This is a genomic window from Roseivirga sp. YIW32, assembly GCF_057219245.1.
Genome location: NZ_JBXVVG010000002.1, coordinates 922742 through 980412 on the forward strand (window position 1 = coordinate 922742; position 57671 = coordinate 980412).

Below are 57671 nucleotides of genomic sequence, written 5' to 3' on the forward strand. Positions count from 1 at the left end.
ATCGCTTGGTGAATTCTTTATGCCCTGATAGGCCACAGTGACTAGGTCAAAATTCGCGAGGTAGTCTAAGCTTTCTATTGAGAGCTCAGTTAACACCAGGTGTTCAACAGGGGCATATTTATCCATCATGGCGGTAAAAACAGTCGCTTCTTTGTCAAAACTGACAGTCGCAATTTTCTTGTTGCTAAGCTCAAGCACAGGAATAACATTGTTTGAATTGTCTACCACGGTAATGGCTTTTTGGTACAATGTTTTATTCAGTCTCTTCGCATAATCGTTATTGATCCGTTCGTAGAGGTTGGTCGTGTTGACCAGTTGGCTTTCCTCAAGTCCTAACCAATACTTCGCCTTCAATACATTTTTTACACGTTGGTCAATAGAGGATTGGTCTAGAAGCCCTTTCTTGAGCGCTTTTTTGACCTGTCGAAGAGCTTTCGGGACATCAAGTGGAAAGAGAATGACGTCATTACCAGCCGCAAGTGCTTTCACATCAGCTTCTCCCGGGTCATAGTATTTGGCCACACCCTGCATGTTCATGGCATCGGTGAAAGCGAGACCATCAAAACCAAGTTCTTCTTTGAGTAGCTGGGTGACCACTCGTTCTGAGAGCGTTGTGGGCATATTTTCTCGATCGTCATATGCCGGTATCTGAAGGTGGGCCACCATGACAGAAAGTAAGCTGTCTTTCATTAGCTCTTTGAAAGGGTAGAGCTCAGTGGCGTTCATTCGAACGGTGTCTTGTTTGATGACGGGTAAGGCATAGTGTGAGTCCGCATCGGTATCGCCGTGACCGGGAAAGTGCTTGGCATTGGCCATGATGCGCTGGTCTTGAAGGCCTTTCATGTAAGCCTTGCCTTTTCGTGCTACGTTGAATTTATTCTCTCCAAAAGACCGGTAGCCGATCACAGGGTTTTTGGGGTTGACATTGACATCAACCACTGGAGCAAAATTGATGTGCATTTTCATCAATTTGAATTGGTTGGCTACCTCTTTGCCCATTTCATAGATCCACTGTTCGTCTTGGATAGCCCCGAGAGTCATTTGCTTAGGGAAATCGAGGACTGAGTCTAAGCGCATGCCAATGCCCCATTCTGCATCCATGGCCACCATGAGCGGTACTTTTGCCATGCTTTGGTAACGATTATTCAGTGCTGCCTGACGGAAAGGTCCTCCTTGAAAAAAAATGAGCCCTCCGATGTTGTACTCCTTGATCAGTCCTGCTATTTCTTGATAATGCGCCTCATCTCGATTTGAATAAGCCGCCACCATAAAAAGCTGCCCCAAACGTTCATCGGGGCTTAAGGCCTGAAAAACGCTATCTGCCCATAGCCTCTGTTTGGTCGTATCAATTTTATTGTAGATCTTTTGACCTAGAAGATTAGTTGATAGGAGGAGTAAACCGAAGGTTAAGGAAATAACTTTTTTATGCATAGAAGCGTAAGGATTTTACTAGCAGCAAATAAACCATAATTTTACGTAATTAAAGAACGACTGTAAGGCAGAACTGGTATGATGAGACTACCAAGCTTAATAAAAAAACCAAAGTATCAACGCTTCCATGTTGAGCCCCGCTATTATGACCCGATTAAGGAGGACATTGAAATACGTACCTCTCGCATCAAGTCAGAACTTGGCATGGGGGATGGTGCTGCCTTTGACGCAGGATACAGCTCAAAGATCTCCGGGTCATTCCGAAAAAACATGAAGCACGCAAAAGGTGGTGGTGTCGACCAGACCATGATGCTTCGTTTGATCATCCTCATTGTGTTGGTTCTTTTTGCAGGAGGCTTCCTTTACATTGGATCTGAGGTGTTTTATCTTCTCTTGCTCTATGTTCCTTTCTATCTTTGGAAGAAGTTTAGAAAGTAAGAGTCCAAAAACTATATGCCTGACGTTATTCAGCTTTTACCAGATCACCTGGCCAATCAAATTGCGGCAGGCGAAGTTGTGCAGCGTCCCGCTTCTGTTGTCAAAGAATTGCTGGAGAACGCCATAGATGCCGGTGCAACAGAGATCAAATTGATCGTGAAGGAAAGCGGAAAGCAATTGATCCAAGTGGTGGACAATGGCAAAGGCATGAGCATCACTGATGCGCGTTTGTCGTTTGAGCGTCATGCTACTTCCAAGTTAAAAACCACCGAGGACCTGTTTACCATTCGCACCATGGGTTTTCGTGGAGAGGCATTGGCATCTATTGCCGCGGTGGCACAGGTTGAATTGAAAACGCGCAGGCCAGAAGACGAGTTGGGGGTGGAGATCTGCATTGAAGGGAGTGAGGTGAAATCGCAAGAACCCATTGCCACTCAAACCGGGACCTCCATTTGTGTCAAAAATATCTTTTTTAACGTACCCGCCCGAAGGAATTTCTTGAAATCCAATGCTGTAGAAATGCGGCATATTGTCGATGAATTTACTCATGTGGCCTTGGCTCACCCTAATGTATCCATGTCGCTCTTTCAAAATGACTTGGAAATGTATCAGTTGCCTGCCTCGAAATTAAGCAAACGCATTGTGGGCCTCTTTGGGAAAAAGTATCAAGACCAAATGGCCTCTTGTGAAGAAGAGACTGATTTGCTCAAAGTCTGGGGTTATGTGGGTAAGCCGGATGCTGCTAAAAAGACGCGAGGTGAACAGTATTTTTTCGCGAATCAGCGATTCATTAGAAGCGGTTACCTCAACCATGCTGTGACGACGGCTTTTGAGGGCTTATTGCAGGAGGGGACCTTTCCCTTTTACACCTTATTCATCGAGATAGACCCAAAACACATTGACATCAATGTGCATCCCACCAAAACGGAGATCAAGTTCGACGATGAACGAACAGTCTATGCCATTGTAAAGGCAGCAGTACGTCAAGCCTTAGGAACGCACAACATTGCTCCGGCAATAGATTTCAATCAAGACGTGAATTTTGCAGATTTTAGGCCACCCGCTGCGGATACACCTAATAAGCAACAAGAACGCGACTATGGTCAGTTCAGAACGGTTGATAAGAAGCAACCGGTAGGGCAATGGGAAAAGCTCTACGAAGGCTTAAAAAAAGACATTCGTGACGAGGAGGAGCAAGCCCAGATGAGCATTCATCCGGAGTCACCCAAAACCATTCGATTAGGTAGTTCAGTGAACTTGCCTTCAGCACCCCCTCTCCAAGAATTGGGAAAGAAAGTCTATTTTCAAATTCACCAGAAGTACATTGCCACACAGGTCAAATCAGGTCTCATGCTCATTGATCAGCATCGGGCCCATGAGCGCATCCTTTACGAACGTTTCTTGCAGCAATTAAAGAACAGAACTGGAGCTTCTCAGCAGTCCCTTTTTCCACAGACCTTAGAGCTCAGTGGTGCAGATTTCAGTTTGGTCAATGACATGAAGGATGAATTGCACGCTATTGGATTCGAATTTTCCAATTTTGGTCAATCGGCCTTGGTGATCAATGGTGTTCCGGCAGATTTGAAATCAACAAACGAAAAGGAATTGTTTGAAGGCTTCATTGAGCAATTCAAGCACTTTCAGGAAAGCTTAAGTTTGCCAGTAGATGAGCGCATTGCCCGAGCAATTGCTCAACGTTCTGCGATAAAATCAGGGATTGTGTTAACACAAGAGGAGATGTCTTCGTTAATTGACCAACTGTTCGCTTGTCAACAGCCCGGTTATGCCCCCAATGGAACAAGAACCACGCATATTTTAGGAATGGAGAAGATCGATCAGCTTTTTAATTAATACTTATGTTCGGAAGACTTACACCGCTTGTTAAGAATTTACTGATTATCAACATTGCGATTGCCTTGTTTCAAATGTTCGTTGGTCTTGACTTAGGCAAGTATTTAGGGCTTCATTTTATTCTGGCACCCGAGTTTAAGCCGTACCAATTCATCACCTACATGTTCCTGCATTCTACGGCAAGTATCATGCACCTGTTCGGAAACATGTTTGCCCTTTTCATCTTCGGACCTTTACTGGAGCAGTTTTTAGGTCAAAAGAAATTCCTGATTCTTTACATGGTCACTGGAATCGGGGCAGGCTTATTCTATACCGCGGTGAACTACATCGAGGTGATCGATGTCAAAAGAGACGTAGAAGCCTATGTGGATAATCCAACCTCCGAGGGCTTTAATCGACTGTTGGTCGATCATGGAACCAACCTTAATCCGCAGATCTATGATTTTGTCGACCAGTACGACAGAAATCAGCAAGACCCTCGCCTTCGTGCACAATCGGTGAGTTTGGCAAAAGAGCTTTATAATCTTTACGGGCGCTACAACATGGTGGGTGCATCCGGGGCGGTATTCGGAATACTGGCAGCCTTTGCTTTGTTCTTTCCAAACACTGAGCTATTTCTCTTGTTTATACCATTCCCGATCAAAGCCAAGTATCTGGTGAGTGTGTACATTTTGTATGAGGTTTATGCAGAGCTGCAGCGCGCACCAGGAGATAATGTCGCGCACTTGGCACACATCGGAGGTGCACTGATCGCATTCTTTATGGTCAGGTATTGGAAAGCCCAAAGAAGAGATTTTTACTAGCCCATGAAAAGTATACTGGAAGACTTTAAGATCGCTTTTAAGACAGGCAACATCCTGAATCAGCTCATTGTGATCAATGTGGTCGCTTTTGTGGTGTTGGGTGTCCTGGGAGTCGTGCTGACCTTGTCAGGGCAAAGCCAGCTTTTTTCAGCGGCCACGCGCTACCTGATGCTCCCAGCAGATCCGGCACAGGTGATTTTACAGCCTTGGACATTGATCACTTACTTCTTCTTTCATAAAGGCTTCTTTCATATCCTTTGGAACATGCTCTTTATGTACTGGTTTGGTCGATTGATCACGGAATACTTGGGCCAGAATAAGCTTTTAGGACTTTATGTTTGGGGAGGAATCGGTGGAGGTATTCTTTATTTATTGGTCTACAATTTATTGCCTTTTTATGCACCAATGGTCGAGAGTTCCTACTTGCTGGGTGCTTCCGGTGGAGTGATCGCCATTGTGGTTGGAGCGGCAACCTTCCAACCGAATTATGCAGTGCAGCTGATCTTTCTCGGGCCGGTGAAAATGAAGTACATTGCGGCATTTTACGTGGTCCTCTCTATTTTGCAATCCACTGGACCTAATGCAGGAGGCGAGATTGCCCATCTTGGAGGTGCCCTTATGGGTTATTTGATGATCTCTCAATTGCAGAAAGGCAACGATTGGAGCAAGCCCGTTGTGAGTTTCATTTTATGGGTAAAGAGCTTCTTTAAACCTCAGCCTAAGATCAAGGTAAGCTACCGCAGTGAATCAAAGACTAGATCGAGCGCAAGCAAGCGTACAACAAAAACTACTAAAGGGCCATCTGCAGACCAGGGCAGTACGTCTCAGGAGGAAATTGATGCCATTCTGGATAAAATTTCAGAAAAGGGATATGACGCCCTTAGTAAAACTGAGAAGCAGAAGCTTTTTAATGCGAGTAAGGATTAATTGACTTCTTTTACTTCAAGTGTTTTGTAGTAGTAAAAAGGATTCCCTTCTGTGGTCAATCCATTGATCTCAACTGCAATGGTCCCTTCAAGATCCGAACTCCAAAAACTGATAGTTCTGGTCTCATTTCTGTTGATGACAAACATAGGCTCCCAGTGGATGAGAACGCGCCTGTCCGGAATAATATGCTCCGCTTTGGGTTGATCATACTTTGGTGCATAGAAGATTTTATTGGCCTGATAACCGTTCAAGAAACTGGCAATGGAAACTTTTTGCTTGTCTTTTCTAGAACCACCTCCTTCTTTAGTGTAAAAGGCCATGATTCCCCCTGCAGCTTGAGAGCCATAGATGGCTGTTTTCGCTAAGGATTTAAATACGACCACTCTATCGATCTGCTGTACAGTGAGTTGCTCGATCAATGATTTGTCTACCGGTACATCATTGAGTAAGAACAAAGGCTCAGATCCATTGATACGACCGGCTTGTCGAATGCTTACGCCCCCACTCGGTGATACTTGAACACCAGGAATTTTCCCGACCAATGCATTGAAAACTGTTGAATAGCTTCCGCTATACATGGGGTCATTGAAATCTTCTGCGTCATCACCGCGACCAATGGGGGTATTGAATAGAACGGAATCAGGTCTTGTTTCAGTTTTGTAGCCTTCTACGATCACATCGTCCAATTGGGTTGCGGTGCTGTCAAGTAGGAATCCATAAGCCTCGTCTATTTGCTTTCTTTCTTCTTTCAGTTGCACAAAGGTTTCTTCCTTGCCTGATGCTTCTGTTGCTTCCACCGGTTGGCCAATGTAGGTAGTCGGAAAGACCTGCTCAATGGTGTCAAATTCGATTCTTAGATCAGATTTACCATTTTTTTCTCTGCTTCCTCTGATGATCAAGCTGTCATTTTGTGCAATAATGGCTTCTGTAAATTGGAAGTAGCCCTCTTTGTCCGTTGTGGTTTGAAGAATGACAGGTAATTCGGGATGTTGCCTGATCAGTACCAAGTCGGCATTCTTTGCTACTTTTTCTTTTTTCCCAATCTTGAATGCTCTACCTGTGATCAAAACACCTTTTTCAGGGAGCTCTTCGATCTCGGGGAAATCGCCGGTTGCTATGGCATTGAAGTCAAACGCTCGCCACCCGTGTGTCAACATCAAGAGGTCGAATAGTTCCAATCGTTTTGGTCCTTTTTGTTCAAAGTAAAAGGCCGGTTCATGAATTTGCCCAGCCAATTCACTGCTGAGTAAAAACTCACTTAGGATGTGATTACTGTTCTTCTCTTCTGGAGTTTGGCTAATGTCAACCGCACTCAAGCTCAGCAAGGCACTCACTGTGTCGGGCAAGTCCAACTGAACCTCTACGGATGCTTTGCTTCTGGTTCCGATGATGAGTTGAGCCCATTGTGCATCCAATACTGTTGCTTCTTTTTCAATAAAGATCAGTCGTTCGGCGATGGGATTGAGGTCTTCATCCAGTAGCGTTAAACTGTTGACACCTTTGTCTAATTTTTCGAACGGTAGGTTGACGATGGACAAGTTTCTTCTCGCCTCCACTTGCAGCGCCGAGGAAATAAAGCCTTTGTTATGTATCAATAAGTGAAAATTGCCATTGGCGTTTTCATAGCCCATTTGAACAATGCTGACCTTTACCTGATCTTCTAGGTAATTGACCTTTAGCTGAGCGCCTTTGTTTTGTACGGCTGGAAGGTCGAAAGTTGAGCCATTGCTCAGTTTTGCACGGTAGCCCTTGTTCATTTCTGGGGTGATAAAAACCGTCCCCATGCCATCATGAATAGAGGCAAATTCGGTAATTACCGTATTTTCATTATCGATGATCTCACCACTGACATCGCTCGGTAATCCATTCGGTAGAATGGCTTTGAAGGCCAGTTTGGTCGGTACATTTGCAATAAACGAACCACTCTCGGCCAAAAACTGCAGGTCAATGCCCTGGTCGACGTTTCTGAGGGGCACCGTCGCTTCATTTAGGCCAGACAATACATTGATGTTTTTTCTGAAGTAACTGTCCTCCTCAAAATTCCGCATCCATTTGGTAAAAGCAACGAGTTGATAACGTCCATTTATCAAATCGTTAGGAAGCTCCAGATGTCCGGCTCCCGCGCCGTTTTCAACAAACACCTTTTCTTCCGCGATAAGCTGGTCTTCCTCATCCAGTAGCTGAACATAGAGCGTATTGCTCAGATCGGTAAACGTACCCAAGGGACTGATGGTGACGTATGCCTGAAACCATACCGTTTCGCCGTCGCCATAGGTTGTTCTATCGACATGCAAATAGACCTTCTCTTTCGGATAGGCCAAAGAGTATAAATTGAGTTTGTCTAAAACGTCCTGGATCTGTGCTTGGGTAGGAATCGTGAGTAGCGCAAACAGAAATGCGCAAGCTACTTTGGTGATGTTCTTCATAAATAATCGCGTGAGTGTTTATTCCACACCTAGCTTTGACATGGCTGACATAAAATGGTTTAAAAGGATACGTTGAAAAACAACAATTGTTTTCTCATCAACTTTTATTTGCCAACTGACCACAAGCGGCGTCAATGTCTTTCCCTCTACTTCTGCGCACATTTACGATGATGCCTTTTCCTTCCAAAATGCGCTGATATAAGTCCAGGCTCTCAGGGTCAGCTTGTTGAAACTCACCATCATCTATGGGATTATATTCTATGATGTTCACTTTGGAAACCACCTTTCCGCAATATTTGGCCAAGGCTCGGGCATGTTGCTCATCGTCGTTGATGCCTTTCCAAATGACATATTCGAAGGTCACTTTTTTGTTGGTTTTACTGTACCAATACTGCAACGATTCGGCCAGTTCGTCCAGGTTACTTTTTTGGTTGATGGGCATCATCTTTGAACGAGACTCATCAATAGCGGAATGCAATGACACGGCTAGATTGAACTTGACTTCATCATCGGCCAGCTGTTTGATCATTTTAGGAATACCAACAGTCGAAAGCGTGATCCGTTTTGGTGACATGCCTAGGCCATCGGGCGAAGTGATCTTTTCTATAGAAGCCAAGACGTTTTTGTAATTGAGTAATGGTTCTCCCATGCCCATGTAGACGATGTTGGTCAATGGGCGTTGGAAGTAGGTCTCTCCTTGCTCTTTGATGGCAACCACCTGATCGTAGATCTCATCTGGGTTTAAGTTCCGCATGCGTTTGAGCCTTGCGGTTGCACAAAAATGACAGTCTAAGCTGCAACCTACCTGAGATGAAATACAGGCAGTAATGCGCGTTTCTGTCGGGATCAAAACGGATTCCACGATCAACCCATCGTGCAGTTGTACTGCATTTTTTACTGTACCGTCGGTCGACCGTTGGAGGTTATCTACGCGGATGTGCTTAATGTCAAAATGAGCCTTGAGTTTTTCGCGCGTGGCCAGCGAAATATTGGTCATGCTATCGAAATCCTTGGCTGACTTTTTCCACAACCACTCATAGACCTGTTTTGCTCGAAAAGGCTGTTCGCCAATGCCAATAAAAAAGTCCTTGATCTGCTCTAGATCCAATTGTCGGATGTCGCGCTTTTCGAGAGTTTCTGCCATGACGCAAAGGTAAGCAAAGAAACCATAAGGGAGTTGATGACCTATTCCCCTTTGAGCTTTTGAAGGAATGGCTCGGGGATACTCACCAATTTTCGGTTTGAATAATCGAAGATACCCAAGCCTGTTTTGCCTAAGGCGATCAACTGTTGACTACAAGTAATTTCATAAAATAGATCGAAGGTGCGCGAGCCGATGTTTCCAACAAATAGCGCTACCTCCAATTGGTTTCCATGGAAACCTTCACCTTTGTATTGCACAGCTGTATCCAGCTGGATGGTACCAAACTCTTCAATGGCCAGGTCACTCGAATAGCCCCAGCTGTTGAACATTCTGTACCGTGCTTCGTGCATCAGCGACACCACTGTGTCATTGCCCAGATGACCACCATAATTGATGTCACTCACGCGCAAGGTAAGCTGGGTAGCAAATAGTTTTCGTTCGGGTAGAATGATCTTTACTCGTGTCATACGCTGCAATTTTAAGACAAAATGTCCGAATCTGAACGTTAAAGAGGTGTTTTTCAGTCAAAATTTCCGATTTCTCGTACTGGATTGCTCTTTGATAGCCTTGAGTTGTCGGAAGACAAACGAAGTGAAAAAACATCAAAATGGATTTTAAAAAATATACGATCAAATCTCAGGAGGCTATTCAAAAAGCTGCCGATATCGCTGCTGGCAACCAGCAGCAGGCCATAGAGCCCGGGCACTTATTGAAGGCCATCCTTTTATCTGATGAGAACGTGCTCTCATTCTTGATAAAGAAACTAGGAGTGAACAAGGCACAGCTTGAATTAAAGCTGGATGAGATCATCAACGGATACCCAAAGGTCAGCGGTCAGCAACCGTACTTATCCAACGATGGACATAACGCTTTGACGAAAGCCATGGACTTTCTCAAGGAGTTCAAAGATGAGTTTGTCGCGGTTGAACACATTGTACTGGGCTTAGTGGAGGGCAAAGAGAAAACGGCTGCCTTAATGAAGGAAGTCGGATTTGCAAAGAAAGAGCTCATCGCAGCCATCAAAGAGTTGCGAGGGGGAAATAGTGTCAAGGATCCAAATGCAGAAGCGAAATACCAGTCTTTAGAGAGGTATTCAAAGAACCTGAACCAAATGGCGAAAGACGGGAAGATCGATCCTGTCATAGGACGAGATGAAGAAATTCGACGGGTCTTGCAAATCCTCTCACGTCGAACTAAAAACAACCCAATGCTCATTGGTGAGCCCGGTGTTGGTAAAACAGCCATTGTGGAAGGCATGGCCCAACGCATTGTGGACGGTGATGTTCCAGAAAACCTAAAAACCAAAACCTTGATCTCTCTGGACATGGGTCTTTTGGTTGCTGGGGCAAAGTACAAAGGAGAGTTTGAAGAACGACTGAAGGCAGTGATCAAAGAAGTACAGGACTCTGATGGAGAGATCATTCTTTTCATCGACGAGATCCACACCTTGATCGGTGCCGGAGGAGGAGAAGGAGCCATGGACGCGGCGAACCTGTTGAAGCCGGCTTTAGCTCGCGGAGAGCTACATGCCATTGGAGCGACTACCCTCAAGGAGTATCAGAAATACATTGAGAAGGACAAGGCATTAGAGCGCAGGTTTCAGGCCGTAACGGTTGACGAACCTAATCAGGAGGACGCCATTTCGATTTTGCGTGGTATCAAAGAGAAGTACGAAGTACACCATGGTGTGAGAATACAGGATGATGCAGTGATTGCAGCTGTTGAATTGTCCACGCGATATATTTCAGATCGCTTTTTGCCCGATAAAGCCATCGACTTGATGGATGAAGCGGCGTCAAAATTGAGAATTGAGATCGACTCGCTTCCGGAGGAGTTGGATGAGCTCAACAGAAAGATCATGCAACTGGAGATCGAGCGTGAAGCCATTCGAAGAGAAAAAGACAAGGACAAAGAATCGGTACTGTCCAAAGAGATTGCAGAGCTTTCTGAAAAGCGAGATGCGTTGAAGGCCAAGTGGGAAGAAGAGAAGGAGGTGATCGTTGGCATTAGAGAAGCCAAAGAGAACATCGATAGGTTCAAATCGGAAGCGGAGAAAGCCGAACGAGAAGGAGACTTCGGACGCGTAGCAGAGATCCGTTATGGTAAGATCACAGAGGCAGAGCAAAAGCTGGAAGACTACAAGGCTAAGATGAAGGAAATGCAGGGCGAGAAGTCTTTGCTGAAAGAGGAGGTTGATGCGGAAGACATCGCCGAGGTAGTGGCCAAGTGGACCGGAATTCCGGTGTCAAAAATGCTCCAATCGGATCGTGACAAACTCCTGAAATTGGAGGAGGAGCTAGGGAAGCGAGTCGCAGGACAAAAAGAAGCCATCGCGGCCCTTTCTGATGCCGTGCGAAGAAGCAGGGCAGGTTTGCAGGACCCCAAACGACCGATCGGTTCGTTCATCTTCCTTGGAACAACCGGGGTGGGAAAAACGGAATTGGCAAAAGCCTTGGCGGAGTACCTCTTCAACGACGAAAACAATATGGTCCGAATCGATATGTCAGAATACCAAGAGCGACATGCCGTTTCCCGATTGATAGGAGCGCCTCCAGGATATGTTGGCTACGATGAGGGTGGCCAGTTGACTGAAGCTGTTCGCAGGAAACCTTATTCCGTCATATTGCTCGATGAGATCGAAAAAGCCCATCCGGATGCCTTCAACATCTTGCTGCAGGTATTGGATGATGGACGCCTAACGGATAACAAGGGGCGTTTGGCGAATTTTAAAAATACCATCATCATCATGACCACGAATATTGGGTCCGGGTTGATTCAGGAAAACTTCGAGAAGATCAACGAGGAAAATGTGTTGGATGTGATCGAGGAGACCAAACTGCAGGTGTTCGATATGCTGAAGAAGTCGGTGAGGCCTGAATTCCTGAACCGAATCGACGAAACGATCATGTTCATGCCGTTGAACAAGGATAACATACGACAGATCGTGCGAATTCAATTCGGATTGATTCAGAAGCAACTCAAAGAGAACGGCATAGAGATCGATGCGACAGAAGAAGCCTTGGACTACCTTGGCGAGCTCGGTTGGGATCCTCAGTTTGGCGCAAGGCCGTTGAAGCGTGTGATTCAGCGCAGGGTGCTGAACGAACTGAGTAAACAGATTCTTTCCGGTCAGGTGCAGCGCGACTCCGTGGTGAGTGTAGAATTAGGGCCTGATAAGGAGATCGAATTCATCAACATTGAGAAAGTGGAGGAGCTGTGATCAGCACATTGCATAGCCCTTCCATGACAATGGAGGGGATTGAAATCGGTTCATGCAGACAAGCAGCTGACGAACTAATCATAATAAAAAAGGCTCCTGGGAGCCTTTTTTATCGCCTTCAAAGACAAAGTCCTCATTGAGTATTTATTTACCCATCAGCCAGTCAGTTCTTCTTTTTACGGCCGCTGCACTGGCATTGGCATCCCAAGCGCTGCGCATGTTTTGATTTGCTGCTAAGGTAACGGTCTTTGTCATTTGCTTTCCCCAACGATCGATGATGACTTGTACTTTATCCCCTGGCTTCCTATCTGAGACCAGTTCATCCACATTTCTTCCCTTAAAGTCAGCCATCGACGTGCCATTAATGCTAACGATCTTGTCTTCTCTTTCAATTCCTGCCTGATAAAATGGGGAACCGATCAAGGTGTTTTGTCTCATTTCACCCAAACCATTCCGAACACTCACAAAAGCACCGAGTGTCGGAGAATTAGGAGATGGGTTTTCGAATACCACACCCATCTGCTTGAATAGACTGACATAGTCTGGCATTTCGGAATTAAAGATATGCTTTTCGAAAAATTCAGTAGCAAATGCCTCTCCTGCATATTCTCCCAACCTTGCTTGTAAGTCGCGCACACTGTATGGAATTTCAGGCGATCCGTGGGTTTTCCAGACATACGCCATGTAGCCATCCAAGTTTAATCCTTTGTCCATTGTCCGCAGCGACATGTCCAGCGCTAAACCGAGTACGGAACCATAGGTATAGTAGGAAATGAAAATATTGGCATTGTTATCAGGATCTATCGCACTAGCGGCATCGACAAACGGGGCACGATAACTCATTTCAATGGGATTGAAGAACTTTCTTCCCGGTGCATTCATTACATAGCTCACTGAACCGCCCACTCCGTTGACGTATTGTTCGGCTGTGATGTTGCCGGAACGTGCCCTGATCAAATTCGTGTAGTAGCTGGTAAAGCCTTCTGCAAACCACAACTCACCACTCATGTTGGGGTCTTCAAAGTCGAAGGGTTCAAGCGAAGCCGGACGTATGCGTTCGACATTCCAGGCATGAAAAAACTCATGCGAGATGGTTCCCATCGAGGTGTTCCCTAGCGGCCGATCTGCAGGCTTACTGCTGACGACATAGGTCGAATTTCTGTGCTCCATACCATCACCGCTGGCATTGGGGACATAGCAAGAGAGAAAGGTGTATTCGCCAAAATCAAAGGATGGCAGTTCACCAAAAACAGCCGCTTGCTGTTCCACAATTTTTACCACTTCAGCAAAGTAGGCGTCTACTTCTGCATCGCTTGCTGGAGTATGCAAGGCGAGTCGAATGTTTTGTCCATCAATTTGTCGTTCTCTCAAGTGAAAATCAGCGATCTCTGTCGGGCTATCCATGAAGTAATAAGTGTTTGGAGCCCAGAAGGTATTATTGCCCATGTCCTTCATCTGCGTAGCGACTTTCCAGTTGGAACCTTCCGGAATGTTGTAATGCACCTCAACCGGTCGATGGCCTAGGTTTCTTGCCCAAGCAAAGGTTGCGGGTATGTTCAAATGAGCATGACTCTCGTCTATGCCGGAATAGGTTCCTCCTGCACGATTGGCGTAAAGCGTATATTCAAAAATGACAGTGCCTTGGTGCCCACTTACATTCCACTGGTGTGGGTTGGGTCGTGTCACTGTTAAGGCATTGCCCTGACCATCCGTTGCCTTTACGACATAAACGTTCTTGGCAAATTCGTGGATGGCGTATCGCCCGGGCGAGCTTTTGCTCATGCGTACTTCCAGGACTTTGTTTTCCAGATTTTCAAAGGTGATTTGGATTTGGGCCTCATGATGCACCCTGTTTTCAAAGGAAACTTCATAATGAGTAGTAGTTTGAGCGACAAGACCACTGGTTAAACACAAGGAAAGGATAATGGACAATAAGCGTTTTTTCATTTGCAATGGGTTCTCTATTTTTAAAAAGAAGACAGATAAAATGGATGATGAGGTCAAGGATAAACTGCCCTGACTTCAATTTCAATAAATTTATTGGGGTCTACTAATTGATAAACACCAATCGTAGATCGTGCGACTTTATTCGGATTTTCTTCATTGTTAAAGAACTCGCCATAGGCTTTAAACCAAGCCTCGAAATCAGGTTTGTTGTCGTTCAAGGGATCCGGAGCCACATACACTTTCATGGCAAATACATCGTTGAGTGACAATCCTTCTTCCGAAAGATATTCTTCAATTCTTTTTAAGGCACTGACACTTTGCTCGTAAGTATCCCCAAATCGTTCACGATCACCTGCAGGTTTGGTCTCATCTTTGGGATTAGCGATAATACCACTGGCAAAATAGATCGCCCTGTTTTCGGGGACCTTTACTCCTTTCAATATGGCAGCACCTTCACGATCGAATCGTTCCACTGGAGGACGTTCCCACAAAAGAAAAAGTGTGGCAATAGCCGCTACAAAGACGAGGTAAAGAATTCCTTTTCTTTTCATGTTGTATCAATTGATTAGAAATATACGAAAGTTCGAAATTGAAATGCCTTGGTTTTTAGGAGTGGCATTAGCTATCTTATGCATTCTTAAACTAAAAAATTATGAAAAACCTTCGTTGGATCGGCCTATTGATCCTTTCCTGCATGCTCATCTCACCTGATGCAGCAGCACAAAAGAAAAACAAAAAAGACAAGAGCAGTAAAGGGATCAGCTATGATGGCTCTTTGTACAGCGCCATGTCTTTTCGACTTGTCGGTCCATTTCGAGGAGGCCGGGCAACCGCTGTTGCAGGGGTGGTGCAGGACCCTATGACCTATTACATGGGTGCTACAGGAGGAGTCTGGAAGACGACGGATGCCGGCGAAAGCTGGTTCAATGTATCAGACGGTTTTTTCAATACGGCGTCTGTGGGTGCGATTACAGTTTCGGAATCAGATCCTAACGTCGTTTATGTTGGGATGGGAGAGGCGCCTGTTCGCGGAGTCATGACCTCCCATGGTGATGGGATGTACAAATCGACCGATGGAGGACAAACCTGGAAGCACATTGGGCTTGAAAAGACACGGCATATCTCAAAGATCGTCGTAGATCCACGTGATCCGAACCTTGTCATCGTTGGGGCCCAAGGGAGTCCTTATGGAGCGACAGAAGATAGAGGAATTTATAAATCGACCGATGGAGGGCAGACCTGGAACAAAGTACATTACGTAGATGAAAATTCTGGGGTCAGTGACTTGAGCATGGACATGACCAATCCGCGCATCATTTATGCTGCTTATTGGGATCATCGACGCTACCCATGGAAAGTGCAAAGTGGAGGCCCGGGTTCTGGGCTTTGGAAATCTGTGGACGGAGGAGAAACGTGGACGCAAATGACCGCCGGCTTACCAAAGGGTACACTGGGCAAAATGGGTATTTCTGTTTCGCGCGCCATGCCCAATCGCGTATGGGCCATCATTGAAGCGGAAGATGGTGGGCTTTATCGTTCTGACAATGGAGGAAAGAATTGGCGTCTGATCAATCCTGATCGTTTGCTGAGAGCACGCTCATGGTATTACATGCACATTTTAGCACATCCAACAGATCCTGAATCTGTTTATGTCATGAATGCCCCATTGGTGCAGTCGACCGACGGTGGAAGAACTTTCGAGAATTTACAAACGCCTCATGGTGATAATCATCAAACCTGGGTTAATCCGGAGCATCCACAATACATGATCAACGCCAACGATGGCGGGGCGAACGTCTCGATCGATGCCGGAAAAAATTGGTCTACCCAAAGCAATCAGCCGACAGCTCAGTTTTATCGAGTCAATGCAGATCGTCAGTTTCCTTATCGAATCTATGGCGGGCAGCAAGACAATAGTTCGGTGTCTATCGCTTCACGAGTAGATGGGGCCGGCATTAGCAATAACGATTTTTATCCGGTTGGAGGTTGTGAAAGTGCCTATTCGGCTTTTAATCCAGACGATCCAAAATATGTCTATTCCGGCTGCTATCAAGGCATTATTGACGAGTGGAATAAGGGGACTAAGCAGACCAAAGACGTGATGGCCTATCCGTTTTTGGGCTTAGGTACCAATCCAAGAGATGTCAAGTATCGCTTCAATTGGAACGCACCCATTGTCGCGTCCAAGCATGACCCAAAAGTGATCTATCATGCAGGGAATAAGCTGTTGAAAACATCAGATCGAGGAATTACATGGGAAGAGATCAGTCCTGACTTGACACGCAACGACAGTACGAAGATCGATTGGGGTGGTGGTCCGATCACCAATGAAGCTGCGGGCGGTGAAATTTATCACACGATTTACTATGTGGCCGAATCCCTACACGACCCTAATGTCATCTACACAGGTGCAGATGACGGCATGCTGCACATCACCAAAGATGGTGGTGCCAGTTGGACCGAGCTAAATTTACCGAAAGTAGAAGAGGGCATGGTCAATCAGATCGAGGTTTCTCCTCACGATCCTGCAACAGTTTACGTGGCTTACACGCGCTACAAGTTCAATGATTTTACACCACACATTTTCAAGTCGACAGACTACGGGGAGTCTTGGAAAAGACTTGTCAATGGCATCAAAGAGGAGGCACATGTCCGAGTTGTGAGGGAAGATCCGAATAAGAAGGATTTGCTATTTGCCGGAACGGAGTTGGGCTTGTATGTTTCTTTCGACGGAGGAGAACAATGGAATGCATTTCAGCAGAACTTGCCGATAGTACCGGTAACGGACTTGATGATCAACTACAACGACTTGATCGTCGCGACACAAGGCAGGGCTTTTTGGGTAATGGACGATTTGAACCCACTGTACGAATTGAGCCAGGCCGCAGAAACTGATTTTTATGTTTACGAGCCTGAAGTCGCGATCAGAGATAACGCGTTCAGAACCGGGAACACGAGTATCGGTCAAAACCCATTTCCTGGGTTTAACCTGTACGTTTACTTAAAAGAAAAAACGGACTCTATCCCCCTAGTCGTTGACTTTATGGATGCTAAGGGTGAAGTGGTGCGGCATTTTTCTTCCGATGCAAAAGAACGCAGTGAACAGCTGAGGGTTAAAAAGGGGATGAATCACATCAACTGGAACTTGACCAAGCCCAACCCAAAAGGAGTAGATGGAGTGTTTGTTGGACTTGGTGCGGGTGGCCACCGTTTAGCTCCGGGTAAATACACGGCAAAGATCACCTATGGAGAACAGGAGATCATGAAAGCACTTGAAGTTGTTCCCGACCCACGCTGGTCAGCGACAGATGCTCAATATGCAGAACAGCAAAAGTATTTGTCCTCCTTGCGACAGGCCATTGATGGACTTCAGGAAAGAGCGAATGACATTCGTTCGATTCGCTCACAAGTGAATGACCTGAAGTCCAGGATCTCAGCAGAAGATTGGCCACAGGTGCATGAGCAAGTGGAAGCCATCATTGAAATGATCAATAAAACGGAAGAACAAATGGTACAACCCAATCAAAAAACCTTTCAGGATGTGATCAATTTCCCGAACAAGTTAGAAGTTGAACTGCTGCACATTTACGGTACAATTGATGGTATTGAACCGCCAGTCACCAATGGCCAAATTCAGCGGTATAATGAAATGTTGACGAAGTACACCCTCGTCATGGATGAATCAAATTCCATTGAGGCAGGGCTAGATCAACTCATGGAGTACATTCGCACCAATAAGGTGCCATTTATTGCAGCGAAGAAGCAATAGATAGGCCTTAGCGACAAATCAAATGGAAGAGTGAATGCACAGGTATTCACTCTTTTTTTTGATCATTTAGCAAAATTTAACAAGGTCTGGCAAATCGTTTGCAACTCAATCCTCAGTTATCTGTATAATAGAAGAACAAAGAAGGTAATCGGACGGTATAGAAATCAGTTTTTATTACCTTTAATGCCCTTCTGATGAAAAGAAAGAAGAATTTCAAGTGAAGAAAGCTATGCGTAAATTATTCTTGATGAATCTACTGCTCTTCGTGGGTTTAGGCAGTGTTTTAGCGTCGAACGACTCTACTAAGTATTTCCAACCTACAGCGGCACATATGAAAGAAGCGAGGATCATCACGCAGATCCTTGATTACTATCATTACCGAGACATTGATCTCGATGATTCCCTGTCTTCAGTCATCCTCGACAATTTCATTCAAGCATTAGATGGCAACAAGAATTATTTCCTCGCCTCGGATATTCGATCTTTTCAGAAATACAGGTTTTCCATTGACGACGACTTGAAGAATGGCAACCTCGTTACCCCATTCTTCATTTTCAATATCTACAAGAAAAGGCTGGATGATCGATTGACGTATGCATTGAATCGCTCGAAGGAACCCTTTAATTTTTCAACTGATGAAAGCATAGAGTTGGATCGCGAAAAAATGCCCTATGCTCAAACGTCGGATGAACTAGATGATCTGTGGAGAAAAAACATCAAAAGCCAAGCGCTTAACTTGAAGCTGAGTGGGTCTGATGCTGCCAAGATCGAAGAAGTATTGGTCACCCGATACGAGCGTTTCCAAAGTAATGTCGACAAATACAACGACAACGATGTCTTTGAGATCTTCATGAACTCAGTAACAGAGGCCTTTGATCCACACACCAGTTATTTCACACCCCTCAATGCAGAGGATTTTGAAATGCAAAGCAAGAAGTCGCTGGAAGGAATTGGCGCTACCTTGCAACAAGACAACGATTTTACAAAGATCGTCGAATTGCGTCCTGGAGGCCCGGCCTTTTTGAGTGGAGAGATCGACAAGGACGATCGAGTGGTGGGCGTAGCACAAGGAGCTGAAGGAGAAATGATCAATACGGTGGGATGGAGAAGCGATGAAGTAGCAGGTCAGATCCGAGGCCCGAAGGGCACTTTGGTCCGCTTAGAGCTACTGCCTGCAGGATCAAACCCAGGAGCCCCCACAAAAGTGGTCAATTTGGTCAGGGATAAGATCAATCTTGAAGATGCGAAAGCAAAAAGCCAGCTTGTTGAGTTTTCGGAGAACGGCTCTGCCTATAAAATGGGAATCATTACGGTTCCGGATTTCTATCTGAATGCAGATGAAATGGAAGAGAATCCTTTAGACTATACAAGCACCACAAATGACGTTAAGCGTCTGATCAAGGAATTGGAGGAACAAGGAGCTGATGGCATCATGCTCGATTTGAGAAATAATGGAGGAGGCGCCCTCTTTGAAGCCATCAACTTATCCGGTTTATTCTTGCCTGGCGGTACAGTAGTTCAGGTAAAGTACAGTGGAAATAAGATTGAAAAACTAAAAGACGACAACAAGTCCATGTATTACGAAGGGCCATTGAACGTCTTGGTCAATAGATTCTCGGCCTCAGCCTCGGAGATCTTTGCCGGAGCCATTCAGGATTATAAGCGAGGCGTCATTGTAGGTGAGCAAACCTATGGTAAAGGAACCGTTCAGAACGTACGAGAGCTAAGTGCTTTCTTGAGAGGCCCACAAGAAGAGGAGCTCGGATTGATCAAGTTCACCATGGCCAAATTCTATCGAGTTACTGGAAGCAGTACGCAGCATTTGGGTGTCAGTCCAGATGTGCCTTTGCCATCAGCCTTTAGCGCTGAAGAGTTTGGTGAAAGTTCTAAGCCAAGTGCAATGCCTTGGGATAAGATACCTTCTGCCAGTTTCCAACCGTTGAATTATGTGAATAATGATTTGATTCAGCAATTGAATGCACGTCATAACCAACGAATGAAAACCGAGCAAGATCTAGTGGATCTGCAGTATGATATTGAACGAGCTAAAGAGATCAGAAGTAAGACCTTGGTTTCCTTGAATTATGACAAGCGTAAATCGGAAGAGTCTAAGGCTGAGGAGGAAAGAGCTGCTCGAGTTAAAATTGGTTCTTCCTTAAAAGAACTTGAAGCGAACAAGGTGCAAGAGCGTTCACTCTCTGATCTAAAGGATGTCTACCTCAAGGAGAGTTTATTGCTATTGGCTGATCAAATTGAGGCAAAGAAAAGAAAAGGGTAAGGAAACCTAGTGAATAAAAAAGGGGGCTGAAGCCCTTTTTTTATGGATTCTATTTAGGTCAATTCATTTGGTTGTCATTTTGAATGACATGCCGTTTTTCTTCTGATCCACCATTCGTTTGACATCCTCCAGCAGTTTCTTGGCATCATAGACGATTCCATCCTTCACCGTATAGCGAACGCCACCTACTCGAGTGACCTCGTTATTGTCGTTTAATTTCAGTGTACCTGTTCCATAAAGGGTTTTTAAGTTTTGCAGAGGATTTTCTTCAAGAATCACAAAGTCTGCATATTTACCTACCTCAACCGTACCGAGCATGTCGTCAGCCCCTAAGGCTTCTGCCCCGTTAAGTGTGGCACTCATGATCACTTCTAGCGGGTGGAACCCGGCCTCACGCAACAGTTCCAATTCACGGATGTAGCCAAAACCATAGAGTTGGTAAATAAAGCCAGAGTCAGATCCTGCTGTAACACGTCCACCCCGGTTTTTGTATTCATTCACAAAGGTCATCCAAAGCTGGTAGTTTTGTTTCCAGGCAACCTCTTGTTCAGTGCCCCAATAGAACCAATAGGAACCGTGAGATCGTCGGCTAGGTCGGTAAAACTCCCAAAGCGAAGGAAGCGTGAACGATTGGTGCCATTCTGCGGCATAAGCGCGCATAAGATCTCTATTTGCATCGTAAATGTTAAAGGTGGGGTCAAGGGTGAAATCCAACTCGATCAGCTCATTCATGACCTTATTCCAGTGGTCTGAGAAGGGCTCAGCTGCTTGTTTCCACAATTGACCCGCCTCACCGAAACGGTCTTGTTCATTTCGATAATTGTAATCAAGTGAATAGTTCTGCACTTTTCTATCGGTGAATAATGCCTCCGGCAAGCCGTACCAGTGTTCCATAGAGGTAAGGCCTGCGCGTGCAGAGTTCAGCACATTCCACCGGACCACGTCCATTTGTGCATGGTGCATGGCCGAGCGCAGTCCAAGGGCTTTATTTTCTTCTAAAGCAGCTTGCATGATGTCCGGCGCAGCTCCAAAAAACTTGATCCCGTCGGCACCGTTTTTGGCATTTTCTCTAACCCACTCTCTGGCCATTTCCGCGTTGGCAATGGGTTCAGACGCACCCTGTCCGAAGCCTGTGTAGGCAAAAATCCGTGGTGCGGTGATCTCATTTTTATTGGACTTTTCTTTGTGTTCAAGAACCCATTGTAGCCCGTTGCTGGCAGAAGGGTCTCGAATGGTGGTGATGCCGTGTGCCATCCATAACTTAAAGACGTATTCCGCAGGCGTGCCTTGAGCCGTACCTCCTATGTGGCCGTGCATGTCGATAAAGCCAGGCAAGAGGTACATGCCTTCAAAGTCGTATTCTTTGTCGCCTTTGTTCGCAACGGGTCTGTCTTGCGGACGAATTGGCATTCCGGGATACCCCACATTGAATACCCCTTTGATGATGTTGTTTTCAACAACAATATCGACGGGTCCTGTTGGGGGAGCACCGTTACCATTGATCAAGGTAACCCCTCGAATGATCATGCGTTCGAAAGGTCCCTCGCCCTCATTTCGGGCGGGTGCTTTCTCAATCTGCGCCTGACCAATTGAATAAAAAATTAGAAGTAAGGCGGAAAAAAGTGTTTTGTAAGATGACATATGAAAAGAGTTGAATGACAAATTATGCAAATCAAGCACCTTTCGCAATGTCAGCGCGTAAACGGATTAGATTTTCCCTTTTTTGGTCGCTTTTTCAAGATTTAGGGGAAAAGATTGCCCTGCTTGCGTCCATGTTCCGATGAATTTTCCATCGGTCAAGGTGCCTTTATATGTTCCTTGAATTTGGTTCATGGTCATTTCGATGGTTTTTCCGCTAAAACTGACCTTATCCATTTTGATGCCATAGGCTTGCTGGTCCGGACTGTCCATGGTCGCAGAAAGGTCACCCTTGTCGCTGGTCACATGAAAGACAATCTTCAATGATTGTCCACCGGGTAAGTTGAGTGATCCACTCCAATCTCCTGTTGCTTGCTGAAGATCGTCCTGAGCGCTCAATGAAAAAATGAACAGACTGAATACTAGGGATGCAAAAAACTTCATGGTCTTGGATTTAACTATGATGATACGAAAAATGTGCCAAACCATCAGTCTTCCATCTGGGGAAATAGGATATTAGTGCCACACCGTCTGCCGATGTACTTAGATTTCGCTTCTTAATACCTCTAGAGGCGGTCGATTCAAGATTCCACGGCTATTGACAAGGCCAATGATAATGGTAATACTCGTTATGCTCACAAAAACCACGGCTATGGGAAGGAGGTTAGGAACAAAAGTGGAATCGAAGGAATAAAACGCAAGCCCCCAGCTTCCAACAAGTGCCAACAAAATGCCACTGATGGATGCCATCCCCCCTAAGCAAAAGTACTCCAAGCTGTTGATGAGTAGAATCTGCCGTTTACTTCCACCCATAGTGCGAAGTAGCACACTCTCTCGTATGCGCTGGAATTTAGAAAGGATGACGGAGCTGATGAGCACGAGCAAGCCCGTCGTGATGCTGAATAAGGCCATAAAGCGGATCACAAAGGCGATCTTATCGAGAATCTCATCTAAGGTATCGAGAATCAGGCCGATATCGATAACCGATACCGATGGAAAATTCTTCACTACCTCTCGCTGGAACAATGCACCGGTTTCTTTGTCGGGAACCCGAGTAATGAGCACATGGAATTGAGGGGCCTGTTCAAGAACACCAGTTGGAAATAGGGCGAGGAAATTGGTCTGGACTCGCTCCCAATCTATTGTTCGCGTACTACCCAGAACGGTCTGTATCGGAAATCCCTGTACGTCCCAAGTAATGGTATCCCCTAATTCGATTTGATTTCTTCTGGCGTAGTCATCTTCGATGCTTACACGTGGAAGATCACTTGTCAAGCTATCTTCACTACTTACCGTCAAGCTTCCCCGAGAGATGGTTTCAGATTCGATGAGGCTATCACGATAGGTGATTCGCCATTCTCTCCTGAATGGTGACGTTCGGGTGTCGTTGATGGAATCTGCCAAGGCAGTTGCCAAATCAATGCCATTGATCGATTGAATGCGCATGGTGACAACCGGTACTTGTTGGAGAATGGGTAGGCCATTCGCTCGCGCCAGTTCAGCGACTTGTTCTTTTTGATAGCTTTGGATGTCGAATACCATCAAATTGGGCCTGTCATTATCCGTTGTGACTTCGACCTGATTGATCAATAAGGTTTGAATAAAATACAGGGTGGTGATCAAAGCAGTGCCTAATCCAATTGAGGCGATCAGCACCAAAGTTTGGTTATTTGGACGGTACAGATTGGCTAAGCCTTGTCTCCAAATGTAGCCCGCATTGGTTGGAAAGAACTTCCTAACCGCCCACATGAACAGTTTGGCGACTAAACCCAAGAATACGAAAGCGATGATGACGAAAAGTGTAAAATAGAGGCTGTCCCGTAGGTTGCCGATCTGAACGAAGGCAAATGAGACCACAAACAAGAAAATGCTCACATAAACCAACCAGATCAGGCGGTCTTTTGTAAAAGAAGGCCCTTCCTCGTTTGACCGTAGCGTGATGAGGGGGGAGGTCTTTCGAACGCTCAAAAGAGGAGCCAAAGCGAATAAAACCGAAATGATAAGCCCTGTGATGACCCCTCCTAAAATGGAAGGCCAGGAAATGCTCAAGGTCACATCAACGGGTAAGAAGCCCGCGAAGATCAAAGGCAATACGCGCTGAATGAAAACGCCGATCAGCGCTCCAATCAATGAACCAATGAGCCCTACAGTACTCATTTGTATGAGGAAAATGAGGAATGCATCGATGCCTTTGCCGCCCATGCAACGCAGAATGGCCACCGTTTTGATCTTCTCCTTCATGTAAATATGAACGGCACTGGCAACACCAACACAACCCAATAGCAAGGCCACAAAGGCCACCAGGTTGAGGAAATCGGCAAGGTTATCGAAGGTTTCACCGGTTTCTTCTTTGCGTTCAGCTACCGTTTCGGTACGGATGTCAAGCAGCCTTAGTGTATCCCGATCTGCCCGTAGTTGCTCATCTAAGTCGAAGCTTTTTGGAAGGTCTTTTATGCGGTAGAACCTACTGTAGTTCACGCGGCTGCCTTTCTGAACCAAGCCTGTTTCGGAAAGATAGTCCATTGGAATGTAAATAGCAGGGGCAACAAGAGTGGCACCTAAAGATTGAGAAGGCGTGCTTAATAAAGCACCTTCGATCTTAAAATTGAGGAGCCCCACCCGAATGGAGTCACCTACATTCACATCATACTGGATCATGACCGATTTGTCGACTAGAGCTTTTCGATTCCCATCTCTGAAGGATTTTTCTGCATCGAGGGGCTCTGTTTCGATTTTTCCATAATAGGGGAAATCACCTTTCAATGCCCGTACATCGACCAAACGGCTTTGCTGGTTTTTTGGGAAATAAACCATGGACGCAAAGGAGTTTTCAAAAGAAACTTCATAAGAGAGTGTATCGAGAAAGGAATAATGAAAACTGGAATCGTTACTGCTCAATTCAAGATCAGCACCAAGCAATTCTTTTGCCTGTCCATTGATGTCCTCCTTTAGATTACTGCTAAATGAGTTGATGGCAACCAATGCCGCAATACCCAGTGTTATGGATGAGATGAAGAGCAATAGCCTGCTCTTGCTTTTGCGCGCATCTCGCCAAGCCATGTTGAAGTACCATTTTGCAGGTATTTTCCTTGGCTTATGCATTTCTGGTCAAGGTTAAGTCGTTTTCCTCAATGATACGACCGCCCTTGAGGCGTAAAATGCGATCGGTTTTGTTGGCTAATTCCAAGTCGTGTGTGACCATGACCAAGGTCGTGCCCAATTCACGATTCAATTCAAAAATGAGTGATTCAATTTTATGTGAAGTTTCTTCATCAAGGTTTCCAGTGGGTTCATCAGCAAAAAGAATTTTTGGGCTGTTTGAAAAAGCCCTTGCAATGGAAATACGTTGTTGTTCACCCCCTGAAAGTTGTGTAGGGTAGTGATCGTGTCTATCTGCTAGACCGACTCTTTCCAAAAGTTCCAATGAACGTTTGCCCACATTGCGTTCTCCACGAAGTTCCAAAGGCACCATGACATTTTCGAGTGCTGTTAAGGTTGGTAAAAGTTGGAAATTCTGAAAAACAAAGCCGACATGGGCGTTGCGTACACTTGCCCGTGCATCTTCGTCGAGGCCATTGAAAGAGATTCCATTTAGTTTAACAGTTCCTGTTGTGGCATTGTCAAGACCTGCACACAAACCGAGGAGGGTGGTCTTCCCACTACCTGAAGAACCAACGATACTGAATTTCTCACCCTCTTTGATGCTAAAACTGATGTCGGAAAGAACAGTAAGGTCTCGGTGAGCGTTACTGTATACCTTGCTAAGGTTTTCAACCTCTAGAATATAATTTGTCATAGAATAAGACCTCGCTTTTCAATCGAACGAAAGATAAAGTAGTTCGTTTATATTTAAACTAAATCCTATAAGAGTGCCAATGTTTAGAGTTTTAACGGTTATCGTATTTTTTTTAAGCGGATTATGGAGTCAGGACGAGAAGCGAATTGTTTTTTTTGGCGATAGCATCACGGCGGGTTATGGCATTGCCATTGAGAATGCATTCCCGGCCTTGATACAGGCCAAGCTCGAAAAAGAGGGCCTTTCGTATCAGGTGGTCAATGCCGGATTAAGTGGAGAAACCACCGCCGGTGGTTTACAGCGCATCGATTGGGTGTTGAGAACAAAACCTTCAATTTTTGTATTGGAATTGGGTGGTAATGATGGCCTCAGAGGGCTCAGCCTTGAGCAGACACGGGCCAACCTAAAAGGAATGATCCAAAAGATCAGAGAAGCCAGTCCGGCAACTACGATTCTTTTAGCCGGGATGCAAATACCCCCCAATCTTGGACAATCATACACCTCGGAGTTTAAAGACCTTTATCAGGAGATCGCGGAAGCAGAGAATGTTCAATTGATTCCATTTCTCTTAGAAGGAGTAGGTGGGGAGCCAGAACTAAATTTATCTGATGGGATTCACCCGAACGAGGCGGGACATGAGATCGTTGCGGAAACACTTTGGAATGTGCTCAAGCCTCTAATCAATTAACGAAGCAAAAAGAGCTTATATTTCTCTAGAATTTTGACCGTCAATTCATACTCTGTTGAATTCAGAATGACGCTGTCTCTAAAATCGCAAAAGGCCATGAATTCATCGATTACGCGATCGTCTATCCGGGTGATTTTTTTGACCAGTGCTTTGTTGAATCGTTTAGCGATTTCTTCTTTTCGTTGAATTTTGAATTGTTCAGCATCTTTGAAGCGCTGCAAGTATACCCGTTGTTGCAAGTCTTTGTCGAAGCTATTCAAAAAGCCTGAAATGGTGACGCCAGCGGTACCATCAGTATTGCCTAAGACATTGGTTTTGTCCCAATTAATGGGGCTACTGCTGAGGTATGGGTTGCCGATGTCCAGGGTGTCCCAAACAGGCCGCTTCAAATAAAAATCATCGCGCAATTGAAATACCACCACAGAATCCAATTCATAGGTTTTGGGCAGCATGTTGATCTTGATGACTTGCGTTTCTTCCCGATGTGCATCGGTAATGATGAAAATTTGTGGATGGTAGCCCACTGAGGTAATTCGAATCTGATCCCCCACTTGAGCCTTAAGTGTAAAATAGCCGGCTTCATTACTGGCAACCCCTCTGTTTTGACCCACTACTTGAATGGAGGCAAAGGCAACGGCCGTGTTTTTATCTACATTCAAGAGCTGCCCTTTAAAAACAAAGCCTTGGTCTTGCCCAAAAGAGGGCAAAGAGAAGGATAAAAGGAACAGCAACGAGACCACGTTTTTCACTTTAGGAATATCGAAAAAATGCGATTTAAATACTTCCAGTTAACGGTTTTTAACCCGCAGCCCAGCTTTCTCGGTCCAAACTTCTGTATTGGATGGCTTCTGCCAAGTGTTGGATTTCGATTTGATCCTTACCTTCAAGATCTGCAATGGTGCGGCTCACTTTCAAGATCCTGTCATAAGCCCTTGCAGAAAGGCCCAGTCTTTCCATGGCAGTTTTGAGTAAGGTCTTACCTGCATCATTTATGGGGCATACTTCTTTGACCAGCTGACTTCCCATCATGGCATTGGAAAAAATATGATGTCCTTGAAAGCGCTCTTGCTGTATTTCTCTTGCCTTAATCACCCGTTCTCTGATGGTGGCACTGCTTTCTGATTTTCTGTTTTGAGTCATTTGTTCAAAGGACACCGGGGTGACTTCAACATGCAGGTCGATGCGATCGAGCAGCGGTCCGCTCACCTTATTGAGATAACGTTGTACCTGATTAGATCCGCAGACGCATTCTTTTTCAGGATGATTATAAAAGCCGCAAGGACATGGGTTCATGCTGGCGATCAGCATGAAGTTGGCCGGAAACTCAACAGATACCCTTGCTCGACTGATGGAGACCATACGTTCTTCTAAGGGCTGTCTCATAACTTCAAGGGCGGTTCTTTTAAACTCAGGCAGTTCGTCTAAGAACAAGACACCGTTATGTGCCAATGAAATTTCTCCTGGTTGAGGAATCCCGCCACCGCCCACGAGTGCAACATCGGAAATGGTGTGATGTGGGTTTCGAAAAGGTCTTTTTGTGATCAGTCGTGCATCATTTCCGAGCTTTCCTGCTACGGAATGGATCTTGGTGGTTTCTAGTGCCTCATGCAAGGAAAGCGGAGGTAATATCGAAGGCAATCGCTTTGCCAGCATGGTTTTGCCAGCACCGGGCGGGCCGATCATGATGACGTTATGTCCACCTGCAGCAGCGATTTCTAAGGCCCTTTTGATGTTTTCTTGCCCTTGCACATTAGCGAAGTCAGCATCATAGGCACTCAATTGTTCAAAGAAATGGTCGCGCGTGTCATAGGCCAGTGGCTCGATTTCCTGCACACCATCCAAATAATCTGTAGCTTCTCTGAGTGATTCGACGCCAATAACATCCAAATCGTTGACGATCGCTGCCTCTGTTGCATTCTGCTTGGGTAGGATAAACCCTTTGAAGCCTTTTTTTCTGGCTTGAATGGCGATAGGCAGTGCCCCTTTTATCGGGCGAAGTGTTCCATCCAAAGCCAGCTCGCCCATGATCACATAGTCGGCTAATTGTGGTGCGCTGATCTGACCTGATGATTTAAGTAGGCCCAGTGCCAAAGGAAGATCATAGGCTGCGCCTTCCTTTCGGATATCAGCAGGTGCCATGTTAACCAGCACTTTCTTTCTGGGAAATCTGAAACCAAGGCATTTGAATACCGATTCGATACGATGAACCGATTCCTTTACTGCGTTGTCAGGTAAACCCGACATATAAAATTTGGTACCAGCAACAATGTTGACCTCTATATCAATAATAATTGCATCTACACCAAAAACTGCACTTCCATATCCTTTACTCAGTATCAATTGTGTGTTTTTCTATGAGTTGTATTAAAATGTGAATCACTTTTATGTGAATCTCTTGAATTCGGTCTGCATATCCAAAATGAGGTATTCTGATTTCTACATCTGCTAATTCTGCCAGTTCGCCTCCATTCTTGCCGGAAAGTACCACGACCTTCATTCCTTTTTGCTTGGCCATTTCGGCGGCACGTATCACGTTGGTGGAATTGCCACTGGTGCTGATGCCCAAGAGCACATCTCCCTGTCGTCCCAAGCCTTCAATGTAGCGTGAAAAGACAAAATCATAGCCGAAATCGTTCGAGACACATGACAGATGGCTTGGATCAGAAATGGCAATAGCGGGCAGCGCTTTCCTGTTTTCACGGTACCTACCGGTCAGTTCTTCAGCAAAATGCATGGCATCGCAATGCGAACCCCCATTCCCACAACTGAAGATCTTCCCTCCGGAATTGATGGCCTGGACCATTAACAAGGCTGCTTTTTCAATGGCCTCCAAATTGGCCTTTGTCGAAAGAAACTGCTCCAGTACTTTCTGAGCTTCTACTAATTCAGCTTTGATAAGGTCGAGATTGTTCATTTCAAGATTCAGTTTAACCAATTTTTATTTAGGATAAAAGCACTAGATATATGGCTTGATCAAAGCGATTGCATGTTGATGAGCTTATAGTAGTTGCCCTTTAACTTCATCAATTCCTCGTGTGTCCCTCTTTCGACGATCTGTCCTTTTTCCATCACCACGATGAGATCAGCATGCTGAATTGTGCTAAGTCGATGCGCAATGACCAACGAAGTTCGGTTGGCCATGAGTTTGGTGAGCGCATCTTGAACCAGTTTCTCAGATTCCGTATCCAATGCCGAGGTGGCTTCATCAAGGATCAAAATAGGAGGGTTCTTCATTACGGCCCGAGCAATGCTTAACCGTTGCCGTTGGCCTCCAGAAAGCTTTCCTCCTCGCTCTCCAATGTTGGTTTCATAGCCATGCTCAAGTTCCATGATAAAATCATGGGCATTGGCAATTTTTGCTGCACTGATGATGTCCTCCAATTTAGCATTTGGCATCGCAAAGGCGATGTTTTTCGAAACGGAGTCGTTAAAAAGAATCGACTCTTGGGTCACAACTCCCATTTGGTTTCTTAGCGATTCTACATTGATGTCTCGAATATCTACTCCATCAATCAAGATGCTTCCTTCTGTGGCATCGTAAAAGCGAGGGACTAAGTCTGCGAGCGTTGATTTACCTGCTCCGGAGGAGCCTACTAACGCTACTGTGTCTCCTTTGCTTACTTCTAAATTGATATCTGTCAGGATGGGCTCCTTGTCGTATTTGAATGAGACATGGTCAAACTGAATGCTTTTTCCGAATTGATTAAGTGCAACTGCTGACGCATTGTTCGTGATCAGTGGCTTCTCGTCAATGAGTTTAAAGATGCGATCGGCGGAAGCAATGCCGCGTTGTATGCTGCTGATTGATTGACTAATGCTTTTTGCCGGATTTAAGATCTGACTAAAGACGATCAAGTAGGTAAGCAAGCCTTCAGGATCTAAACTTGTCTGTTCTTCTAAGACCAGGTTTCCACCCACTACAAGCAGTGTGGCAACCACCAGAATTCCTAAGAACTGCGAGGTTGGGGAGGCCAATTCGTTCTTTCTGGCCATCGACATGTTGATCTTTTTATAGGTATTGGTTTCCTCCTCAAATTTTTGATTGACATAATTTTCAGCATTGAATGCTTTGATCACGCGCATTCCACCAAACACTTCATCCATTAGATTCACTATTCTTCCCAGTGATTCTTGGCTCAATTTGGCTTTCTTCTTCAGTCGTTTGACGACCTCTGAAATGATAAAGCCCATCACAGGGAAGAAGATCAAGGTGAAGAGTGTAAGCTGAACTGAGGTAACAAAAAGATAGACCAGGTAGACGATAATGGTTGCTGGTTCCCGAAAAAAGACCTTGATCGAACTGAATAGAGTGACCTCAATTTCTTGAACATCATTGGTCATTCGCGACATGATGTCGCCTTTTCTTTCACCGGAAAAGAAACCAAGGTGTAAGCGACTGGTGTTGTTATACACCTTACTTCTCAATTTCTGAATGGCATCTGCACGGAGGTAGTTGATGGTGACATTTGCCAAATAGGTGAATACATTGGCCAACAAGGCTGAAATACCAATGACGATGCTGACATAAATGAGGGTGCTGCTTTTGCCGTACAATGCCCTTACTTCGAGCATTTTTGCATAAAAAATACTCTCTAGTGATTTCAGGTTGAGGCCATTGCGAGGGGCATTGGCAATTTCTTCTAGCGCTTCAGTGGTCTTGGTTTCGAAAATGACCGTAAAGAGCGGTTTGAGTAGGGCAAGATTAGCCAAGCCAAAGATAATCGCCAAGAAGGCGAAGATCACGTATTGCGGCAAGTAGCGGTGATAGGGTTTGGCAAAGGAAAGAATTCTACCGTAAGTGCTCATAGATCTAATGCTGGCGCAAGTTAGCCATTATTGTACGGATAACTAGAATTCATGTTCCCTTCTGCGATGTTCCAACGCAGCGATAGCATGCTGATCAAGCCATTGTTTGACCGAGAGTCAAGGTCACTGCTTTTGTCGCGATAGATGGTTCTCCAATCTAAGAACAGGTTGTGAATGACCATATACGATCCTATCAATTCCACATAGGAATTAGTCGTTCCTACTCCTTGGCCAATTGTATTGCCTGAACTACCAATTCGGTCGTTGGTACTTTTTAATAGATCGCCACCATAGTTCAAACCATTCTCATCTTCGCCGTATTGGGTAATGAATAGTTTACCCGTAGGGTTGAGCCTATTGAATGGTTGATACCTTGCCATGAAGAGCACTTCCTTTAAGTTCGCCCCCATGGGATGAGCAAGCGGGTTCCGATAATTCGTATAGCTCAGCGCCGGCCGCTCATAGGCTTGAAAATATGGTCTTAGGAAGTTGGCTTCAACTTGTAGGTCGAGGTTGTTGATGTCCAAGGCGTTGATGTATTTTCCGCCAATTTGAATACCGTATTTATTCCGCCAATCACCCGTATTCCCTCTTAAGGCATCAATGAAAAATTCATCCAATATAATTTGTCCATAGAGTTGAAATTGATTTTTAATGTTCCATTGATAGTCCAATCCGATGAGGATGTTGTCTGGGCTTCCTTGGTTTTGCTCGATGGCCCGGTAAAAGATGATCGGGTTAAAGTAGTTGATATTCGCGCTGTCGGCAATGATGGTTTCAAACACACCGATGTTCAAATTCGGTGTTATGTCAATTCCGAGCCGGTGTGTAGCCATGAATTTTTTGGGATACTGTCCATCAATCGGACTCCCACTTCCGGCAAGAATGATGTCTTCTGTCAATTCTGACCATAGGTTGGTGTATAGAAAAGGCCCCAAACGGGTGTTGATCTTGCCAAAAAGCATGGGGCTTGAAAAGTCGCTCATTACCATGGAGCGGATTCCATTACCAATGAACTGTTTGTCGTGTCCTGCTTGAATATCTATGCTTTTAGTCACATTGAAGGTGAGGTATCCTCGCGCATGGAAAACGTCGAAGACCGTTTTATCAAAGTTGTCTATTTTGTAAAAGCCTTCATAGGGGAAGGCATCGTTCTCGGCCACAAAATCTGCGAAGTATTGTGGGGTTCGCATTTGTGTCGTCGTTAAAAAAGTATAGAAACCGATTTTTTGATCGATCTGACCTTGTACTTCTATCCCTCGGGTGTTGGTATAGAGTAGGTTGTCATTGCGTTGATCTGTTCCTACCGAAAAATCAATCACCGGATTGATCCGCAGGCTGTAATGTTCCTGATCGAGATAGAAAAGATCTGATTTTCGATTGTAGGCCAAGTTCCACCAAGACTTGTCGTTTTCATTGTATTTGTTCGTTCCGAACTGCCAATTGTCATTAAGTAAATAGGTGTAATTAAAGCGGTCTGCACTACTCCATTGGCGCTTTGTGCTGTCTATTGCCAGCAAGAAGTTAGAAAGATCAACACGGCGTATGGGCTTATAGGTGGTCTTTAGGTTATTTTCTTTTGTTGCATAAAGAATATCGAAGCGATCGATGAGATGATAGTAATCTCTATTATAATCGATGAACGTGCTTTGTGCACAGAGCTGCAGACTAAATAGTAGGCCGAGTAAGGTAAAAAAATGCTTTTGCATGACGTGTAAGTAGGCACAAGATAAGCACTAGAATGGAAAAACTGACTTTCTAAATTCTATGAATAATAAATCAGTTAAGTTTGTGCATTATTTTGAAAGTCACTACATTTGCAATCCTTTTTAGGGAAAGCAAATAGAAGAGTCATGAAAAAAGATATTCATCCTGATTATAAGCCAGTAGTATTTTATGATACTCAGAGTGAATTCAAGTTTTTAACGAAGTCAACAATGACTTCAAGTGAGACCATCGAATGGGAAGATGGAAACACCTATCCTGTAATCAAAGTGGAAGTGTCTTCAGCTTCACATCCTTTCTATACAGGTAAGAAAATGTTCTTGGACACTGCTGGACGTGTTGAGAAATTCAACAGAAGATACAAGAAGAAATAATTCCCTTTATTTCGTTCAAAAGAATTAAGAAGTCTCCATTTTTCGATGGAGACTTTTTTATTTTCGTGCATGGACATCAACTTTATTGATCTACCAGCCACACGAGAACGGCTCAAGCCATTCACCTTTACCCGACCCATTGCCGAAATCCGAGTGGGCATATTGACCATCCGAGAGAAATGGCAACATTTTGGGTTTAATACAGGGCATAGCACGTCAAACTACCTCAGCACGAAATATCCTCCTTTAGTCGGAGCGCTGCAGATAAATGGGTCGGTGATTCCAAGCCAAGGATTGGTCTCGCGTATTCACGAGTTAAAGGCCAATGAAACCTTAGTGTGCAAGGGACAATTTCTTGCCGGGGACCCGGAAGGAGCCCCGGTCGAATTTCAGCAAGACCTGGCCAGTATTCAACAGACCTGGGATATTTTTGCCATGAATAGAGCCCAGATCATTGCAGATCTGGAGTTACTCAAACCAACCACACAATTCGTTCCGCTGACAGATCCGCATACCATCGTTTACGGTGAAGAAAATGTCTTTATAGAGGAAGGGGCACAGATCAAAGCGGCAATCATTGATGCCAGCGAAGGCCCGGTTTACATCGGGAAAAATGCACAGGTTCACCCTGGTGCCATCATTAACGGCGCATTTGCTCTATGTGAGGGCTCTCATGTGAATATGGGTGCGAAGATCAAAGGGGATACGACGGTAGGTCCATTTTGTAAAGTAGGTGGAGAGGTGAGTAATTCAGTTTTCTTTGGGTTCTCAAACAAAGGCCATGATGGGTTTGTGGGAAACTCCGTGATAGGGGAATGGTGCAACTTAGGAGCGGATACCAATACCTCTAACTTGAAGAATAATTACGCGGAGGTGAAACTTTGGGACTATGCCTCCGGACGATTTGCAAAGACGGGCCTACAATTCTGTGGGCTGATGATGGGCGATCATGCCAAGTGTGGCATCAATACCATGTTCAATACCGGAACTGTTGTAGGCGTTGGAGCCAATGTATTTGGTTCAGGCTTTCCCAGAAATTTTATTCCTTCCTTTTCATGGGGAGGAGCGGCCGGCCTGACCACCTTTCAACTCAATAAATTTGATGAAGTAGCCGAGGCGGTAATGAAAAGAAGAAGCAAAGCGTATGATGACCAAGAAGCGCGCATTATACGAGAGGTATTTGAGCAAACTGCTCAATATAGAATTTGGGAGAATAAAGCGTGAGGTTCTCAGATATACCCGGCTTAGCACCAATCAAGAAGAAATTGGTCGAATCTGTGCAACAGTCACACGTTGCTCATGCTCAACTTTTTGCCGGAAAAGAGGGATCGGCTGCCTTGCCCATGGCCTTGGCTTTTGCCACCTACCTCAATTGTGAAAATCCGGGAGAGGATGCATGCGGTGAATGCGGGCAGTGTCAAAAAAACGCCAAGTTTATACACCCTGACCTCAACTTTATCTTTCCTACAGCAGCAACAGCGAAATTGCCTAGAGATAAAGCATCGAGTGAGAGTTTCTTGAAGGAATGGAGAAGCTTTCTGATAGAAAAGTCCTTTGGCAACCTCAGCGATTGGTCGGCTCATTTTGGCTGGGAAAACAAACTCCTTTCCATTCCTACGCATGAAAAAATAGCCATAGGCAAGGCATTGTCTCTGAAAGCATTTGAAGGCAGGTACAAAGTGATGGTCATTTGGTTACCAGAAATGATGCACCAAAATACGGCCAATGGAATCCTAAAGATCTTAGAGGAACCACCCGCAAATACCATTTTCCTAATGGTCAGTAACGACCCTAATCGATTGTTGACTACCATTACATCCAGAACACAGAAGCTATTGGTGCCTGACTTCAATGATCAAGAAGTGATTGCTTTTCTGACGGATCAACGTGCCATAGAACCGGTACTGGCCCAACGCATTGCTTATTTTGCCGAAGGGAATCTTCGAAAGGCGCTCGCTTTGGCCGAGGGCTTTGACGACGATACCCAAGAAGTATTCAAAGATTGGTTTAGGCAGTGTTACACCTTTAGTTTTGAGGACTTGGTAAATCAGGCTGAAACCTTTCAGAAAAAGGGCAAGGAATTTCAACAAGAGTTGCTTCAAGCTGCAAGTCGCATTGTCCGTGAAGCATTGATTCATGGTGTACCAGTGACTGAATTGTCCAGAATGCCTGAAGAGGAGGCTCAATTCATTGAAAAATTCAGTCAGGTTTTTTCAGAAGATAAGGTGCGTCTAATTGCGCCTAAACTAGATGAGGCGCTGTATCACATCGAAAGAAATGCCAATCCAAAGATCCTCTTCCTTGATTTATCACTTTTCATTGCCCAAATTGCCAGAGCTTAACAACGCAAATGGCTAAAAAAATCTTAGTAATTGGCAGGCAAGATGTCATTGACCTGCCGGGTTTAGGTTTAGAAGAAATTGAAGCAAAAATTGATACGGGGGCATATACTTCTGCCATCAATTGTTCGCGTGTGAAGGTAACCACCTCGAACAATGTGAAGGAACTTACCTTTTATTTATCCGGCTCGAAAATTCATGAAAAGAGAGCTCGGAAATTTAAAACCACAGATTTTCGAAAACGAAAGATCAAGAGTTCCAACGGACAGATCGAAGAGCGTTATGTGATCAGAACAACTGCCGTGATATTTGGCAAACGTCATCGAATGGAGTTTTCCTTGTCTGATCGAAGTAAAATGAAGTTTCCCATTTTATTAGGCCGTAAGCTCTTAACTGGTCGTTACCTTGTGGACGTAAGCAAAAAGAATCTCTCATATAAAGAAAAAAGAAGAAATGCGAATAGCAGTACTGTCTAGAAATTCATCACTTTATTCCACCCGAAGACTTGTTGAAGCCATTGAGGCACGCGGCCATGAGGCATTAGTCATGGATCATTTGAGGTGTGACTTAGTTATCGAAGCCAAAGGTCCTGCTATTTATTATCAGGGGAAACAAGTGGTTGAAGTCGACGCAGTAATTCCCAGAATTGGGGCCAGCGTAACATTTTATGGTACTGCAGTGGTTAGGCAGTTCGAAATGATGAACGTGTTTACGACCACGGCATCACAGGCCATCGTTCGCTCGCGTGACAAACTGAGAAGCATGCAATTGTTGAGCGGGGCAGGGTTGCCTCTTCCAAAAACAGCCTTCACGAATTATTCAAAAGAGGAGAAAACTTTGATTGACCATGTTGGTGGCAGCCCGGTCATCATCAAGCTCTTAGAGGGAACCCAAGGTTTAGGTGTGGTGCTTGCTGAAACACGCAAAGCAGCGCAGTCTGTCATTGAAGCCTTTCATGGCCTTAAAGCCAGAATAATTGTGCAAGAATTCATCAAAGAAGCAAAGGCCTCCGACTTACGGGTCTTTGTCATCGACGGGAAGGTTGTTGGTGCCATGAAACGTACCGGAAAAGAAGGAGAATTTAGAAGCAATCTACACCGAGGCGGAAAAGCCGAATTGGTCAAACTAAATCGGAAGGAAAAATCTGCTGCAATCAAAGCAGCGGAAGCCATGGGCTTGGCGGTTGCGGGTGTTGATATGCTACAGTCTGAACGTGGACCTTTGATCTTGGAGGTGAATTCATCACCGGGTTTGGAGGGAATTGAGAAAGCCACGGGAGTAGACATTGCAGGCAAGATCATTGAACATATCGAAGCCAATCGTCCGAAAATGAGGGGCGTAAGGTCAAAGGTAAAGGCAGGATGAACATTAGGATCGGAACGAGGGGGAGTAAGCTTGCTTTATGGCAGGCACATCATGTGGCAGAAAAACTACACGATGCGGGCTTTAGTACCGAAATCATCACCATTGAGACAAAGGGCGATAAGGTGTTAGACGTCTCGATTGCCAAAATTGGCAGTAAGGGTGTTTTTACAGAAGAAATTGAGGCGCAGCTCGCTGCAGGAACGATCGATGTTGCTGTGCATAGTGCAAAGGACATGCAGTCCACTTTACCCAAAGGGTTTGAATTGATCGCCTTTATGAAGCGGGAATTGGCCAACGATGTGATCATCAGCGATGACGAGTCGGTCAGTTTGAACAAAGAAGGTATTATTTTAGGTACGTCTTCGACAAGAAGGGTAGCGACTTTGAAGGCCAAATATCCCCATGTGCAAACCGTGCCTGTTCGCGGAAACCTACAAACCCGCATTCGAAAAATGAGAGAAGGGGCATGCGATGCCCTCCATTTGGCGTACGCGGGCGTGCTTCGCATGGGATATGGCGATTTAGTTGTGCAGAAGCTTCCATTGAATGAGTTTATTCCTGCCGTTGGGCAAGGGAGTGTGGCGATTGAGGTTCACGATTCTTTGGCGCAAGAAAAAAGAGAACAGCTCAGGAAAATCCTGAATCATTCAAAAACCGAAAGCTGCATTAAAGCCGAAAGGTCTTTCTTGAAGACCATGGATGGAGGATGTAGTATTCCTGTTTTCTGTTTGGCTGAGCTGAAAGGAGATGTCATTTCCATGACCGGCGGCATTATCAGTTTAGATGGAAAAAAGACTGTCGTCCGAAGTAAAAAGGGAGTAACGGATAATCCATTAAAACTTGGGTTTGAATTGGCATCTGAAGTATTAATTTCAGGCGGTAAAGAAATTTTAGATTCGATAAAACAAGAAATCAATGAATAAAAGAGTATCAATTTTAGGCGTCATGGCTTTGTTAGTGATGGTCATGGCTTGTGGGGAAGGAAGTTCAACAAATGAATCAGCTGACTTGTCAGGAAACGATTATTTAGTCACCATCAAAACTGATCTGGGTGAAATGAAAGCCATTTTGTATGATCAAACGCCGAAGCACAAAGAGAACTTCATCAAACTTGCCAAGGAAGGTTTTTACGATAGTCTATTGTTTCACCGGGTCATCCAAGGGTTTATGATTCAAGGGGGAGATCCGAATTCAAAAAATGCCACACCAGAACAACCTTTGGGTAATGGCGGTCCTGGGTATACAGTACCTGCAGAATTCGTCTCTGAACTCTTTCATAAAAAAGGAGCACTGGCAGCTGCTCGATTAGGCGATGGACAAAATCCGGAAAAAGCTTCTAGTGGTAGTCAGTTTTATGTGGTACAAGGTCAAGTAGTTCCTGAAGACCAGTTGGCGTACGATCAACAAAAAATTGGACAAGCGCTTCAAAAGTGCATGACCCAAATGGCCGATAGCGAACTGGCTCAATCATTGAATGAAGTACGGATGTCAGGTGATCAGCAAGCATTTGTTGACAAAGTTTACGACTCTATTGACGAACTGGCGGAACTTACAGAGATCGACCTTTCGTCTTCCTTCACACCCGAAGAGATAAAGGCTTATTCTACCATTGGTGGTACACCCGCCCTCGATGACGAGTATACCGTTTTCGGTGAGGTGATCGCTGGCATTGAAGTGATTGATAACATCGCTGCCGTACAGACAATGCCTCGCGATCGTCCAATGGAAGATGTGAGAATGTACATTTCTGTGGAAGAACTACCGAAGGCAGAAATCGCTGAGAAATACGGCTACAGGTATTAAGCATGAGAAGCTTTTTTCTTTTGAGCCTGATGGCCTGTCTGGGATTTGAATGCCTGGCATTTCAAAAACCATCGAAAAAGGATTACTTGATTACCATTGAGACCAGTCTCGGTGAGATGAAAGCAATTCTTTTTGAAGACACTCCTCTGCATAGAGAAAATTTCCTTCAGCTCATTGAGAAAGAATTTTACGATAGCTTGCTATTTCATCGGGTCATCAACGCCTTCATGATTCAAGGGGGCGATCCGGAATCGAAAGGCGCTTCTCCCGAGCAGCGGTTAGGGAATGGTGGTCCCGGCTATCGCGTGGACGCAGAGTTTAGGGCAACACATTTTCATCAAAAAGGAGCGATTGCTGCAGCTAGGCAAGGCGACCGCATGAATCCGGAAAAGAAATCCAGTGGGAGCCAGTTCTATATCGTTCAGGGAAAACCTGTTGCACCACAAGAATTGGCCATGATGCAGCGCAATCAGTTACGGACAATTTCTGAATGGTCATCAACTCACGCAGAACACCCTTTAGTCGTGGAAATCAGAAAGACTTATGAAGAAAAAGGGACTGCCGCCGTTGAAGCATTCATTCAACAGAACATTCATCAGTTCGAAGAGGCCATGGGAAGTATTTTTAATTTTCCGGCAGAAAGGGATAGCATTTATGCTGAGCTTGGTGGTACCCCGCACCTCGACGGCCAATACACGGTATTTGGTCAGGTGATCGACGGTTTGGAGGTGATCGACAGAATTGCCGCCGTGGAAACGTCGCAAAGAGATCGACCGAAGGAGGACGTTGTCATGGTCATTTCGGCGAAAAGAATGCGCAAGAAGAAAATCACGAAAAGCTATGGGTTTGTTTATGAAGATTAGGTTGGTTTTAGTCACAATGCTCACACTCTTCGTCATGTCAGCTTGTACAGAGGAGAAAGAGGAGTTGGTGGTCATCGAAACTCCTTATGGCAAGATGACGGCCATACTTTTTGATGACACACCGGTGCATAAAAAGAACTTTTTAGAGCTGGCAAATGAAGGGAGTTATGATAGTGTATTGTTCCACCGCGTTATCGAGGATTTCATGATTCAAACGGGCGATTTGTCAACCGGTGTGGCACAGGAAGCAGCAGACTATACCTTGCCTGCAGAGTTTGTGCCCGAAAAATACATCCATAAAAAGGGAGCCCTTGCCGCAGCAAGAGTTGGAGATGCAAGAAACCCGGAAAAAAGGTCCAGTGGTTCGCAGTTTTACATCGTCGATGGGACCACTTTCGACGAAGAGGGGCTAGCTGCACGAGCACAAAGAAGACAGTACCTAAAGCTCTATGGATTTTTTGATAGAATGCTCAAGTCCAAACGCTTTCCAGAACTCACGGAGAAGTATTATTACCACGTCAACCGACTCGAAGAGGATTCCACCTATGATTTCAATACTGCTCAAGAAAATTTGATCTTTCAGTCTTTGCCGGTTATCGAAAAGGAATTTGGCCCACAGCCTGACCCGGGATATGAAAATTGGGCTAAAACAATTTATGCAAATGAAGGTGGAGCCCCTCATTTAGATGGTGAATACACCGTCTTTGGTCAGGTAATCGATGGTCTCGATGTGATCGACCGCATAGCGACTATGGAGACTGATGAGCGAGATCGACCAACCACTGAGATTCGAATGAATGTCAAAGTGATTAAAATGACTAAAGCCGAGATAGAGCAACAATTCGGGTACAATTTTTAACTTCATTCACATGAAAATTTTACTAACAGGATCGAATGGATTGCTCGGCCAAAAGCTAGTGAAGCTTATTCTTGACAATGGGGAAGATGAACTAGTTGCCACTGCAAGAGGCGAGAATAGACTTCCGATTGCGTCGGAGTGCTTCCGTTCCTTGGATGTAACGAATGAAACAGAGGTGTTCGATGTCATGCGAGCGGAAAAGCCCGATGTCGTGATTCATACCGCAGCCATGACCAATGTTGATCAGTGTGAAACCGAGCAAGAGGCATGTTGGCAACTCAATGTTGATGCTGTTGCGCATCTGATAAAGGCCTGTGAACATGTAGGTGCTTATTTACTGCACCTTTCGACAGATTTTATTTTTGATGGAGAAGAAGGACCCTATGATGAAGAAGGGATTCCCAATCCGGTGAGCTACTATGGGGAAAGCAAATTAGCAGCCGAAAAGTTACTCTTGGACAGCAAGATCAAATATGGCATTGCCCGTACTGTGTTGGTTTATGGTATTGCCCATGACATGAGCAGAAGTAACATCATTTTATGGGTGAAGGGTAGCTTAGAAGCGGGTAAAGAGATCAAGGTGGTCGATGATCAGTTGCGAAGCCCAACCTTGGCAGAAGATTTGGCCATTGGATGCTACTTAATGGCAAAGCAAAAGGCACAGGGGATCTTTAATATCAGTGGAAAAGACTTGCTGACACCTTATGACATGGCGCTTAAAACGGCTGCCTATTTTAACCTTGATACCTCAAATATGCAACGCGCTGATGCCTCTACATTTACGCAAACGGCTAAGCGTCCTCCAAGAACAGGTTTTTCCATAGAAAAAGCCCGAAAAGAGCTAGGCTACGAGCCCCGCTCTTTTGAAGAAGGTATTGCCATCGTTGCGGATCAGGTAAAGTCCTAATACTATCTAGACAATGAACAGGTCTGAATTAAGCAGTTTCGCCGGTTTCAGGGTCTTCATCTTTATCTGCTCTTAAGGCGATCACCAAGAAAGTTAAAAACCCTCCTAGCGTAATGCTTAAGCATATGACCATTCCAATGATTGCTTCTTGACTCATTTTTTCACGAATTTTTTGTAAAACCATCCATTAAAGACGACTGCGATAAGTAGGGCAACTGCCCATTGCGTTACTATGGTTGCATTACTGAAACGGTCAAAGAAGTTCCAGTTTCCATCAGCGTCGAACCAAGGGTAATCGCTATAGCCTTGATCCATCCACCAGTAGGTTAAAAATATACCCGCAAAGAAGATGAAGGCCATCATGGCGGCGAAGTAATATTTAGAGACCTTGAAGTCAGAGTTCTCATCAATGAATTCTCGCTTGAACTTTAAAGGGCCATATTTCAAGACCAAGAACGCAATGAAGATGCCACTGACCAACAAGCCAACCCCCCAAACCCAATCTTGATTTTCAAAAATATCTAAACTCCAAGCGGAGGGAAAACCAATGATAAAGCAGGCAGCTCCCGTGATCCACGCGGCTCTTTTCTTATTGATGTTGTAATCGGTCAAATTCTTAATGATCAATTGCATCATGGGAAGAATTGAACTAAAAGCTGCCATGGCAAAGGCACCAAAGAAGATCCATGACAAGAAAGGACCTCCTGGCATTTGTGCAAACAGCTGAGGTAAAATGGTAAATACCAAGGCGGTATTGCCACCATGCAGAAAATCGATCGCTTCGGCTGGTGTAGCCGCCATGGCAAAAACAGCTGGGAGAATGGCCATTGCGGCTAAAAGGGCTGCGGTATTGTTACCAAAAGCACCTAAAAAAGTGTTTAAGGTCACGTCTTCTTTGGTACGTGAAAAGGATCCAATGGTGATCATCAAGCCCCAGCCAGCACCTGTGCTCCATGCAGAATCCGTAATGGCCTCAATCCAAATGGTTGGATTTTTGAACTTCTCCATGTCGATGGTGAATAAATACTCAAGACCTTCAACTCCACCAGGCATCTGAATGGCGAAAGCCGAGACCACCATCAATAGGATGAAGAGAGTGGGGATAAGGATCTTATTGGTTTTCTCTAAGCCCTTTTTAATGCCTTTACCCAATACCCAAATGGCAACCACAATGGTAAACATGTAGCAGAGCACGGCTTCCCAACTTTCATTGGATAAGCCTGCCCAGAATTCGTCCATGAAATTCACATTGGGATCTGCAAATTTGGCGTTCAATGAACCGTCACCGAAGACGTAATTGACCAGGTTTTTTGTATTCAAAAGGAAATAACGTAATGACCACCCGGTCACAACGGAATAGTAAAAAGCAATGCCCATCGTCACTAGTGTAAGGAAGGTGCCCATCCAGTTGAATTTCTTTCCTGCTAGGCTTCCTAATGCACCAAATGTGCCTTTCCGATAGTGTTTACCGATGGCCAGCTCCGCCATGAGCAAGGGAATAGACCAGATCACCAGGAAAAACATCCATAAAATGATGAATGTTCCTCCGTATTCTCCTGCAATCCGTGGAAAGCGCCAGAGGTTTCCTGCACCAATGGCCATGCCCAAGGCAGCGAGAATGATTCCCCATCGATTACTAAATTCTTCCTTTTTCTCAGCCATATACTAGTTACTTAGTGTAAGTCAGATTGTTTTCTTTTCGTAATTGGTAGGAAAACTAAGCTATTTGATCAGAAACTCAAGAAGTCTTATGTGAAAGCCACCGAGTATTCATTAATTCTGCTATAAATTGTAAGTTTAGTGCCATGCCCAAAGACCAGTCCCATTTCTTTCATGACGTATACGAGGTAGTGAAGCTTATTCCAAAAGGAAGGGTAACTAGCTATGGCGCTATTGCGAATTACCTGGGTACCAAAGGGAGTGCACGCATGGTGGGTTGGGCCATGAATGCTTCGCATGGAGATGCAAGTATTCCGGCACATCGGGTGGTCAATCGTCAAGGACTTTTAACCGGTAAACATCATTTTGCCACGCCCAGCATGATGCAGGAACGTCTGGAAGCTGAAGGCGTAACAATAATGAAAGACAAAGTACAGGATTTTGATCGCTGCTTTTGGGACCCTGCCAAGGAGCTGGCACTCTAATCCTGTTATATTTGCGCAGCAAAGTTGATTTATGGAAGCACTCATGACTTCAGAAGGGTTCATTGCCCTCCTGACCCTTACATTTTTAGAGATCGTCCTTGGAGTAGATAACATCATTTTTATTTCCATAATTTCGAATCGATTACCTCAACATCAACATCGTTTGGCAAGGAACCTGGGCCTTACCTTAGCATTGGTGATGCGTATTATGCTCTTGCTCGGGATTAGCTGGATCATTGGGTTTACAGAGCCCCTTTTCTCGGTTTTTGAGCATGAGGTAAGTATCAAAGACATTATTCTCATTGTCGGAGGGCTATTCCTAATCGGTAAAAGCACAACGGAAATTCATGAGTCGCTAGAAATTGAAGAAGAGGATGAAAAAGACGCCGTAAAAGTCACCCTCGGGAAGGTGATTTTACAAATCGTGGCCTTGGATATGGTGTTCTCATTTGACTCAATTTTGACTGCCATTGGCCTAACAACGGAGGTGATGATCATGATCATCGCGGTTACTATTGCCATGTTTGTGATGATGAGCTTTGCTGGTAAAATCAGCGACTTCATCAACAGACATCCTTCACTTCAAATGTTGGCAATGTCCTTTTTGATCTTGATCGGTTTTATGTTGGTCTTAGAAGGGATAGGAGAGCATATTGCCAAGGGCTACATTTATTTCGCAGTATTCTTTTCTCTGGCGGTAGAGATGCTGAACATGAAGCGAAGAAAAAACCAGCGTGCCGTGCGTTTGAAAAAGCGGATTCGTTAAGTCTGTTTTGACGGTCGTTCGGTTAGTTTTTTCTTGAGATCAGGTACAATCCGATAAACGTAAGCAGTCCATTCAAAGCCAACACAAAGAAGCCAAACCATCCATTGGCCAGTTGTTCAATACCATATGAAAGTACAGGTACGATCAGGCAGACAATAAGTACATACTTATCCCTGATCTTACGTTGTGTCAGAAGGCCGAAAGAAAATAGACCCAAAATAGGTCCATAGGTATACCCGGCTGCTGTAAAGATCGAATTGATCACACTGGTATCGTTGATCGCATTGAAAATTAGAATCACCAGAAAAAGCAAAAGGGAAAAACCAAGGTGCACACGAATCCGAGTCTTTCTTTTTTCGCTTTCTTCTTTATCCTTAAAATCCAAAAAGTCCACACAAAAAGAAGTGGTCAAGGCGGTAAGGGCAGAGTCTGCACTAGAATATGCGGCAGCAATAATGCCGAGAAGGAAGACGACGCCTGCTGCTGTACCCAAATGATCCAGGGCAATGCTTGGAAAAAGTAAATCCGTTCGTTCCGGGATGCTTATGCCTTTCTCTGCAGCGAAAAGATAAAGTAAGGCACCCATGCTTAAAAACAGGATATTGGCAAATATCAAAACGAAGCTGAACCAGAAGACATTCTTTTGGGCATCTTTTAAGGTTTTACAGGTCAGGTTCTTTTGCATCATGTCCTGATCAAGTCCGGTCATGACAATGGCGATCAATGCGCCTGAAATGAATTGTTTTGGAAAGAAGCGTGTGTTTCCCCATTCAAAATTGAAGGTTGTGGAAAGTTCATTGCTCCGGATTTGATCGACTGCTTCTGAAAGCGTCCAACCCAGTTCTTTAGTGATCAAAACGATGGTTACCACTACGGCCGTCAGCATAAAGAAGGTTTGAAGTGTGTCGGTCCACACAATGGTTTTAATTCCCCCTTTGAACGTGTAGATCCAGATCAACACAATGGTCACCATCACCGCTACCCAAAACGGGATGTCGTAGGCGTCAAAAATTGCTGTTTGCAAGACCAGAGCGACTAAAAAAAGCCGAAACGAGGCACCGATCACTCGACTAAGCAGGAAAAAGGCGGAGCCTGTCTTGTATGACCAGATGCCAAAGCGTTCTTCCAAATAACCATAAATGGTGACCAAATTCAGGCGATAATAAAGGGGCATGAGTACAGTGGCGATCACAAAATACCCCAGCAAATAGCCAAGGACCACCTGGAAGTAATAGAAAAAACTATTGCCTACTTCTCCGGGCACCGAAATGAAGGTAACGCCTGAAAGAGAGGCCCCGATCATTCCGAAAGCAACCAGGTACCAAGGGCTTTTACGATTGGCTGTAAAGAAGGTTTGTGTATCAGCACCCCTTGAGGTGAATTGTGCAACAAGGATCAGCAGTAAGAAATACCCGGCGACAAGGCCGATGACCAATTCAGGACTCATGCGATAAAGTTATCAGTTATTAGTGAAAGTTGATCGGAGAAATGGAAATCAGTAGTTGTTATTCGGAAAGAGGGCGAGGTACGACCAAAAAATCTACCTGCCGGTTTCTCATTCGAAAAGTGAAGACTCTTCACTGCACTGCGTTTCGCTCAGAGAGACGACAAAAGTGAAATCCTCGGAACAGTCAATGCCTGCCGTTAGTTATGCTTCTGAAAGTTTGATATTTTTGTAAAAAATTAGGTGATGCGATTGAGTTATCAAGAACAAGAAGCGGTAGAAGTACTAGAGAAGGAAGTAGTTGATGACCTGTGTGATCTTGTTGTTTTCAATGACGATGTCAACACGTTCGAACATGTGATCAATACCCTAATGAAGGTCTGTAACCACAGCATTGAACAGGCCGAACAATGTACACTTTTAATTCACTACAAAGGAAAATGTACAGTAAAACAAGGTACCTTTGATGAATTAAGACCCATGTGTGAGAACATATTGTCCGTGGGCATTACAGCCACGGTCATGTAACCTGAATTCTATTGAAATTCCCTCCAAAGCACGTAGAAGCCGCCATCGAAGAAATCTCCAAGCTTCCGGGTATTGGCAAAAAAACCGCCCTTCGGCTCGTTCTTCATTTACTCAAACAAGAGACGAAGGTATCGGCCGATCTAGCAGAGTCCATTGTTCGCTTGCGCGAGGAGGTGAAATATTGCACTACTTGTCATATCATTTCCGATACCACCGATTGTACCTGTAAAACCATCAAGCGAGACTTAAGCGTAATTTGTGTAGTACAAGATACACCCGATGTCATTGCCATTGAGAATACTCACCAATACAAAGGATTATACCATGTGCTGGGTGGCTTGATCTCACCTATTGAAGGCATAGGGCCGGAAGACATTCATGTTGCCTCATTAATAAATCGGGTGAAAAATAGCGAGCCTCAAATAGAAGAAGTAATATTGGCCTTGAGTTCGACTATGGAAGGCGATACAACGGCTTTTTATCTCACCAGAAAACTCAAGGAGTTCAACATAAAAGTGACTTCGATCGCTCGCGGAATTCCAATTGGAGGTGAGTTAGAATATGCTGATGAATTGACTCTTGGGCGCAGCATCATAACAAGAACCATTTACGAATAGCAGAATGAATATCCTTTCTGATAGAATCATCAACATGGCTGAGTCGGCTACATTGGCCATGGCAGCCAAATCCAGAGAATACAAGGCCAAAGGCATCGATGTGATCAGCCTGAGCTTGGGTGAGCCTGATTTTAAAACGCCTCAACATATTCAAGAAGGGGCGAAGGCCGCCATCGACGAAGGGAAGTACTTTGCCTATCCACCGGTAAATGGTTATGCCGATCTAAGAGAAGCGATCTCAGAGAAGTTCAAAAAAGAGAATGGGCTGGACTATGGGCCCGAGCAGATCGTTGTATCGAATGGCGCGAAACAGTCACTGTCAAATATCTTTCAATCCATTTTGAATAGTGGTGATGAGGTGATCGTTTTTTCTCCCTTTTGGGTGAGTTATTCAGCTCAAATCGAATTGGCTGGTGGCACGCCGGTTTACTTGAAAGGGGGCATCGAACATGACTTCAAAGTAACTGCGACTCAGGTTAAAGAGGCCATCACTCCGAAAACCAAGGCGATCATTTTCTCCTCTCCCTGTAATCCAACAGGTTCCGTATTTACGAAAGAGGAATTGGACGAAATTGCCGCAGTCGTTTTGGCCCATGAGGGAATCGTTGTGGTTTCCGACGAGATCTACGAACACATCAACTTTACCGGTCAGCATGCCAGCATTGGGGCGGTTCCGGGTATGATCGAACGAACAGTAACGGTCAATGGAATGGCAAAAGGGTTTGCCATGACCGGCTGGCGGGTAGGTTATATTGGGGCTCCGTTGTGGTTGGCAAAGGCCTGTACGAAAATTCAAGGCCAATTCACCTCTGCCAATTGCTCCATCGCACAACGTGCTGCGCTAACGGCATTGACCACCGATCTGGGACCTACGCGTGAAATGACCAAAGAGTATTTAAGACGAAGAACCTTGGTCAAGGAATTGCTCGATGACATCCCTGGCTTTAAGACCAATCTTCCACAAGGGGCTTTTTATTTTTTTCCTGATGTGAGTGCTTATTTTGGCAAGTCCATTGAGGGGAGAACCATCAATGATGCAAGTGACTTATGCCTGTATCTATTGGAAGAGGCGCATGTTTCAGTAGTGACGGGAGAAGCCTTTGGTGACCCGAACTGCATTAGACTTTCGTATGCAGCCTCTGAAGAACAGTTGAGGAAAGCGATCGAGCAGCTTAAAGAAGCTCTATTAAAATTAGCATAATGACATTTTCAGATTCAAAAGCACTATTCGATGCCATTGCCAAGCTCAAGGTTTTGGTGATCGGTGACGTAATGGTGGATTCTTACATTTGGGGTAAAGTAAGTCGTATCTCGCCTGAAGCGCCTGTGCCGGTTGTGTTGGCAGAACGCAAGGAAAAGAGGCTTGGCGGTGCCGCAAACGTCGCCTTGAATGTCCAAGCCTTGGGAGCTACGCCAATTCCCTGTGCCATTGTAGGTGATGATGCGGATGGAGAGTTCTTTTTGAATCGTTTGAATGAAAGAGGTATCCCAAGCAAAGGGGTGATCACGAGTAGAGAACGTGTGACGACAGTGAAGGAAAGGGTTCTTTCCGGTGCTCACCAATTGCTTCGTGTCGATTCTGAAACAGACAAAGCAATGAGTCCGATTGAGCAAAAGGCCATGCTAGCACATATCCAAAAGTTATTGCCTGAAGTAGATGTGGTGGTCTTTGAGGATTATGACAAAGGGGTGCTGAATCAGGAAGTGATCGCACATACCATTGCAGAGGCCAACAAGCTAGGAATTCCAACTGTAGTGGACCCCAAAAAGAGGAATTTCATGGATTACAAAGGAGCTACCTTGTTCAAACCCAATTTGAAGGAGCTTCGAGAAGGCATGAAATTGGACGTTGATCCAACCGATATTGTTTCCGTGAGGTCGGCTTCTTTGGCTCTTCAAGAGGCATTGGCTTGCCAAATGGTCATGGTGACCTTATCAGAACATGGCGTTTATATCAAAGACAATGGCGATTCGCATCTAATCCCAGCACATGTTCGTCAGATCTCTGATGTTTCAGGAGCAGGAGATACGGTCATTAGTGTAGTGGCCTGTGGGCTGGCCGCAGGGCTTGAAGCCAAGAAGACTGCCGCTTTGGCCAACTTGGCAGGTGGATTGGTCTGTGAACATGTAGGAGTTGTTCCTATTGACAAGCAAGAACTGATCAAGGAAATGGAAGAAGAAAACATGCTTGCCTAATGCCCTTTATAGCGCTCAAGGATATTGCCCAAAACGAATTATTGCCCGGCTTTTCGGTGCGCTTCGTCCATACTGAACGAATGACGTTGGCCTACTGGACCATCAAAGCGGGGGCGGTGCTCCCTGAACATGCCCATCCTCATGAACAAGTGGCGGCTCAGGTGATGACTGGAGAATTTGAATTGACCTTAGATGGAGAGTCCAAACGTTTAAAGAAGGGCGATGTAGCCGTTATTCCATCAAATATGGTCCACTCGGGAAAGGCAATTACGGATTGTGAAATGCTGGATGTGTTTAACCCAGTTCGAGAAGACTATTTGTAATTCTAAGCACTAATTTTTCGCTTTTATGAATGAACACATTCACAAAGCTACTACTGAACCGTCGCCTACAGATAATTTGTAATACAGCGATTCTCCTATTGTTTACATACTCTTGGTGGGCTTATAAGGGACTTGATCCCTTGGCCGATAATTTTGAGACGAAAGAACAACTCTTTCGCATTGCGCTAATCATGCAATCTATCCTTGTTTTGGCAGCACTCATCAACTTTTATTTCCTGTTTTTCCGTCCGGAAAGGTTCAAGAAAATGACAGCTGAAGTCGAATACATTGTGTATTCCCGATTTCACACGACGAACCTTGACGAACTCACAAGTTCAACGCCAACGTTTTTTAGCGTCCAATCAATGGTTTATACCACCGCTGCTCTCAATTTGGCACTGTACTCTTTAACCGTTTTAATGAATACTTTCACCTTTTCCGGATCGGTATCAGGATACACCCCATGTCCTAAGTTGGCAATATGTCGCGACGTCCCAAAAGCGTCGAGCATCTGCTTGGTGGTTTGTTCTACTTCTTTGTCCGTTCCGTACAAGGCACACGGATCGAGGTTGCCTTGAAGCGTTTTTTGCTCTCCGATCAGTCGCCTGGATTCTGCAATGTTCATGTTCCAATCCAGACCAATGGTTTCACAGTTAAGGTGTCGCATTTCGTTTCTTGCGAAAAAGGCTCCTTTTGCAAATACGGTTACGGGTACTTCATCAATGGCATCACATATTTGAGTAATGTATTTCAAGGAGTATCGCGTAAAATGTGCAGGCGATAGGATGCCAGCCCAAGAATCAAAAACCTGGACAATGTCCGCTCCGGCGGCTATTTGTGCTTTGAGGTAAGCAATGGTAGAATCCGTGATCATTTGTAACAGCTGATCGGCCATTAAAGGATCGTTGTAGAGCATTCTCCTTGCGTTGGAAAAGGTCTTGCTTCCACCACCTTCTATCATGTAGGCAAAAATGGTCCAAGGCGCACCGGCAAATCCGATCAAGGGTACACGACCATTGAGCGCTTTTTTGGTGATCTTGATCGCATCCAAGACATAGCCCAGGTCACTTTCGACTTCAGCCACTTTAAGCTTGTTCAAGTCTGCTTCAGACTTGACCACATTTGGAAAACGCGGACCGATCTTTTCAACCATTTCATAAGGTAAGCCCATGGCCTCAGGAATAACCAAAATGTCGGAGAAGATAATGGCGGCATCAACCCCAAGAATGTCAACAGGCTGCAAAGTCACTTCGGCTGCTAACTCCGGTGTTTGTGCCAATTCAATGAATCCACTCAGTTTATTGCGCACTGCTCGATATTCTGGCAATATTCTCCCGGCTTGTCTCATAAGCCAAACCGGTGTTCTTTCTACGGATTCCCCTTTAGCTGCACGGATCAACAGATCATTTTGTAATTCCATGCGGCAAAGATAAGCATAAAGCTTACCCGCCAAATCATTTCGATGGAGTTCAATCGTTTGCAGCATTGTTATACATTTGCATCAAACTTGAACGGCATGAGCATTTTGTTTGAATCCTTTGAAGGCTGGAAGAAATATTGTGAAGCGCATGACATGGCTCTCTATGAACCTGTAATTGAATACGAGGTCACCCAAAAGGAACGACATGAAGAAGCCATATGGGCCGGACTCGGACAGGCGTATCAGGTGATGAAGGAAGCTGTTCAGACAGGCTTGACCGAGGAGATGACCTCTCGATCAGGTATGATCAACAATGGAGCAAAAAGAGTATACAACTATCCGGTACCTGTATTGTCAAAAGAATTTCAAACCCTGATCTCACGTGCTCTTGCTGCAAAAGAAGTGAACTCGTGCATGGGGCGTGTGGTAGCAGCACCAACAGCAGGTGCCTCTGGAATTATTCCCGGAGTAATGGTGACGCTGCAGGAGCTTCATGACCTGCCTGACCGTAGCATCATGGAAGGTTTGCTAGTGGCTGCTGGAATTGCCTTGATCATGGAAAAGCGTGCGTCAATAGCGGGAGCAGTTGGCGGTTGCCAAGCCGAAACAGGAAGTGCAGCAGCCATGGCTTCAGGAGCAATGGTCTATTGTTTAGGAGGCTCAATCGATCAGGTCTTTAATGCCGTTGGCATCACTGTGCAATGTATGTTGGGATTGATCTGTGATCCGGTGGCGGGTTTGGTGGAGGTCCCTTGCGTGGTACGTAATGCAAGTGCCGCTGCCATAGCCAACTCTTCCGCCCAAATTGCACTAGCCGATGTAAGTGCCGTGATTCCGGTCGATGAATGTGTAGAAGCCATGGGAGAAGTTGGTCAAAGCATGGAAACAAGGTATAAGGAGACAGCTTTAGGAGGACTAGCCGCAACCACTACTGGTCAAGCCATCTCAAAAAGGGTGTTGATCCAAGACATTGAGATGTTACCGGACGAAGATGAGGATTAGGATAAAACCTTTGTTTTTCAAGCCTTAATCATTCCGGAATCGGACAAGCCCTAGGTCCACAAGCCATTCGACAGAGAAGGTCCAAATAGTGGCCCACATCAATCCGAAAATAAGCATGTAGAGAAACACTTGTTTTCTCGGCGCCCCAACGGTCGCTACCAAGAATGCCCCTCCGGGTGGTGACAGGACTAACGGTGTGAGGAAACAGACACCGATGATGCCATATCTTCTCCACAGTCTAACCATTCTACGCGTTTTAGGACTGAATTTTTTGGGCTTTTTGATAAAAATCGGAAGAACATGTTCTTTAATGCGCTCTCCCAGAAAGTTGAAAATAACGACACTGGTCATCAGTCCGGCTACTGTGATCACGATGATTTCCCAACTTTTCATTCCTGCTGCAGGGCCCAAAAGCGGTGGAAGGATGGACTTGAGACAAGCCAATAAGAAAATGCCTAGGTATGTCAGTACTTCCTCCATCATTACCTGATCAAAAAGTAAATGTAGAACGCGTAAAATAATAGCAGCAGGATGCCCGAAGGTTTACCTAGCTTTTTACGAATGAGCATCAATGGCAAGATCCCAAAGGTCAAGCCGAGCATCCAGATCAGGTCCGAATTGATGATGCTTGGATTCACAGGCAAGGGGTGAACCATACTGGTGATGCCGATGATGGATAAAATATTGAAGATGTTGGAGCCAAGCAGATTACCAAGAGCAAGGTCTGTTTCTCCTTTTCTCGCAGCAATGACGGAAGTGAAAAGCTCGGGAAGACTTGTGCCTAATGCCAAGACAGTGAGTCCGACCACACGTTCAGAAATACCAAACGTTAGCGCAATGTCACGTGCACCATTGATGAACCATTCACTCCCAAAATAAAGGCAGACCCCTCCAAAGAGAAGTAGGCCAAAATCTTTGACTTTTTCTGTTGTGGTATTGGCTGATTTGTCAATTTCAAAATCCAGTTTGACCTGTTCTTTGCGTGTAGTGTGTAGCAACTGGTACAGATAAAGAATAAGTAGGCTGAAAAGGATCAATCCCTCAATGCTTGTCAGTTTTTTATCATAACAGAACCAAAATAAGAGTAATGAGGAGACCATGGTGATCACCCAATCGCGAGAGGCTGTTTTTCGGTTGATCGGGATAAATCCGAATAAACAAGCAGCTCCCAAAACCAAGGATAAATTGGATATGTTGGAACCCACAACATTCCCGATCGACAAATCAGGGGCTTCTTCAAAAGCGGCGGTAAGGCTGACCAACAATTCAGGAGCAGATGTGCCGAAGGCAACAATGGTTAGACCTACGACCATGGGCTGAATGTTGAACCTAAGGGCTAACTTTGAAGAGCCCTTGACCAACACATCACCACCCAATATCAAGGCCCCTAGACCCACTAGTAATAAAATGATGTTAAGCGTCATTCACTATATTTTTCTCCCAAAGGACAAATCTCCCGCATCACCCAAGCCTGGGATAATAAAGTACTGATCGTTCAATTCCTTATCCTTTGCACATGTCCAAAGCGTGAACGGAATGGAAATGTTTTGCTTCAAGTAGTCTATTCCCTCTGGTGCTGAGACTAAACAGGCAAAATCTACTTTTGCGGGCATTCCTTTTTGTAATAAATTATCAACGGTTTTCACCATACTCTTACCGGTGGCCAACATGGGGTCAACTATGATCACTCGTTTATCGCTGATGTCGGGTATGGCGATGTAGCTAAGGTCTATTTCCAGTTGGTTTGACTCTTTTCGCATGGCACCGATCATGCCGACCTCAGCCTGGGGGAGGGTGTCCAGGAAACCATCTGCCATCGGCATGGCAGCGCGTAAAATAGAGATCACCACAATTTCCTCATTCAGTTGCCACTCCTTTGCTATGCCTAGCGATGTATTTACTTCGGTGGGTTCATAGTCAAATGACTTCGATAACTCGAAAGCCATTAGTCTGCCGATTTTCCTCAAGTTCTCGCGAAAGCGAGCGGGGTCCTGTTGAAGGCGCTGATCTCGAAGAGCGATCAACAAAGGGCTTATGGCACTGCCTTTATTGGTTAGAATGTGCAGCTTTTGCATGAATCGCAAGATAGACTATTCTGCGGTTTTCTCCTGAACAATGGAAGACTCCATTAACTTTGCGAAAAAGTTATGCAATGGATCTTAGTTTGTTAAAAACGCTGTGTGGAATTCATGCGCCAAGTGGTCATGAGGTTAGAATGAAGGAGTTTATTCTTTCCTATGTGGAGGAGCATGCGAGCGATTGGAAGGTTCAGCCGGAGGTAATCCATGGAGAGGCCTTTCAAGACTGTCTCATCCTCAAGTTTGGCAAGCCGCGAACGGCTGTGTTTGCACACATGGACGGCATAGGGTTTACCGTTCGCTACCACAACCAGCTCGTGCCAATAGGAGGCCCAGTTGCAGAAACGGGGTATCGCTTGGTTGGGGAAGATAAACTAGGTCCAATCGCGTGCGAACTGCAGGAAGATGATGGCAATTTGACCTACAAGTTCGGTAGAGCCATTGAAAGAGGAACTGAACTGGTGTTCGAACGAAATTTCAGAGAAACAGAGCACTATGTGCAATCTTGCTACCTAGACAACCGATTGGGCGTCTGGAATGCACTCAAACTGGCAGAAACTGTTACAGACGGAGTGTTAGTATTCAGCTGTTGGGAAGAACATGGTGGAGGTTCAGTGCCCTACCTGGCGAAATACATCTATGAAAAATGGGCTGTTCGACAAGCCATCGTGTCGGACATTACCTGGATCACAGAAGGAGTGGTACACGGTGAAGGAGTCGCCATCTCAATGCGCGATCGCAACATTCCAAGAAGAGCCTTTGTTGAGCGCATTATTCAAATTACCCAAGAAGCAAAAATTCCTTTTCAACTTGAGGTGGAAGGCGCTGGATCGAGTGATGGCCGAGAGTTGCAGTTGAGTCCTTATCCGTTTGACTGGTGTTTTGTGGGGGCTCCTGAAGATAATGTGCATAGTCCAGATGAAATCGTACACAAAGCAGATATTTTGGCTATGTTAGCACTTTATCAGGAACTCATGCATAAACTTTAGGGCGTTTACTTTTTCAGAATGTCGAATTCAATCCGAACAAAAGTCAACGAGCAGGACTTTGAACTGCTCATTTCAGAAGAGGAGATCAAGAAAAGGGTAGCTTCAGTAGCAGATCAGATCAATCAAGATTACCAAGGGACCAACCCCCTTTTTATCGGGGTATTGAACGGGTCGTTTATTTTTGCCGCCGATCTCTTTCGAGAGATCACGATACCTTCAGAGATCTCGTTCATTCGAATGGCCTCCTATGAAGGCACTACCAGCTCCGGAAAGATCAAGCAAATTTTGGGTTTAAGTGATAATATTTTTCAGCGTGACATCATTATTATTGAAGACATCATTGACTCGGGATTAACCATGGAAAAGATCCTCGAGCACTTCAATGAGCGAGGTGCTCGCTCGGTAGAGGTCTGCAGTTTGTTAGTGAAACCCGGCAACATGAAGCATACGGTTCCGATCAAATACAAGTGCTTTGAAATTTCTGATCAATTCGTTGTAGGCTATGGCTTAGATTATGACGGTCATGGACGCAACCTGAAAGATATATTTCAACTTCCTGCCGACTAAGGATTATGCTTATATTTGTCGCTTGATTAACAACATCGTTCTATGAACAACATTGTATTATTTGGCCCTCCTGGTGCGGGGAAAGGAACGCAGAGTGAGAACATCATCAAGAATTATGGGCTAAAACACATTTCAACAGGAGATCTTTTTAGAAAACACCTGGGCGAGGGTACGGAACTCGGCAAGAAAGCCCAAGGCTTTATGGACAATGGCAAGCTTGTGCCTGACGAAGTGGTGATCGGTATGGTAGATGACTTTCTAAATGCCAATACGGATGCCAAAGGATTTATTTTTGACGGCTTCCCAAGAACCGTTGCACAAGCCGAGGCATTGGACCAGTTACTCCAAAAGCATGATACCCAGATCAATTGCATGGTCATGCTCGATGTCCCTGAGAAAGAATTGATCAAACGAATCCTTGAAAGAGGAAAAACATCTGGCCGTGCTGATGATCAAAATGAAGAAAAGATCAATACGAGGATTCAAGAATACCTGAACAAGACATTGCCGGTTGCTGCTTTTTATGAGAAGCAAAACAAAGCCGCGAAAATAAATGGAGTTGGTACTATCGACGAGATTTTTGACTCCATAAAAACTGAAATTGATCACCATCTTTAATTAACAGAATGGCCTTCGGGTCATTTTTTGCTTATGGCAGGATCCAATTTTATCGATCACGTAAGACTCTATTGCCGTTCTGGAAATGGCGGGGCTGGTGCTGTACATTTCAGAAGAGAGAAGCACGTGCCCAAAGGGGGGCCTGACGGAGGTGATGGTGGTCGAGGCGGCCATGTGATCTTACGAGGAAATAGCCAATTGTGGACCCTGCTTCATCTCCGCTACAAAAAGCACATTTTCGCCGAAAACGGGGAAGGCGGATCTGGACACGGCAGTTCGGGTTCAGATGGGCAAGACATGATCATTGAAGTGCCCTTAGGCACGGTGGCAAAATATGAAGATGCGACTGAGGTTGCTGCCGAGATCACGGAAGAAGGACAAGAAGTGGTGCTCCTAAAGGGAGGTAGAGGTGGTTTAGGCAACCAGCATTTTAAAACCGCAACCAACCAAACGCCACGATTCGCACAACCCGGAGAGGAAGGACAAGAACAGCTTTGCATTCTAGAATTGAAGTTGCTCGCTGACATAGGGTTGGTCGGCTTTCCGAATGCAGGTAAGTCCACCTTACTCTCGGTATTGTCGGCTGCCAAACCCGAGATCGCAGATTATCCCTTCACCACCTTGGTGCCTAATTTGGGTGTGGTACCTTATCGCGATCATCGGTCGTTTGTGATGGCGGATATTCCAGGGATCATTGAAGGAGCGGCAGAAGGGAAAGGACTTGGTCTTCGCTTTTTACGCCATATCGAACGGAATTCGATCTTATTGTTCATGGTGCCTGCCGATGCAGAAAGCATCAAAAAAGAATATGAGGTGCTCTTAAATGAACTCACCAAGTATAGTCCAGAATTACTCGACAAGACCAGGTTACTGGCCGTGACAAAATGCGACATGCTGGATAACGAACTTATGGAAGAAATGCAGGCCGACCTTCCAGAAGGAGTGGACTGTTCATTCATTTCTTCGGTAGCACAAACAGGGCTGCAAGAATTAAAGGATAAGATCTGGTCCCTGATTACAAAAGAAATATAAGTCTGTCAATATGACACATAATTGCGCTTGGCAATATAATTGCGCAAGGGCACATGGTTTTTGAAATAGTCAAAATGGCAAAGAAGAAAGATCAAAGAGAGGAAGTAGCTGAAAAAGAAGCAAAGGTTGCCGCAGAAGAACAAGAGGTTCAAGAGGGAGCAACTGAGGAATTAAAGGACGAGCTTGAAGATTCTACGGAGGAGGCTGAAGAAAAGCTTACCGCCGAAGAACAACTTGAAAAAGACTTGGCAGAAGCGAAGGACAAATACCTCCGGCTCTATTCTGAGTTCGAAAACTTTAGGCGAAGAAATGCAAAAGAGCGTATCGATCTGGTAAAGACCGCCTCTGCTGACTTGATGACGGAATTACTGCCGACAATCGATGATTTTGATCGGGCAATTCAGGCCAATGAGAAGCAAGAAGACATTGAGGCGATCAAGGAAGGGTTCACACTCATCAGTAATAAAATGATGAGGACGCTTGCTACGAAGGGCCTAAAAGTGATGGAAACGCCAAAGGGAACAGCATTTGATGCCGAACTACACGAGGC

The 57671-nt window shown here is 45.1% G+C and carries 53 protein-coding genes (2 of these 53 running past the window's edge); 31 read left to right on the top strand and 22 right to left on the bottom strand.

The features are described from left to right. On the bottom strand, positions 1-1431 hold the start of the coding sequence (locus tag AC2D6U_RS12840; RefSeq protein WP_484721390.1) for a serine hydrolase domain-containing protein. It extends 1485 nt beyond the left edge of the window; only the first 1431 of its 2916 coding nucleotides appear in the window; the start codon lies at positions 1429-1431; the stop codon falls past the left edge of the window. A gap of 78 nt (positions 1432-1509) precedes the next feature. Here AC2D6U_RS12840 and AC2D6U_RS12845 point away from each other — a divergent pair, with 78 nt between their 5' ends. The 4 genes from AC2D6U_RS12845 to AC2D6U_RS12860 are packed head-to-tail and all read left to right on the top strand — an operon-like array spanning position 1510 to position 5450. Continuing rightward, positions 1510-1869, top strand: coding sequence for a hypothetical protein (locus AC2D6U_RS12845; RefSeq protein WP_484721391.1), 360 nt, complete (start codon positions 1510-1512; stop codon positions 1867-1869). 15 nt (positions 1870-1884) lie between these two features. After that, positions 1885-3720: a DNA mismatch repair endonuclease MutL gene (gene mutL / locus AC2D6U_RS12850; protein ID WP_484721392.1), complete on the top strand. Its 1836-nt coding sequence runs from the start codon at positions 1885-1887 to the stop codon at positions 3718-3720. A gap of 5 nt (positions 3721-3725) precedes the next feature. Further along, positions 3726-4523, top strand: coding sequence for a rhomboid family intramembrane serine protease (locus AC2D6U_RS12855; protein ID WP_484721393.1), 798 nt, complete (start codon positions 3726-3728; stop codon positions 4521-4523). Positions 4524-4526: 3 nt separating this feature from the next. Further along, positions 4527-5450, top strand: a complete 924-nt coding sequence (locus tag AC2D6U_RS12860; protein WP_484721394.1) for a rhomboid family intramembrane serine protease — start codon at positions 4527-4529, stop codon at positions 5448-5450. Here AC2D6U_RS12860 and AC2D6U_RS12865 read toward each other — a convergent pair. The 3 genes from AC2D6U_RS12865 to AC2D6U_RS12875 all read right to left on the bottom strand — a co-directional run bounded on the left by AC2D6U_RS12865 (position 5447) and on the right by AC2D6U_RS12875 (position 9487). Next, the gene (locus AC2D6U_RS12865) at positions 5447-7876 is read right to left on the bottom strand and encodes a TonB-dependent receptor plug domain-containing protein (protein WP_484721395.1); all 2430 of its coding nucleotides are present in this window, start codon (positions 7874-7876) and stop codon (positions 5447-5449) included. The two genes, AC2D6U_RS12860 and AC2D6U_RS12865, sit on opposite strands and share 4 nt — an antisense overlap. 97 nt (positions 7877-7973) lie before the next feature. Continuing rightward, positions 7974-9020 carry a dual-specificity RNA methyltransferase RlmN gene (gene rlmN / locus AC2D6U_RS12870; RefSeq protein ID WP_484721396.1) on the bottom strand — a complete coding sequence of 349 codons (1047 nt, stop codon included), beginning with the start codon at positions 9018-9020 and terminating at the stop codon, positions 7974-7976. Positions 9021-9061: 41 nt separating this feature from the next. Further along, the gene (locus AC2D6U_RS12875) at positions 9062-9487 is read right to left on the bottom strand and encodes a thioesterase family protein (protein ID WP_484721397.1); all 426 of its coding nucleotides are present in this window, start codon (positions 9485-9487) and stop codon (positions 9062-9064) included. Between the two features lie 140 nt (positions 9488-9627). Between AC2D6U_RS12875 and clpB the strand changes: the two genes are divergently transcribed. Next, a complete protein-coding gene (gene clpB, locus AC2D6U_RS12880) occupies positions 9628-12240 on the top strand; it encodes an ATP-dependent chaperone ClpB (protein ID WP_484721398.1) in 2613 nt (870 codons plus the stop codon). Between the two features lie 144 nt (positions 12241-12384). Here the strand turns inward: clpB and AC2D6U_RS12885 are convergent, their stop codons facing one another. Together AC2D6U_RS12885 and AC2D6U_RS12890 are read right to left on the bottom strand one after the other, a co-directional pair. Beyond that, positions 12385-14187 carry a M61 family metallopeptidase gene (locus AC2D6U_RS12885; RefSeq protein ID WP_484721399.1) on the bottom strand — a complete coding sequence of 601 codons (1803 nt, stop codon included), beginning with the start codon at positions 14185-14187 and terminating at the stop codon, positions 12385-12387. 53 nt (positions 14188-14240) lie between these two features. After that, entirely contained in the window at positions 14241-14738 is a 498-nt protein-coding gene (locus tag AC2D6U_RS12890; protein ID WP_484721400.1) for a RidA family protein, read from the bottom strand. A gap of 101 nt (positions 14739-14839) precedes the next feature. On the opposite strand from AC2D6U_RS12890, the gene AC2D6U_RS12895 reads away from it, so the two are divergent. Further along, complete coding sequence (locus AC2D6U_RS12895; protein WP_484721401.1) at positions 14840-17956, top strand: VPS10 domain-containing protein; 3117 nt, start codon at positions 14840-14842, stop codon at positions 17954-17956. 229 nt (positions 17957-18185) lie between these two features. Then, positions 18186-20234 carry a carboxy terminal-processing peptidase gene (locus AC2D6U_RS12900; protein ID WP_484721402.1) on the top strand — a complete coding sequence of 683 codons (2049 nt, stop codon included), beginning with the start codon at positions 18186-18188 and terminating at the stop codon, positions 20232-20234. Between the two features lie 63 nt (positions 20235-20297). Here AC2D6U_RS12900 and AC2D6U_RS12905 read toward each other — a convergent pair whose 3' ends face one another. From AC2D6U_RS12905 to AC2D6U_RS12920, 4 genes are all read right to left on the bottom strand, one after another. Beyond that, positions 20298-21875, bottom strand: a complete 1578-nt coding sequence (locus AC2D6U_RS12905) for an amidohydrolase family protein (protein ID WP_484721403.1) — start codon at positions 21873-21875, stop codon at positions 20298-20300. A gap of 66 nt (positions 21876-21941) precedes the next feature. Next, the gene (locus AC2D6U_RS12910) at positions 21942-22316 is read right to left on the bottom strand and encodes a hypothetical protein (protein WP_484721404.1); all 375 of its coding nucleotides are present in this window, start codon (positions 22314-22316) and stop codon (positions 21942-21944) included. A 99-nt stretch (positions 22317-22415) separates the two neighbouring features. Then, positions 22416-24974 carry an ABC transporter permease gene (locus AC2D6U_RS12915; protein ID WP_484721405.1) on the bottom strand — a complete coding sequence of 853 codons (2559 nt, stop codon included), beginning with the start codon at positions 24972-24974 and terminating at the stop codon, positions 22416-22418. Continuing rightward, a complete protein-coding gene (locus tag AC2D6U_RS12920) occupies positions 24967-25668 on the bottom strand; it encodes an ABC transporter ATP-binding protein (RefSeq protein WP_484721406.1) in 702 nt (233 codons plus the stop codon). The genes AC2D6U_RS12915 and AC2D6U_RS12920 overlap by 8 nt, the downstream gene beginning before the upstream one ends. Before the next feature lie 79 nt (positions 25669-25747). Between AC2D6U_RS12920 and AC2D6U_RS12925 the strand changes: the two genes are divergently transcribed. Next, positions 25748-26356, top strand: coding sequence for an arylesterase (locus AC2D6U_RS12925; RefSeq protein WP_484721407.1), 609 nt, complete (start codon positions 25748-25750; stop codon positions 26354-26356). On the opposite strand, the gene AC2D6U_RS12930 is transcribed toward AC2D6U_RS12925, so the two are convergent. The 5 genes from AC2D6U_RS12930 to AC2D6U_RS12950 are packed head-to-tail and all read right to left on the bottom strand — an operon-like array spanning position 26353 to position 32871. Further along, a complete protein-coding gene (locus AC2D6U_RS12930) occupies positions 26353-27096 on the bottom strand; it encodes a carboxypeptidase-like regulatory domain-containing protein (protein WP_484721408.1) in 744 nt (247 codons plus the stop codon). The genes AC2D6U_RS12925 and AC2D6U_RS12930 overlap by 4 nt on opposite strands. Positions 27097-27154: 58 nt before the next feature. After that, entirely contained in the window at positions 27155-28693 is a 1539-nt protein-coding gene (locus AC2D6U_RS12935) for a YifB family Mg chelatase-like AAA ATPase (protein ID WP_484721774.1), read from the bottom strand. After that, a complete protein-coding gene (gene lpcA, locus AC2D6U_RS12940) occupies positions 28683-29270 on the bottom strand; it encodes a D-sedoheptulose 7-phosphate isomerase (RefSeq protein ID WP_484721409.1) in 588 nt (195 codons plus the stop codon). Before lpcA ends, AC2D6U_RS12935 begins: the two co-directional genes overlap by 11 nt. A 59-nt stretch (positions 29271-29329) precedes the next feature. Beyond that, a complete protein-coding gene (locus AC2D6U_RS12945) occupies positions 29330-31162 on the bottom strand; it encodes an ABC transporter ATP-binding protein (RefSeq protein WP_484721410.1) in 1833 nt (610 codons plus the stop codon). Between the two features lie 20 nt (positions 31163-31182). Beyond that, entirely contained in the window at positions 31183-32871 is a 1689-nt protein-coding gene (locus tag AC2D6U_RS12950; protein WP_484721411.1) for a hypothetical protein, read from the bottom strand. 144 nt (positions 32872-33015) lie between these two features. Here AC2D6U_RS12950 and AC2D6U_RS12955 point away from each other — a divergent pair, with 144 nt between their 5' ends. From AC2D6U_RS12955 to AC2D6U_RS13000, 10 genes are all read left to right on the top strand, one after another. Then, a complete protein-coding gene (locus AC2D6U_RS12955; RefSeq protein ID WP_484721412.1) occupies positions 33016-33261 on the top strand; it encodes a type B 50S ribosomal protein L31 in 246 nt (81 codons plus the stop codon). A gap of 69 nt (positions 33262-33330) precedes the next feature. Next, complete coding sequence (locus AC2D6U_RS12960) at positions 33331-34485, top strand: GlmU family protein (RefSeq protein ID WP_484721775.1); 1155 nt, start codon at positions 33331-33333, stop codon at positions 34483-34485. Next, positions 34482-35603, top strand: a complete 1122-nt coding sequence (locus AC2D6U_RS12965; RefSeq protein ID WP_484721413.1) for a DNA polymerase III subunit — start codon at positions 34482-34484, stop codon at positions 35601-35603. The genes AC2D6U_RS12960 and AC2D6U_RS12965 overlap by 4 nt, the downstream gene beginning before the upstream one ends. An 8-nt stretch (positions 35604-35611) precedes the next feature. After that, on the top strand, positions 35612-36076 hold the full coding sequence (locus AC2D6U_RS12970; protein WP_484721414.1) for an ATP-dependent zinc protease family protein: 465 nt from the start codon (positions 35612-35614) through the stop codon (positions 36074-36076). Further along, on the top strand, positions 36054-36965 hold the full coding sequence (rimK, locus tag AC2D6U_RS12975; RefSeq protein WP_484721415.1) for a 30S ribosomal protein S6--L-glutamate ligase: 912 nt from the start codon (positions 36054-36056) through the stop codon (positions 36963-36965). The genes AC2D6U_RS12970 and rimK overlap by 23 nt, the downstream gene beginning before the upstream one ends. Then, positions 36962-37888: a hydroxymethylbilane synthase gene (gene hemC / locus AC2D6U_RS12980; RefSeq protein WP_484721416.1), complete on the top strand. Its 927-nt coding sequence runs from the start codon at positions 36962-36964 to the stop codon at positions 37886-37888. The genes rimK and hemC overlap by 4 nt, the downstream gene beginning before the upstream one ends. Then, positions 37881-38768, top strand: a complete 888-nt coding sequence (locus AC2D6U_RS12985) for a peptidylprolyl isomerase (RefSeq protein ID WP_484721417.1) — start codon at positions 37881-37883, stop codon at positions 38766-38768. The genes hemC and AC2D6U_RS12985 overlap by 8 nt, the downstream gene beginning before the upstream one ends. A 2-nt stretch (positions 38769-38770) precedes the next feature. After that, positions 38771-39631 (top strand): peptidylprolyl isomerase, encoded by an 861-nt coding sequence (locus tag AC2D6U_RS12990; RefSeq protein ID WP_484721418.1) that lies wholly within the window; start codon positions 38771-38773, stop codon positions 39629-39631. 16 nt (positions 39632-39647) lie between these two features. Further along, positions 39648-40490: a peptidylprolyl isomerase gene (locus AC2D6U_RS12995; protein ID WP_484721419.1), complete on the top strand. Its 843-nt coding sequence runs from the start codon at positions 39648-39650 to the stop codon at positions 40488-40490. Positions 40491-40500: 10 nt separating this feature from the next. Next, the gene (locus tag AC2D6U_RS13000) at positions 40501-41397 is read left to right on the top strand and encodes an SDR family oxidoreductase (protein WP_484721420.1); all 897 of its coding nucleotides are present in this window, start codon (positions 40501-40503) and stop codon (positions 41395-41397) included. A 28-nt stretch (positions 41398-41425) separates the two neighbouring features. Here AC2D6U_RS13000 and AC2D6U_RS13005 read toward each other — a convergent pair whose 3' ends face one another. Continuing rightward, positions 41426-41554, bottom strand: coding sequence for a hypothetical protein (locus AC2D6U_RS13005; RefSeq protein ID WP_484721421.1), 129 nt, complete (start codon positions 41552-41554; stop codon positions 41426-41428). Continuing rightward, positions 41551-43059 (bottom strand): sodium-dependent transporter, encoded by a 1509-nt coding sequence (locus AC2D6U_RS13010; protein ID WP_484721422.1) that lies wholly within the window; start codon positions 43057-43059, stop codon positions 41551-41553. Before AC2D6U_RS13010 ends, AC2D6U_RS13005 begins: the two co-directional genes overlap by 4 nt. A gap of 143 nt (positions 43060-43202) precedes the next feature. Here AC2D6U_RS13010 and AC2D6U_RS13015 point away from each other — a divergent pair, with 143 nt between their 5' ends. Both AC2D6U_RS13015 and AC2D6U_RS13020 read left to right on the top strand, forming a co-directional pair. Next, the gene (locus AC2D6U_RS13015; protein ID WP_484721423.1) at positions 43203-43541 is read left to right on the top strand and encodes an MGMT family protein; all 339 of its coding nucleotides are present in this window, start codon (positions 43203-43205) and stop codon (positions 43539-43541) included. A 31-nt stretch (positions 43542-43572) separates the two neighbouring features. Further along, positions 43573-44307, top strand: a complete 735-nt coding sequence (locus AC2D6U_RS13020; RefSeq protein WP_484721424.1) for a TerC family protein — start codon at positions 43573-43575, stop codon at positions 44305-44307. Positions 44308-44329: 22 nt separating this feature from the next. Here AC2D6U_RS13020 and AC2D6U_RS13025 read toward each other — a convergent pair whose 3' ends face one another. Then, a complete protein-coding gene (locus AC2D6U_RS13025; RefSeq protein WP_484721425.1) occupies positions 44330-45754 on the bottom strand; it encodes a sodium:solute symporter in 1425 nt (474 codons plus the stop codon). Positions 45755-45997: 243 nt separating this feature from the next. Between AC2D6U_RS13025 and AC2D6U_RS13030 the strand changes: the two genes are divergently transcribed. Genes AC2D6U_RS13030 through AC2D6U_RS13050 form a run of 5 tightly spaced genes read left to right on the top strand, consistent with a single transcriptional unit; the run spans position 45998 to position 49415 of the window. After that, entirely contained in the window at positions 45998-46279 is a 282-nt protein-coding gene (locus AC2D6U_RS13030) for an ATP-dependent Clp protease adaptor ClpS (protein ID WP_484721426.1), read from the top strand. An 11-nt stretch (positions 46280-46290) separates the two neighbouring features. After that, positions 46291-46896, top strand: a complete 606-nt coding sequence (gene recR, locus AC2D6U_RS13035; protein WP_484721427.1) for a recombination mediator RecR — start codon at positions 46291-46293, stop codon at positions 46894-46896. 4 nt (positions 46897-46900) lie between these two features. Next, the gene (locus AC2D6U_RS13040; protein WP_484721428.1) at positions 46901-48097 is read left to right on the top strand and encodes a pyridoxal phosphate-dependent aminotransferase; all 1197 of its coding nucleotides are present in this window, start codon (positions 46901-46903) and stop codon (positions 48095-48097) included. Beyond that, on the top strand, positions 48097-49092 hold the full coding sequence (locus tag AC2D6U_RS13045; protein ID WP_484721429.1) for a bifunctional heptose 7-phosphate kinase/heptose 1-phosphate adenyltransferase: 996 nt from the start codon (positions 48097-48099) through the stop codon (positions 49090-49092). Before AC2D6U_RS13040 ends, AC2D6U_RS13045 begins: the two co-directional genes overlap by 1 nt. Then, positions 49092-49415, top strand: a complete 324-nt coding sequence (locus AC2D6U_RS13050; RefSeq protein WP_484721430.1) for a cupin domain-containing protein — start codon at positions 49092-49094, stop codon at positions 49413-49415. Before AC2D6U_RS13045 ends, AC2D6U_RS13050 begins: the two co-directional genes overlap by 1 nt. 370 nt (positions 49416-49785) lie before the next feature. Here AC2D6U_RS13050 and hemE read toward each other — a convergent pair whose 3' ends face one another. Further along, positions 49786-50835: a uroporphyrinogen decarboxylase gene (hemE, locus tag AC2D6U_RS13055; protein WP_484721776.1), complete on the bottom strand. Its 1050-nt coding sequence runs from the start codon at positions 50833-50835 to the stop codon at positions 49786-49788. A 96-nt stretch (positions 50836-50931) separates the two neighbouring features. Here hemE and sdaAA point away from each other — a divergent pair, with 96 nt between their 5' ends. Next, a complete protein-coding gene (sdaAA, locus tag AC2D6U_RS13060; protein ID WP_484721431.1) occupies positions 50932-51837 on the top strand; it encodes an L-serine ammonia-lyase, iron-sulfur-dependent, subunit alpha in 906 nt (301 codons plus the stop codon). A gap of 24 nt (positions 51838-51861) precedes the next feature. Here sdaAA and AC2D6U_RS13065 read toward each other — a convergent pair whose 3' ends face one another. Genes AC2D6U_RS13065 through upp form a run of 3 tightly spaced genes read right to left on the bottom strand, consistent with a single transcriptional unit; the run spans position 51862 to position 53912 of the window. After that, positions 51862-52320, bottom strand: a complete 459-nt coding sequence (locus AC2D6U_RS13065; RefSeq protein WP_484721432.1) for a hypothetical protein — start codon at positions 52318-52320, stop codon at positions 51862-51864. After that, a complete protein-coding gene (locus AC2D6U_RS13070; RefSeq protein ID WP_484721433.1) occupies positions 52320-53261 on the bottom strand; it encodes a calcium/sodium antiporter in 942 nt (313 codons plus the stop codon). Before AC2D6U_RS13070 ends, AC2D6U_RS13065 begins: the two co-directional genes overlap by 1 nt. Before the next feature lie 3 nt (positions 53262-53264). Next, positions 53265-53912 carry a uracil phosphoribosyltransferase gene (upp, locus tag AC2D6U_RS13075; protein ID WP_484721434.1) on the bottom strand — a complete coding sequence of 216 codons (648 nt, stop codon included), beginning with the start codon at positions 53910-53912 and terminating at the stop codon, positions 53265-53267. A 77-nt stretch (positions 53913-53989) separates the two neighbouring features. Between upp and AC2D6U_RS13080 the strand changes: the two genes are divergently transcribed. The 5 genes from AC2D6U_RS13080 to AC2D6U_RS13100 all read left to right on the top strand — a co-directional run. Continuing rightward, positions 53990-54904: a zinc-binding metallopeptidase family protein gene (locus tag AC2D6U_RS13080; RefSeq protein WP_484721435.1), complete on the top strand. Its 915-nt coding sequence runs from the start codon at positions 53990-53992 to the stop codon at positions 54902-54904. An 18-nt stretch (positions 54905-54922) separates the two neighbouring features. After that, positions 54923-55471 (top strand): hypoxanthine phosphoribosyltransferase, encoded by a 549-nt coding sequence (gene hpt / locus AC2D6U_RS13085; protein WP_484721436.1) that lies wholly within the window; start codon positions 54923-54925, stop codon positions 55469-55471. Between the two features lie 42 nt (positions 55472-55513). After that, positions 55514-56089, top strand: coding sequence for an adenylate kinase (locus AC2D6U_RS13090; protein WP_484721437.1), 576 nt, complete (start codon positions 55514-55516; stop codon positions 56087-56089). Between the two features lie 33 nt (positions 56090-56122). After that, positions 56123-57121, top strand: coding sequence for a GTPase ObgE (obgE, locus tag AC2D6U_RS13095; RefSeq protein ID WP_484721438.1), 999 nt, complete (start codon positions 56123-56125; stop codon positions 57119-57121). Between the two features lie 74 nt (positions 57122-57195). Then, positions 57196-57671 carry the 5' portion of a nucleotide exchange factor GrpE gene (locus AC2D6U_RS13100; protein WP_484721439.1) on the top strand. 118 nt of this gene lie beyond the right edge of the window, so the window shows 476 of its 594 coding nt (coding positions 1-476); the start codon lies at positions 57196-57198; its stop codon lies beyond the right edge, outside the window.

Bases quoted from the DNA above. Each gene is read 5' to 3' on its own strand.
- AC2D6U_RS12845 (WP_484721391.1), top strand. From the start codon at position 1,510: ATGATGAGACTACCAAGCTTAATAAAAAAACCAAAGTATCAACGCTTC.
- mutL (WP_484721392.1), top strand. From the start codon at position 1,885: ATGCCTGACGTTATTCAGCTTTTACCAGATCACCTGGCCAATCAAATT.
- AC2D6U_RS12855 (WP_484721393.1), top strand. From the start codon at position 3,726: ATGTTCGGAAGACTTACACCGCTTGTTAAGAATTTACTGATTATCAAC.
- AC2D6U_RS12860 (WP_484721394.1), top strand. From the start codon at position 4,527: ATGAAAAGTATACTGGAAGACTTTAAGATCGCTTTTAAGACAGGCAAC.
- AC2D6U_RS12865 (WP_484721395.1), bottom strand. From the start codon at position 7,876: ATGAAGAACATCACCAAAGTAGCTTGCGCATTTCTGTTTGCGCTACTC.
- rlmN (WP_484721396.1), bottom strand. From the start codon at position 9,020: ATGGCAGAAACTCTCGAAAAGCGCGACATCCGACAATTGGATCTAGAG.
- AC2D6U_RS12875 (WP_484721397.1), bottom strand. From the start codon at position 9,487: ATGACACGAGTAAAGATCATTCTACCCGAACGAAAACTATTTGCTACC.
- clpB (WP_484721398.1), top strand. From the start codon at position 9,628: ATGGATTTTAAAAAATATACGATCAAATCTCAGGAGGCTATTCAAAAA.
- AC2D6U_RS12885 (WP_484721399.1), bottom strand. From the start codon at position 14,187: ATGAAAAAACGCTTATTGTCCATTATCCTTTCCTTGTGTTTAACCAGT.
- AC2D6U_RS12890 (WP_484721400.1), bottom strand. From the start codon at position 14,738: ATGAAAAGAAAAGGAATTCTTTACCTCGTCTTTGTAGCGGCTATTGCC.
- AC2D6U_RS12895 (WP_484721401.1), top strand. From the start codon at position 14,840: ATGAAAAACCTTCGTTGGATCGGCCTATTGATCCTTTCCTGCATGCTC.
- AC2D6U_RS12900 (WP_484721402.1), top strand. From the start codon at position 18,186: ATGCGTAAATTATTCTTGATGAATCTACTGCTCTTCGTGGGTTTAGGC.
- AC2D6U_RS12905 (WP_484721403.1), bottom strand. From the start codon at position 21,875: ATGTCATCTTACAAAACACTTTTTTCCGCCTTACTTCTAATTTTTTAT.
- AC2D6U_RS12910 (WP_484721404.1), bottom strand. From the start codon at position 22,316: ATGAAGTTTTTTGCATCCCTAGTATTCAGTCTGTTCATTTTTTCATTG.
- AC2D6U_RS12915 (WP_484721405.1), bottom strand. From the start codon at position 24,974: ATGCATAAGCCAAGGAAAATACCTGCAAAATGGTACTTCAACATGGCT.
- AC2D6U_RS12920 (WP_484721406.1), bottom strand. From the start codon at position 25,668: ATGACAAATTATATTCTAGAGGTTGAAAACCTTAGCAAGGTATACAGT.
- AC2D6U_RS12925 (WP_484721407.1), top strand. From the start codon at position 25,748: ATGTTTAGAGTTTTAACGGTTATCGTATTTTTTTTAAGCGGATTATGG.
- lpcA (WP_484721409.1), bottom strand. From the start codon at position 29,270: ATGAACAATCTCGACCTTATCAAAGCTGAATTAGTAGAAGCTCAGAAA.
- AC2D6U_RS12945 (WP_484721410.1), bottom strand. From the start codon at position 31,162: ATGAGCACTTACGGTAGAATTCTTTCCTTTGCCAAACCCTATCACCGC.
- AC2D6U_RS12950 (WP_484721411.1), bottom strand. From the start codon at position 32,871: ATGCAAAAGCATTTTTTTACCTTACTCGGCCTACTATTTAGTCTGCAG.
- AC2D6U_RS12955 (WP_484721412.1), top strand. From the start codon at position 33,016: ATGAAAAAAGATATTCATCCTGATTATAAGCCAGTAGTATTTTATGAT.
- AC2D6U_RS12960 (WP_484721775.1), top strand. From the start codon at position 33,331: ATGGACATCAACTTTATTGATCTACCAGCCACACGAGAACGGCTCAAG.
- AC2D6U_RS12970 (WP_484721414.1), top strand. From the start codon at position 35,612: ATGGCTAAAAAAATCTTAGTAATTGGCAGGCAAGATGTCATTGACCTG.
- rimK (WP_484721415.1), top strand. From the start codon at position 36,054: ATGCGAATAGCAGTACTGTCTAGAAATTCATCACTTTATTCCACCCGA.
- hemC (WP_484721416.1), top strand. From the start codon at position 36,962: ATGAACATTAGGATCGGAACGAGGGGGAGTAAGCTTGCTTTATGGCAG.
- AC2D6U_RS12985 (WP_484721417.1), top strand. From the start codon at position 37,881: ATGAATAAAAGAGTATCAATTTTAGGCGTCATGGCTTTGTTAGTGATG.
- AC2D6U_RS12990 (WP_484721418.1), top strand. From the start codon at position 38,771: ATGAGAAGCTTTTTTCTTTTGAGCCTGATGGCCTGTCTGGGATTTGAA.
- AC2D6U_RS12995 (WP_484721419.1), top strand. From the start codon at position 39,648: ATGCTCACACTCTTCGTCATGTCAGCTTGTACAGAGGAGAAAGAGGAG.
- AC2D6U_RS13000 (WP_484721420.1), top strand. From the start codon at position 40,501: ATGAAAATTTTACTAACAGGATCGAATGGATTGCTCGGCCAAAAGCTA.
- AC2D6U_RS13005 (WP_484721421.1), bottom strand. From the start codon at position 41,554: ATGAGTCAAGAAGCAATCATTGGAATGGTCATATGCTTAAGCATTACG.
- AC2D6U_RS13010 (WP_484721422.1), bottom strand. From the start codon at position 43,059: ATGGCTGAGAAAAAGGAAGAATTTAGTAATCGATGGGGAATCATTCTC.
- AC2D6U_RS13015 (WP_484721423.1), top strand. From the start codon at position 43,203: ATGCCCAAAGACCAGTCCCATTTCTTTCATGACGTATACGAGGTAGTG.
- AC2D6U_RS13020 (WP_484721424.1), top strand. From the start codon at position 43,573: ATGGAAGCACTCATGACTTCAGAAGGGTTCATTGCCCTCCTGACCCTT.
- AC2D6U_RS13025 (WP_484721425.1), bottom strand. From the start codon at position 45,754: ATGAGTCCTGAATTGGTCATCGGCCTTGTCGCCGGGTATTTCTTACTG.
- AC2D6U_RS13030 (WP_484721426.1), top strand. From the start codon at position 45,998: ATGCGATTGAGTTATCAAGAACAAGAAGCGGTAGAAGTACTAGAGAAG.
- AC2D6U_RS13040 (WP_484721428.1), top strand. From the start codon at position 46,901: ATGAATATCCTTTCTGATAGAATCATCAACATGGCTGAGTCGGCTACA.
- AC2D6U_RS13045 (WP_484721429.1), top strand. From the start codon at position 48,097: ATGACATTTTCAGATTCAAAAGCACTATTCGATGCCATTGCCAAGCTC.
- AC2D6U_RS13050 (WP_484721430.1), top strand. From the start codon at position 49,092: ATGCCCTTTATAGCGCTCAAGGATATTGCCCAAAACGAATTATTGCCC.
- hemE (WP_484721776.1), bottom strand. From the start codon at position 50,835: ATGGAATTACAAAATGATCTGTTGATCCGTGCAGCTAAAGGGGAATCC.
- sdaAA (WP_484721431.1), top strand. From the start codon at position 50,932: ATGAGCATTTTGTTTGAATCCTTTGAAGGCTGGAAGAAATATTGTGAA.
- AC2D6U_RS13065 (WP_484721432.1), bottom strand. From the start codon at position 52,320: ATGATGGAGGAAGTACTGACATACCTAGGCATTTTCTTATTGGCTTGT.
- AC2D6U_RS13070 (WP_484721433.1), bottom strand. From the start codon at position 53,261: ATGACGCTTAACATCATTTTATTACTAGTGGGTCTAGGGGCCTTGATA.
- upp (WP_484721434.1), bottom strand. From the start codon at position 53,912: ATGCAAAAGCTGCACATTCTAACCAATAAAGGCAGTGCCATAAGCCCT.
- AC2D6U_RS13080 (WP_484721435.1), top strand. From the start codon at position 53,990: ATGGATCTTAGTTTGTTAAAAACGCTGTGTGGAATTCATGCGCCAAGT.
- hpt (WP_484721436.1), top strand. From the start codon at position 54,923: ATGTCGAATTCAATCCGAACAAAAGTCAACGAGCAGGACTTTGAACTG.
- AC2D6U_RS13090 (WP_484721437.1), top strand. From the start codon at position 55,514: ATGAACAACATTGTATTATTTGGCCCTCCTGGTGCGGGGAAAGGAACG.
- obgE (WP_484721438.1), top strand. From the start codon at position 56,123: ATGGCAGGATCCAATTTTATCGATCACGTAAGACTCTATTGCCGTTCT.